This is a genomic window from Massilia sp. CFBP9026, from assembly GCF_034045165.1.
Classification (GTDB): Bacteria; Pseudomonadota; Gammaproteobacteria; order Burkholderiales; family Burkholderiaceae_D; genus Telluria; species Telluria arenae.
In genome coordinates this window covers 621,171-675,684 of the sequence record NZ_JAXCWH010000002.1, presented here as the reverse complement: position 1 = coordinate 675,684, position 54,514 = coordinate 621,171, and the positions used below count along the sequence as shown (strand labels likewise).

60 protein-coding genes and 1 pseudogene (2 of these 61 only partly in view) are annotated in these 54,514 nt (G+C 64.7%); 31 read left to right on the top strand and 30 right to left on the bottom strand.

Annotated elements, in window-relative coordinates; translation table 11 throughout:
- Positions 1-2,120, top strand: partial view of a phosphoenolpyruvate carboxylase gene (ppc, locus tag SOM28_RS07325; RefSeq protein ID WP_320467705.1) — the 3' portion only. The gene continues 694 nt to the left of window position 1, outside the view; only the last 2,120 of its 2,814 coding nucleotides appear in the window; its start codon lies off the left edge, out of view; it ends in the stop codon at positions 2,118-2,120.
- Between the two features lie 216 nt (positions 2,121-2,336).
- On the opposite strand, the gene rpoD is transcribed toward ppc, so the two are convergent.
- Complete coding sequence (gene rpoD / locus SOM28_RS07320; RefSeq protein WP_320467704.1) at positions 2,337-5,057, bottom strand: RNA polymerase sigma factor RpoD; 2,721 nt, start codon at positions 5,055-5,057, stop codon at positions 2,337-2,339.
- Positions 5,058-5,620: 563 nt separating this feature from the next.
- Here rpoD and SOM28_RS07315 point away from each other — a divergent pair.
- The 4 genes from SOM28_RS07315 to SOM28_RS07300 all read left to right on the top strand — a co-directional run bounded on the left by SOM28_RS07315 (position 5,621) and on the right by SOM28_RS07300 (position 8,843).
- A complete protein-coding gene (locus SOM28_RS07315; protein WP_123071026.1) occupies positions 5,621-6,130 on the top strand; it encodes a ProQ/FINO family protein in 510 nt (169 codons plus the stop codon).
- Complete coding sequence (locus tag SOM28_RS07310) at positions 6,127-6,735, top strand: 3'-5' exonuclease (RefSeq protein WP_320467703.1); 609 nt, start codon at positions 6,127-6,129, stop codon at positions 6,733-6,735. The genes SOM28_RS07315 and SOM28_RS07310 overlap by 4 nt, the downstream gene beginning before the upstream one ends.
- 123 nt (positions 6,736-6,858) lie before the next feature.
- On the top strand, positions 6,859-7,578 hold the full coding sequence (locus tag SOM28_RS07305) for a c-type cytochrome (protein WP_320467702.1): 720 nt from the start codon (positions 6,859-6,861) through the stop codon (positions 7,576-7,578).
- Positions 7,575-8,843: a c-type cytochrome gene (locus tag SOM28_RS07300; RefSeq protein WP_320467701.1), complete on the top strand. Its 1,269-nt coding sequence runs from the start codon at positions 7,575-7,577 to the stop codon at positions 8,841-8,843. Before SOM28_RS07305 ends, SOM28_RS07300 begins: the two co-directional genes overlap by 4 nt.
- Before the next feature lie 14 nt (positions 8,844-8,857).
- Here the strand turns inward: SOM28_RS07300 and SOM28_RS07295 are convergent, their stop codons facing one another.
- Positions 8,858-9,619, bottom strand: a complete 762-nt coding sequence (locus tag SOM28_RS07295; RefSeq protein ID WP_123071022.1) for a helix-turn-helix transcriptional regulator — start codon at positions 9,617-9,619, stop codon at positions 8,858-8,860.
- 428 nt (positions 9,620-10,047) lie between these two features.
- On the opposite strand from SOM28_RS07295, the gene SOM28_RS07290 reads away from it, so the two are divergent.
- Complete coding sequence (locus SOM28_RS07290; RefSeq protein ID WP_123071021.1) at positions 10,048-10,659, top strand: hypothetical protein; 612 nt, start codon at positions 10,048-10,050, stop codon at positions 10,657-10,659.
- 16 nt (positions 10,660-10,675) lie between these two features.
- Positions 10,676-11,800, top strand: a complete 1,125-nt coding sequence (locus tag SOM28_RS07285; protein ID WP_123071020.1) for an SPM autocatalytic domain-containing protein — start codon at positions 10,676-10,678, stop codon at positions 11,798-11,800.
- A 187-nt stretch (positions 11,801-11,987) separates the two neighbouring features.
- Here SOM28_RS07285 and SOM28_RS07280 read toward each other — a convergent pair whose 3' ends face one another.
- The gene (locus SOM28_RS07280) at positions 11,988-13,109 is read right to left on the bottom strand and encodes a type IV pilus twitching motility protein PilT (protein WP_123071019.1); all 1,122 of its coding nucleotides are present in this window, start codon (positions 13,107-13,109) and stop codon (positions 11,988-11,990) included.
- 69 nt (positions 13,110-13,178) lie between these two features.
- Positions 13,179-13,661 carry a DMT family transporter gene (locus SOM28_RS07275; RefSeq protein WP_123071018.1) on the bottom strand — a complete coding sequence of 161 codons (483 nt, stop codon included), beginning with the start codon at positions 13,659-13,661 and terminating at the stop codon, positions 13,179-13,181.
- A gap of 181 nt (positions 13,662-13,842) precedes the next feature.
- Between SOM28_RS07275 and SOM28_RS07270 the strand changes: the two genes are divergently transcribed.
- On the top strand, positions 13,843-14,613 hold the full coding sequence (locus tag SOM28_RS07270; protein ID WP_123071017.1) for a head GIN domain-containing protein: 771 nt from the start codon (positions 13,843-13,845) through the stop codon (positions 14,611-14,613).
- 17 nt (positions 14,614-14,630) lie between these two features.
- On the opposite strand, the gene SOM28_RS07265 is transcribed toward SOM28_RS07270, so the two are convergent.
- Positions 14,631-15,173: a YaeQ family protein gene (locus tag SOM28_RS07265; RefSeq protein ID WP_123071016.1), complete on the bottom strand. Its 543-nt coding sequence runs from the start codon at positions 15,171-15,173 to the stop codon at positions 14,631-14,633.
- Positions 15,174-15,288: 115 nt separating this feature from the next.
- Between SOM28_RS07265 and SOM28_RS07260 the strand changes: the two genes are divergently transcribed.
- The 4 genes from SOM28_RS07260 (at position 15,289) to SOM28_RS07245 (ending at position 17,887) form a co-directional block, all read left to right on the top strand.
- Positions 15,289-16,320: an NADP-dependent oxidoreductase gene (locus SOM28_RS07260; RefSeq protein WP_123071049.1), complete on the top strand. Its 1,032-nt coding sequence runs from the start codon at positions 15,289-15,291 to the stop codon at positions 16,318-16,320.
- Positions 16,321-16,385: 65 nt separating this feature from the next.
- On the top strand, positions 16,386-16,790 hold the full coding sequence (locus tag SOM28_RS07255; protein ID WP_320467700.1) for a phasin family protein: 405 nt from the start codon (positions 16,386-16,388) through the stop codon (positions 16,788-16,790).
- Positions 16,791-16,940: 150 nt separating this feature from the next.
- Positions 16,941-17,288, top strand: coding sequence for a KGG domain-containing protein (locus tag SOM28_RS07250; protein WP_123071014.1), 348 nt, complete (start codon positions 16,941-16,943; stop codon positions 17,286-17,288).
- 83 nt (positions 17,289-17,371) lie between these two features.
- Complete coding sequence (locus SOM28_RS07245; protein WP_320467699.1) at positions 17,372-17,887, top strand: YgjP-like metallopeptidase domain-containing protein; 516 nt, start codon at positions 17,372-17,374, stop codon at positions 17,885-17,887.
- On the opposite strand, the gene SOM28_RS07240 is transcribed toward SOM28_RS07245, so the two are convergent.
- Positions 17,884-18,294, bottom strand: a complete 411-nt coding sequence (locus tag SOM28_RS07240) for a hypothetical protein (RefSeq protein ID WP_123071012.1) — start codon at positions 18,292-18,294, stop codon at positions 17,884-17,886. The genes SOM28_RS07245 and SOM28_RS07240 overlap by 4 nt on opposite strands.
- Positions 18,295-18,537: 243 nt before the next feature.
- Here SOM28_RS07240 and SOM28_RS07235 point away from each other — a divergent pair, with 243 nt between their 5' ends.
- The 4 genes from SOM28_RS07235 to SOM28_RS07220 are packed head-to-tail and all read left to right on the top strand — an operon-like array spanning position 18,538 to position 24,093.
- The gene (locus SOM28_RS07235) at positions 18,538-19,803 is read left to right on the top strand and encodes a hypothetical protein (protein ID WP_123071011.1); all 1,266 of its coding nucleotides are present in this window, start codon (positions 18,538-18,540) and stop codon (positions 19,801-19,803) included.
- Positions 19,803-20,249: a phosphate ABC transporter substrate-binding protein gene (locus SOM28_RS07230; protein ID WP_123071010.1), complete on the top strand. Its 447-nt coding sequence runs from the start codon at positions 19,803-19,805 to the stop codon at positions 20,247-20,249. The genes SOM28_RS07235 and SOM28_RS07230 overlap by 1 nt, the downstream gene beginning before the upstream one ends.
- Before the next feature lie 5 nt (positions 20,250-20,254).
- Positions 20,255-22,996: a bifunctional diguanylate cyclase/phosphodiesterase gene (locus tag SOM28_RS07225; RefSeq protein WP_320467830.1), complete on the top strand. Its 2,742-nt coding sequence runs from the start codon at positions 20,255-20,257 to the stop codon at positions 22,994-22,996.
- Positions 22,993-24,093, top strand: a complete 1,101-nt coding sequence (locus SOM28_RS07220) for a diguanylate cyclase (protein ID WP_320467698.1) — start codon at positions 22,993-22,995, stop codon at positions 24,091-24,093. Before SOM28_RS07225 ends, SOM28_RS07220 begins: the two co-directional genes overlap by 4 nt.
- 160 nt (positions 24,094-24,253) lie before the next feature.
- Here the strand turns inward: SOM28_RS07220 and SOM28_RS07215 are convergent, their stop codons facing one another.
- From SOM28_RS07215 to SOM28_RS07185, 7 genes are all read right to left on the bottom strand, one after another.
- Complete coding sequence (locus SOM28_RS07215) at positions 24,254-24,856, bottom strand: LOG family protein (RefSeq protein ID WP_320467697.1); 603 nt, start codon at positions 24,854-24,856, stop codon at positions 24,254-24,256.
- Positions 24,857-24,866: 10 nt separating this feature from the next.
- Positions 24,867-25,562, bottom strand: a complete 696-nt coding sequence (locus tag SOM28_RS07210; RefSeq protein WP_123070826.1) for a TetR/AcrR family transcriptional regulator — start codon at positions 25,560-25,562, stop codon at positions 24,867-24,869.
- A gap of 91 nt (positions 25,563-25,653) precedes the next feature.
- The gene (locus tag SOM28_RS07205) at positions 25,654-26,487 is read right to left on the bottom strand and encodes a response regulator (RefSeq protein WP_320467696.1); all 834 of its coding nucleotides are present in this window, start codon (positions 26,485-26,487) and stop codon (positions 25,654-25,656) included.
- Between the two features lie 76 nt (positions 26,488-26,563).
- The gene (locus tag SOM28_RS07200; protein WP_320467695.1) at positions 26,564-27,526 is read right to left on the bottom strand and encodes an esterase/lipase family protein; all 963 of its coding nucleotides are present in this window, start codon (positions 27,524-27,526) and stop codon (positions 26,564-26,566) included.
- Complete coding sequence (locus SOM28_RS07195; protein ID WP_320467694.1) at positions 27,523-29,142, bottom strand: GMC family oxidoreductase; 1,620 nt, start codon at positions 29,140-29,142, stop codon at positions 27,523-27,525. Before SOM28_RS07195 ends, SOM28_RS07200 begins: the two co-directional genes overlap by 4 nt.
- The gene (locus SOM28_RS07190) at positions 29,139-29,693 is read right to left on the bottom strand and encodes a hypothetical protein (RefSeq protein ID WP_320467693.1); all 555 of its coding nucleotides are present in this window, start codon (positions 29,691-29,693) and stop codon (positions 29,139-29,141) included. The genes SOM28_RS07195 and SOM28_RS07190 overlap by 4 nt, the downstream gene beginning before the upstream one ends.
- Positions 29,694-29,740: 47 nt before the next feature.
- Positions 29,741-30,502 carry an RNA methyltransferase gene (locus tag SOM28_RS07185; protein WP_320467692.1) on the bottom strand — a complete coding sequence of 254 codons (762 nt, stop codon included), beginning with the start codon at positions 30,500-30,502 and terminating at the stop codon, positions 29,741-29,743.
- 182 nt (positions 30,503-30,684) lie between these two features.
- Between SOM28_RS07185 and SOM28_RS07180 the strand changes: the two genes are divergently transcribed.
- The 4 genes from SOM28_RS07180 (at position 30,685) to SOM28_RS07165 (ending at position 35,158) form a co-directional block, all read left to right on the top strand.
- Positions 30,685-31,464, top strand: a complete 780-nt coding sequence (locus SOM28_RS07180) for an inositol monophosphatase family protein (RefSeq protein WP_123071764.1) — start codon at positions 30,685-30,687, stop codon at positions 31,462-31,464.
- A gap of 254 nt (positions 31,465-31,718) precedes the next feature.
- Positions 31,719-33,086, top strand: coding sequence for a DEAD/DEAH box helicase (locus SOM28_RS07175; protein ID WP_320467691.1), 1,368 nt, complete (start codon positions 31,719-31,721; stop codon positions 33,084-33,086).
- A 601-nt stretch (positions 33,087-33,687) separates the two neighbouring features.
- Entirely contained in the window at positions 33,688-34,539 is an 852-nt protein-coding gene (locus SOM28_RS07170) for a hypothetical protein (protein ID WP_320467690.1), read from the top strand.
- A 10-nt stretch (positions 34,540-34,549) separates the two neighbouring features.
- On the top strand, positions 34,550-35,158 hold the full coding sequence (locus SOM28_RS07165) for a hypothetical protein (RefSeq protein WP_320467689.1): 609 nt from the start codon (positions 34,550-34,552) through the stop codon (positions 35,156-35,158).
- A 24-nt stretch (positions 35,159-35,182) separates the two neighbouring features.
- On the opposite strand, the gene phbB is transcribed toward SOM28_RS07165, so the two are convergent.
- The 5 genes from phbB to SOM28_RS07140 all read right to left on the bottom strand — a co-directional run bounded on the left by phbB (position 35,183) and on the right by SOM28_RS07140 (position 39,278).
- A complete protein-coding gene (gene phbB / locus SOM28_RS07160) occupies positions 35,183-35,965 on the bottom strand; it encodes an acetoacetyl-CoA reductase (protein ID WP_320467688.1) in 783 nt (260 codons plus the stop codon).
- A 159-nt stretch (positions 35,966-36,124) separates the two neighbouring features.
- On the bottom strand, positions 36,125-36,679 hold the full coding sequence (locus SOM28_RS07155) for a hypothetical protein (RefSeq protein WP_320467687.1): 555 nt from the start codon (positions 36,677-36,679) through the stop codon (positions 36,125-36,127).
- Between the two features lie 110 nt (positions 36,680-36,789).
- On the bottom strand, positions 36,790-37,677 hold the full coding sequence (locus tag SOM28_RS07150; RefSeq protein ID WP_320467686.1) for a M90 family metallopeptidase: 888 nt from the start codon (positions 37,675-37,677) through the stop codon (positions 36,790-36,792).
- Between the two features lie 2 nt (positions 37,678-37,679).
- Positions 37,680-38,426 (bottom strand): glutathione peroxidase, encoded by a 747-nt coding sequence (locus SOM28_RS07145; protein ID WP_320467685.1) that lies wholly within the window; start codon positions 38,424-38,426, stop codon positions 37,680-37,682.
- Positions 38,427-38,654: 228 nt separating this feature from the next.
- Positions 38,655-39,278 (bottom strand): winged helix-turn-helix domain-containing protein, encoded by a 624-nt coding sequence (locus tag SOM28_RS07140; RefSeq protein WP_147937076.1) that lies wholly within the window; start codon positions 39,276-39,278, stop codon positions 38,655-38,657.
- A gap of 524 nt (positions 39,279-39,802) precedes the next feature.
- Here SOM28_RS07140 and SOM28_RS07135 point away from each other — a divergent pair.
- Together SOM28_RS07135 and SOM28_RS07130 are read left to right on the top strand one after the other, a co-directional pair.
- Entirely contained in the window at positions 39,803-40,831 is a 1,029-nt protein-coding gene (locus SOM28_RS07135) for an OmpA family protein (RefSeq protein ID WP_123069574.1), read from the top strand.
- A 63-nt stretch (positions 40,832-40,894) separates the two neighbouring features.
- Complete coding sequence (locus tag SOM28_RS07130) at positions 40,895-41,809, top strand: YihY/virulence factor BrkB family protein (RefSeq protein ID WP_123069573.1); 915 nt, start codon at positions 40,895-40,897, stop codon at positions 41,807-41,809.
- A gap of 111 nt (positions 41,810-41,920) precedes the next feature.
- On the opposite strand, the gene SOM28_RS07125 is transcribed toward SOM28_RS07130, so the two are convergent.
- The 3 genes from SOM28_RS07125 to SOM28_RS07115 form a co-directional block, all read right to left on the bottom strand.
- A complete protein-coding gene (locus tag SOM28_RS07125) occupies positions 41,921-43,168 on the bottom strand; it encodes an AI-2E family transporter (protein ID WP_320467684.1) in 1,248 nt (415 codons plus the stop codon).
- Between the two features lie 44 nt (positions 43,169-43,212).
- Positions 43,213-43,527: a BON domain-containing protein gene (locus tag SOM28_RS07120; RefSeq protein ID WP_123069571.1), complete on the bottom strand. Its 315-nt coding sequence runs from the start codon at positions 43,525-43,527 to the stop codon at positions 43,213-43,215.
- A gap of 84 nt (positions 43,528-43,611) precedes the next feature.
- On the bottom strand, positions 43,612-44,163 hold the full coding sequence (locus tag SOM28_RS07115; RefSeq protein ID WP_123069570.1) for a hypothetical protein: 552 nt from the start codon (positions 44,161-44,163) through the stop codon (positions 43,612-43,614).
- Positions 44,164-44,447: 284 nt separating this feature from the next.
- Here SOM28_RS07115 and SOM28_RS07110 point away from each other — a divergent pair, with 284 nt between their 5' ends.
- Together SOM28_RS07110 and SOM28_RS07105 are read left to right on the top strand one after the other, a co-directional pair.
- Positions 44,448-44,912, top strand: a complete 465-nt coding sequence (locus tag SOM28_RS07110) for an outer membrane lipoprotein (RefSeq protein ID WP_123069569.1) — start codon at positions 44,448-44,450, stop codon at positions 44,910-44,912.
- A gap of 30 nt (positions 44,913-44,942) precedes the next feature.
- Entirely contained in the window at positions 44,943-45,290 is a 348-nt protein-coding gene (locus SOM28_RS07105; RefSeq protein ID WP_123069568.1) for a hypothetical protein, read from the top strand.
- Between the two features lie 50 nt (positions 45,291-45,340).
- Here the strand turns inward: SOM28_RS07105 and SOM28_RS07100 are convergent, their stop codons facing one another.
- The 7 genes from SOM28_RS07100 to SOM28_RS07070 form a co-directional block, all read right to left on the bottom strand.
- Complete coding sequence (locus SOM28_RS07100) at positions 45,341-46,483, bottom strand: DUF3616 domain-containing protein (protein WP_123069584.1); 1,143 nt, start codon at positions 46,481-46,483, stop codon at positions 45,341-45,343.
- 322 nt (positions 46,484-46,805) lie between these two features.
- The gene (locus SOM28_RS07095) at positions 46,806-47,189 is read right to left on the bottom strand and encodes a hypothetical protein (RefSeq protein ID WP_123069567.1); all 384 of its coding nucleotides are present in this window, start codon (positions 47,187-47,189) and stop codon (positions 46,806-46,808) included.
- Between the two features lie 21 nt (positions 47,190-47,210).
- The gene (locus SOM28_RS07090; RefSeq protein ID WP_123069566.1) at positions 47,211-47,597 is read right to left on the bottom strand and encodes a phage holin family protein; all 387 of its coding nucleotides are present in this window, start codon (positions 47,595-47,597) and stop codon (positions 47,211-47,213) included.
- 16 nt (positions 47,598-47,613) lie between these two features.
- Positions 47,614-47,958, bottom strand: a complete 345-nt coding sequence (locus SOM28_RS07085) for an ElaB/YgaM/YqjD family protein (protein WP_229414938.1) — start codon at positions 47,956-47,958, stop codon at positions 47,614-47,616.
- A 91-nt stretch (positions 47,959-48,049) separates the two neighbouring features.
- Positions 48,050-48,583 carry a ferritin-like domain-containing protein gene (locus SOM28_RS07080; RefSeq protein ID WP_123069565.1) on the bottom strand — a complete coding sequence of 178 codons (534 nt, stop codon included), beginning with the start codon at positions 48,581-48,583 and terminating at the stop codon, positions 48,050-48,052.
- Between the two features lie 30 nt (positions 48,584-48,613).
- Complete coding sequence (locus tag SOM28_RS07075; protein WP_320467683.1) at positions 48,614-49,516, bottom strand: OmpA family protein; 903 nt, start codon at positions 49,514-49,516, stop codon at positions 48,614-48,616.
- A 78-nt stretch (positions 49,517-49,594) separates the two neighbouring features.
- Positions 49,595-49,981 carry a DUF4398 domain-containing protein gene (locus SOM28_RS07070; RefSeq protein ID WP_123069563.1) on the bottom strand — a complete coding sequence of 129 codons (387 nt, stop codon included), beginning with the start codon at positions 49,979-49,981 and terminating at the stop codon, positions 49,595-49,597.
- A gap of 122 nt (positions 49,982-50,103) precedes the next feature.
- Between SOM28_RS07070 and SOM28_RS07065 the strand changes: the two are divergent.
- The 3 genes and pseudogenes from SOM28_RS07065 to SOM28_RS07055 all read left to right on the top strand — a co-directional run.
- Positions 50,104-50,589: pseudogene (locus SOM28_RS07065) on the top strand (IS1595 family transposase); the annotation flags it as partial.
- Between the two features lie 159 nt (positions 50,590-50,748).
- On the top strand, positions 50,749-51,075 hold the full coding sequence (locus tag SOM28_RS07060) for a BON domain-containing protein (RefSeq protein ID WP_123069562.1): 327 nt from the start codon (positions 50,749-50,751) through the stop codon (positions 51,073-51,075).
- A gap of 20 nt (positions 51,076-51,095) precedes the next feature.
- A complete protein-coding gene (locus SOM28_RS07055) occupies positions 51,096-51,317 on the top strand; it encodes a YMGG-like glycine zipper-containing protein (protein ID WP_320467682.1) in 222 nt (73 codons plus the stop codon).
- A 46-nt stretch (positions 51,318-51,363) separates the two neighbouring features.
- Here SOM28_RS07055 and SOM28_RS07050 read toward each other — a convergent pair whose 3' ends face one another.
- A complete protein-coding gene (locus SOM28_RS07050; RefSeq protein WP_320467681.1) occupies positions 51,364-52,086 on the bottom strand; it encodes a Crp/Fnr family transcriptional regulator in 723 nt (240 codons plus the stop codon).
- Between the two features lie 198 nt (positions 52,087-52,284).
- Here SOM28_RS07050 and SOM28_RS07045 point away from each other — a divergent pair, with 198 nt between their 5' ends.
- The 4 genes from SOM28_RS07045 (at position 52,285) to SOM28_RS07030 (ending at position 54,419) form a co-directional block, all read left to right on the top strand.
- Positions 52,285-53,004, top strand: a complete 720-nt coding sequence (locus SOM28_RS07045; RefSeq protein WP_320467680.1) for an outer membrane lipoprotein — start codon at positions 52,285-52,287, stop codon at positions 53,002-53,004.
- A 113-nt stretch (positions 53,005-53,117) separates the two neighbouring features.
- Complete coding sequence (locus tag SOM28_RS07040; protein WP_320467679.1) at positions 53,118-53,411, top strand: hypothetical protein; 294 nt, start codon at positions 53,118-53,120, stop codon at positions 53,409-53,411.
- An 87-nt stretch (positions 53,412-53,498) separates the two neighbouring features.
- Positions 53,499-53,645, top strand: coding sequence for a lmo0937 family membrane protein (locus SOM28_RS07035; protein WP_005671362.1), 147 nt, complete (start codon positions 53,499-53,501; stop codon positions 53,643-53,645).
- A 105-nt stretch (positions 53,646-53,750) separates the two neighbouring features.
- Positions 53,751-54,419: a YiaD family glycine zipper/OmpA-like lipoprotein gene (locus tag SOM28_RS07030; RefSeq protein ID WP_123069557.1), complete on the top strand. Its 669-nt coding sequence runs from the start codon at positions 53,751-53,753 to the stop codon at positions 54,417-54,419.
- A 63-nt stretch (positions 54,420-54,482) separates the two neighbouring features.
- Here SOM28_RS07030 and SOM28_RS07025 read toward each other — a convergent pair whose 3' ends face one another.
- Positions 54,483-54,514, bottom strand: partial view of a branched-chain amino acid aminotransferase gene (locus SOM28_RS07025; protein WP_320467678.1) — the 3' portion only. 805 nt of this gene lie beyond the right edge of the window; the window shows 32 of its 837 coding nt (coding positions 806-837); the start codon falls outside the window, past its right edge; the stop codon is at positions 54,483-54,485.

The following is a 54,514-nucleotide window of genomic DNA, read 5'->3' as shown; positions in this document are numbered from 1 at the left end:
TGCCGGCCCTGTACGACGACATCGAGCTGGAAGTCGCCGAACAGTATGGCGGCGATGGCTCGACTGCCGCCGCCCACGCCTCGTTCCTGCAGATGGGCAGCTGGATCGGCGGCGACCGCGACGGCAACCCGAACGTCAACGCCGACACCATGCGCCACGCGCTGACGCGCCAGTCGACCACCATCCTCGACTTCTATCTCGACGAGGTGCACGCGCTGGGCGCCGAGTTGTCGGCCTCCACCTTGCTGGTCAAGGTGTCGCCCGCGCTGGAACAGCTGGCCGACGCCTCGCCCGACGCCTCGCCGCACCGCAGCGACGAACCCTACCGCCGCGCCCTGATCGGCATCTATGCGCGCCTGGCCGCCACCGCGCGCGAGCTGGGCGTGGGCCACATCCTGCGCAAGGAAGTCGGCCATGCCGCGCCCTATCTCGACCCGGAACTGTTCGCGGCCGACCTCGAGGTGCTGGCCGACTCGCTGCGCCAGAACCACGGCGCCATGCTGATCCAGCCGCGCCTGGCCGGCCTGCTGCGCGCCGCGCGCATCTTCGGCTTCCACCTCGCCTCACTCGACATGCGCCAGAGCTCGGACATCCACGAGCGCGTGCTGGCCGAGCTGTTCGCGCGCGCCGGCGTCGAAGCCGATTACGCGGCGCTGGGCGAAGAGGACAAGCGCGCACTGATCCTGCGCGAGCTGGCCCAGTCGCGGCCCCTGTTCTCGCCCTACGAAAGCTATGGCGACGAGACCAATTCGGAGCTGGCGATCCTGCGCGCCGCACGCGAGATCCGCCTGCGCTATGGCCCGCGTGCGATCCGCAACTACATCATCTCGCATACCGAGACCGTGTCCGACCTGCTCGAAGTGCTGCTGCTGCAGAAAGAGACGGGCCTGATGCGGGTGAGCAGCGGGACCAGCGACGCGATGGTGATCCCGCTGTTCGAGACCATCCCCGACCTGCAGCGCGCCGCCGGCATCATGGACGAGTGGATGGCGATTCCGCTGGTGGCCGGCATCATCGAGAAACAGGGCCGGCTGCAGGAAGTCATGCTCGGCTACTCCGATTCGAACAAGGACGGCGGCTTCCTGACCTCGAACTGGGAGCTGTACCAGGCCGAGTTGAAACTGGTCGAGGTGTTCGCGCAGCGCCAGGTCAAGCTGCGCCTGTTCCACGGCCGCGGCGGCACCGTCGGCCGCGGAGGCGGCCCGAGCTACGACGCGATCCGCGCCCAGCCACCCGGCACCGTCAACGGCCAGATCCGCCTGACCGAACAGGGCGAGATCATCGCCTCGAAGTTCTCGAACCCCGAGATCGGCCGCCGCAACCTTGAGCTGCTGGTGGCGGCGACCCTGGAAGCGAGCCTGACGCCGCATGACGTCGGCGGCATCGATACCGAACGCCTGCAGCGTTTCGAGTCCGTGATGGCCGAGCTCTCGAACCGCGCCTACAAGGCCTATCGCAACCTCGTGTACGAGACGCCGGGCTTCACCGACTACTTCTTCGAAGGCACGCCGATCGCCGAGATCGCGGAACTGAACCTCGGTTCGCGTCCCGCCTCGCGCAAGTCGACCCGCCGCATCGAAGACCTGCGCGCGATCCCCTGGGGCTTCTCGTGGGGCCAATGCCGCCTGCTGCTGCCGGGCTGGTTCGGGTTCGCGTCGAGCGTGACCAGCTGGCTCGACGACGCCAGCGTCGGGGGCGAACGCGAAGCGAAACTGGAGGAGCTGCGCGCGATGTACCGCGACTGGCCGTTCTTCGCCACCCTGCTGTCGAATATGGACATGGTACTGGCCAAGACCGACCTGGCGATCGCCTCGCGCTATGCCGGTCTGGTGAGCGACGCCGGCCTGCGCGAGCGCATCTTCCGCCGCATCTCGGCCGAGCATGGCGAGACGATCCGCACCCTGGAAGCGATCACCGGCGCCAGCGAACGGCTGGCCGGCAATCCGCTGCTGGCCCGCTCGATCCAGAACCGCTTCGCCTATCTCGACCCGCTGAACCACTTGCAGGTGGAGCTGATCCATCGGCGCCGCAAGCTGGCCGACAATGCGGATCCGCGCGTGCATCGGGGGATTCATTTGTCGATCAATGGGGTGGCTGCGGGGTTGCGGAATACGGGGTGATTCGAGGGTAACGCTGCTCGTGCAAGCTTGGGTCCCCGCCTGCGCGGGGGCGACGTGCTGAGGCTCGTGGCCCGAGTCGACTTCCGACGACCACCAGCTCATGCACGTCGTTCCCGCGAAGGCGGGAACCCAAGTCAGCAACCTACCAGCAGCAGATACAAAAAAAGCCGCCCGGCGCAAACCGGGCGGCTTTTCTACATCCAGCAAGCCAGCAAATTACTGGTTGTGCAGGAAGGTCTTGAGCTTGTCCGAACGCGACGGCTGGCGCAGCTTGCTCATTGCCTTGGCTTCGATCTGGCGGATACGCTCGCGGGTCACGTCGAACTGCTTGCCCACTTCTTCCAGCGTGTGGTCGTTCGACATCTCGACGCCATAGCGCATGCGCAGCACCTTGGCTTCGCGCGGGGTCAGCGAGTCCAGCACTTCCTTGATCACGTTGCGCATCGAGGCGTGCAGCGCGGCGTCCAGCGGGGCCAGGGTCGCGTTGTCCTCGATGAAGTCGCCCAGCTGCGAATCGCCGTCCTCGCCCATCGGGGTTTCCATCGAAATCGGTTCCTTCGCGATCTTCATGATCTCGCGAACCTTATTCTCCGGCATCTCCATCTTGGCGGCCAGGGTCGGCAGGTCCGGCTCGCTGCCGGTTTCCTGCATGATCTGGCGCGAGATGCGGTTCATCTTGTTGATCGTCTCGATCATGTGCACCGGCACGCGGATCGTGCGCGCCATGTCGGCGATCGAGCGCGTGATCGCCTGGCGGATCCACCAGGTCGCATAGGTCGAGAATTTATAACCGCGACGGTATTCGAACTTGTCGACCGCCTTCAGCAGGCCAATATTGCCTTCCTGGATCAGGTCCAGGAACTGCAGGCCGCGGTTGATGTATTTCTTCGCGATCGAGATCACCAGGCGCAGGTTGGCCACCGTCATTTCGCGCTTGGCCTGGCGTGCGCGCTTTTCGCCGGCCGCCATCTGCTTGTTGATCTTGCGCAGGTCGGCCAGCGGCAGCGCCACGCGCGCCTGCAGGTCGATCATGCGCTGCTGCAGCTCTTTAATCGCCGGCAGATTCCGGCTCAGCACCGCGCTGTACGGATAGGCGCAGTCGACTTCGCGGTCACCCCATTGCAGGTCGGTCTCGTTGCCCGGGAAGACCTTGATGAAGTGGGCGCGCGGCATGCCGCAGCGGTTCACGCAGATGTCCAGCACGGCGCGCTCGATCGAACGCACTTCGTCCATCTGGCGGCGCAGGGTGTCGCACAGCTTCTCGACCACCTTGGCGGTGAAGCGGATGCCCAGCAGCTCGTACGAGATCACGGCCTGCGCCTCCTCGTAGGCGGCCGAACCGTAGCCTTCGTTCTTGAACGCGTGGCCCATCAGGTCGAACTGCTGCTCGATCAGCGTGAACTTCTCCAGCGCGCTCTTGCGCAGCTGGGCCAGTTGCTCGGCCGAGTAGCCGGCCGCGGCGCCACCGGCGTTACCGCCCTCGCCTTCCTCTTCTTCTTCCTCGACTTCTTCCTCTTCCTCGTCGTCCTCTTCGGCCGCGGCAGCCGCGTGGGCCACCGAAGCGGCGGGCGCCGGGGTGTCGTTCAGGTCGACGAAGCCGTCCACCACATCGTCGATCTTCATCTCGTCGCTGGCGATCTTGTGCGACAGCGCGATGATTTCCGAAATCGTGATCGGGCACGCCGAAATGGCCTGCACCATGTCCTTCAGGCCCTGCTCGATGCGCTTGGCGATCTCGATCTCGCCTTCGCGGGTCAGCAGCGACACCGCGCCCATTTCACGCATATACATGCGGACCGGGTCGGTGGTGCGGCCGAAGTCCGAGTCGGCGGTCGACAAGGCGGTCGCGGCGGCGGCTTCGACTTCATCTTCGCTGGTCGGGGTCACGGCCTGGTCCGACAGCAGCATCATCTCGGCTTCAGGGGCGCGCTCGTAGACGGCGATGCCCATGTCGTTGAAGGTCGCGATGATGCCTTCGATCGCTTCCGGATCGATGATGTTTTCAGGCAGGTGGTCGTTGATCTCGGCATGGGTCAGGTAGCCGCGCTCCTTGCCCATATTGATCAGGTTCTTCAGCTGCTGGCGGCGTTTTTCGAGTTCAGTTTCCGAGAAGCCGGCTTCGCTCAGCATGCCGATGCCCTTGGCCTTGCGCTCGCGCGCCTTCGAGGCGGCCTTCAGTTCGGCGCGTTCGACGGCGTTCAGCGCCGCGACTTCGTCGTTCTCCGGCACGAATTCGCTTGGCTTGCGGCCGCGGCGGCCCGGAACCTTCACCTGCGGCAGCAGGTAGCCCGAGGTATCGATCGCAGCCAGCGCGGCCGCATCGGTGGTCTTGCTGACGGCGCCGACGGCGCTCACGGGGACGCTGGCGCCCGTGTCGACACGGCGGACGGCGCGGGTGCGCACGACTTTCGGCGCTTCCTCGGCGGCGGCCTGGGCCACCGGCGCCGCGGCCGGAGCAGGGGCGGCGACCGCGGCTTCTGGCTCGGCCGTCTTCAGGGCGGCCAGCTTGCCGCGCTTGCGCACGATGACCGGCGCCACGGCCGGCTTGGCCTGCGCCTGCATGTATTCGGCGGCCAGGTCGATGCCGGCGTCTGCGTCGGCATCGACAACTTCGTCGGCCACCGGGGCGGCGGCTTCGGCCACCACTTCTTCGACCGCGGCGGCGATCGGGGCCACGACCGGCGCAGCAGCAGGCGCCTCTTCCACGACTGGCGCAGCGACCGGCTCGGCCGCCACCGGGCCGCCGGCGGCCAGGATGGCGTCGGCCTGGGCCTTGAGCGTGGCCAGGCGCGAACGGGTCTTGACCACCGTCACCTTGGCCGCCGCTTCCGTTTCGAGGAAGTAGGAGGTCGCGGTTTTCGGCACTGCCAGCGGCGCCGAAGCCTTGGCCGGCGCTTTTTTCGCTGTCAGTGTCAATGTCTTGGCGGTGTTTTTCATACTTAAAACTCTCCAGTCGAGGCCAGGTGCGCGCCTGCGAAGTCAATAATCCAGCGGGACCCGCGTACGGGTCCTGGGAAAGGGGGAACGGAAGTGGCCCTACCTAGGGGCGGACATGCCAGGTTTCAAGCACGACTTACCGGTTTTTGCGCGCGCCAACTCGATTCTGGGCTGCGGACAGTTAGGCGATGGTCGATATTCAAAATCGTGCTGTGCATGTCGGAACGAAAAAAAGCCCGCTAACACGGGCTTGCATCTATTTTTCTAGAAGAATAGGGGAAGGGGCATATTATGCCCCAATGCAAGTTTTGGTGATAATTGATAGATCCGATAAGGGATATACACAATTCACATAGCGCCGCCCTGACATGCCCTCCCGACAAGCTTCCTGGAAGGTCTGCGCCGGCGCAAGCCGGTCTCAAGGCAAGAGGCGGATGATACACGATTTCATGCGCCGGCGCTTCCCTCCGCTGTAAGTTTCCCAACATTTATAATTGGAACTAGTACAATGCGCGCCCGAGCGCCGTGCTATCCTTCGCAATCTTGTTCTTACCATGAAGTCAATGAATACCACTACCCCTGCAGAGTCCGTCGACACCAACGCCACCACCCCGGAGGCGCAGCAGCCGCAAGCAGCAGCACCGGCCGCACCAGCACCGGCCGCCGCGCCGGCGCAAGGCATGTCGGCGCGCGCACTGCTCAAGCAGCTCCAGCAGGAGTATCCAGCCTTCCGCGACTGCCTGCCGCTGTCGATCGGCATCGACAAGCAGCTGCTGGCCCGCATGCCCGGCCTGGACAAGAAGGTCATGCGTGCCGCGCTCGGCATCCACACCGGTTCGATGCGCTACCTGCGCGCGATGGAAAAAGCGAAAACGCGCCATGACCTGGACGGCACCGCCGGCGCCGAAGTGCCCGAGGCGCACCGCCTGCACGCCAAGGAGCAGCTGCAACAGCGCTTCAAGAAGGAAGCCGACCGCAAGAAGGCCGAACGCGACGCCGCGCAGGAAGAAGAAAACAACCGCAAGCGCCAGGAAAAACTGCAGGCGCTGGCCTCCAAGTTCTCCAAGAATTGAGCGCAGAGCCCGAGATCATCGAGGACGATTTGCCGGCCTACGTCGGCATCGACCTGGCCAATGTGCGCCTGGTGCGCAGCGAGCAGGACGCGCGCGAGGCGCTGGCCGACCTGCTGGGCGGCGACGCGATCGGCTTCGACACCGAATCCAAGCCCACCTTCGCCAAGGGCGAAGTCTCGACCGGGCCGCACCTGGTGCAGCTCGCGACCCTGGAAACGGCCTGGCTGTTCCAGACCGCGACCCCGGCCGGCAATGCGCTGGCCATTACCGTCCTGAAACCCGTGCTCGAGGATCAGCGCGTGCTGAAGGTCGGCTTCGGCCTGGGCGACGATGTGCGGCGCTTGAAATCCAAGTTCGGCATCGAGCTGCGCAATGTGCTCGACCTGTCGACGGCCCTGCGCCGGCGAGGTGAACGCAATCCGCTCGGCGCGCGCAGCGCCGTCGAGCGTTTCTTCGGCCAGCGCCTGCAAAAGTCCAAGCGCATCACCACCACCAACTGGGCCCTGCCCCGGCTGTCGGACAAGCAGCTGCAGTATGCGGCCGACGACGCGCATGCGGCCTTGAAGATCTACCGCCACTGGAAGGCGAATCCGCCGTCTCCATAAGCCAGTAGGGTGGACGGCTCGCCGTCCACGCGTCCACCGGCACCTGCCCTGTCCCCAAAGAAAGAGCGAAACCTCAACTATTCGCGTTATCATTCCCACCATCTTCGATGCCGGTGGGAGCACATGAGTTCACGAAGCCTTCGCCTCTTCTTCGCCTCCCTGTTCGGCGTGCTGGCCTGTGCGGCCACGGCGGCGCCGCAAACCGTCCCCGACACCATCGACCAGCGCCTGCTCGCCTGCGCCACCTGCCACGCGCGGGTCAATGCGCGCGGCAATCCGGTCAACGACAGTTTCTATCCACGCTTGCAGGGCAAGCCGGCCGGCTACCTGTATCACCAGTTGCTCAACTTTCGCGACGGCCGGCGCCAGTATCCGCTGATGACCTACCTGGTCGAACACCTGCCCGACGCTTACCTGCGCGAGATCGCCCAGCACTTCGCCGCCCTGCCGCCGACCGTGCTGCCGCCCCAGGCATCCGGCTTGTCAGCTGCAGTGCTCGAACGCGGGCGCCAGCTCGTGGTCGATGGCGACGCGGCGCGCAAAGTCCCGGCCTGCGTCGCCTGCCATGGCGCGCGCCTGACCGGCGTGCAGCCGAACATTCCCGGCCTGCTCGGCCTGCCGCGCGACTACGTTAACGCGCAGTTCGGCGCATGGCGCAACAAGGTGCGGCGCGCGCATGGGCCCGACTGCATGGCCGACATCACGGCGCGCCTGTCGCTGGAGGACGTGGCCGCTGTCTCGGGCTGGCTGGCGGCGCAGCCGATGCCTCTTGACCCGCGCCCGGCCGAATCCATCGCGCGTCCCTTGCCACTGGCCTGCGGCAGCGATCCGGAGGCGCGATGAAAACTTTACGGATAGCCCTCCTCGTCATCATCGTTATCGCGCTGGCCACGGCGGCATTGGCCTGGCCGCGCGCCGAGCATATTCCATCGAGTTCGCCGCAGGCCTACGCTCCGTCTGCCGCCAATATCGAGCGCGGCGCCTACCTGGCGCGGGCCGGCGACTGCATCGCCTGCCACACGGCGCGCGGCGGCGTGGCGTATGCCGGCGGCCGTGCGCTAGACACGCCATTCGGGCGTTTCTACGGGCCGAATCTCACGCCCGACAAGGAGACCGGCATTGGCGACTGGAGCGCGGACGACTTCTGGAACGCGCTGCACAACGGCATCGCCAGGGATGGCCGCCTGCTCTACCCGGCCTTCCCCTACACGAATTACACCAAGGTCACGCGCGGCGACTCGGACGCCCTGTTCGCCTACTTCCGCAGCCTGGCGCCGCAGCGCCAGCCGAACCGGCCGCAGGAACTGGGCTTCCCCTACAACAGCCAGGCCTTGCTGGCCGGCTGGCGCCTGCTGTACTTCCGGCCCGGCGTGCATGAGGAGCAGTCGGCGCGCGGCGTCGAGTGGAATCGCGGGGCCTACCTGGTCGAAGGCCTGGGGCATTGCAGCGCCTGTCACAGCACACGTAACCAGTTCGGCGCGAACGAGGAAGGACTCGATGGCGGCCTGATTCCGACGCTGGGCTGGTATGCGCCGTCGCTGACGTCCGGCAGCGAGGCCGGCCTGGGTGACTGGGACAAGGAACACATCGTGGCGCTGCTCGGCACCGGCATCTCGCCGCGCGGCTCGGCCACCGGGCCGATGGCCGAAGTGGTGGCGCGCAGCCTGCAGCACCTGACGCCGGACGACCTGGGTGCGATGGCGAGCTATCTGAAATCATTGCCGTCAACGCCAGCGCAACGGCCGGCGCGCGTGCCGCCGGCCGGCGAGCAAGTCCTGGCCGAGGGCCGCCGCATCTATGAAGCCAAATGCGCGCAATGCCATGGCGACGATGGCCGCGGCAAGCTGCCCGCCTATCCGCCGCTGGCCGGTAATCGCGCCGTGACGGTGACGCCAGCCGTGAATGCGATCCGGATGACGGTCAACGGCGGCTTCCCGCCCGGGACGAAAGGCAATCCCCGCCCCTACGGCATGCCGCCGTTCGGCCATGAACTGGACGATGCCCAGGTGGCGGCAGTGCTCAGTTGGATCCGTACCAGCTGGGGCAATGCGTCGCCGCCTGTGGCTGCGGTCGAGGTCAACAGCTATCGGGCCGTCACAGACCAATAAAAGTGACACATCCTTCAGCTGCCACGAGGATTTTTACCGAAATCGTCTTCGATTGAAATACTTTTTCTTAACCGAGCGACAAGCTGCACACGGTTGGAGACGCCAGCTTTCGCATATAACGCTGTTAGCTGGTTTCGAACAGTTTTCTCTGAAATATCAAGCTTTCTGCCTATCGTCTTGCTATCGGTCCCCTCGACCAATAACCTGACTATCGATTTTTCCCGAACAGTTAGCACAAGATGATTCCCGCTTCGTCCTTGAATGCCGCTTTGTCGTAGATAAATTTCTGTCAACTGTGGGACAATAATACTTAATGCGTCCAGATGCCATTGACTTAATGGAGGTCGTACTCCACAAAAACTGACATAGGTACCACTCGACGAATGCAGGTCCAACGTGCCATGGCCGGCAATATTTTTCAGGTCAAACCTCTGGATTTCATCCAGCTCCAGCGCACTCACAAAATCACAAGATTGCTCGGGATCGATAAAAAACGGCATTCGATTCTTCATCCAGCGCTTTAAAGAACCTCGGGTCGAAACATCAAATTTTCTCTGCAATTGGGATAAATATTCCTGTGAGTGACCGATTTGAAAAATATCAGTTATCGTTAACTGATCCGCGATAACAACCCCGTGGGCGATAATCATTCTTTCGTATGGAAAGAACTTCTTGACTGGTCCGTCTATCCACTGCGCGATTGTGTCAGGTTGAGCGAGTGGACTTCTCAATGCGCTCAACCAGTCAGCGACATCGCCATCGGAAAGATATTTCATGCCAGAACCCTTTCACCTGAAGTCGTGACATCGACAGCCTTAAGCACCGCCATTTTCAGCCCCTTCGGCCTGGGCCGCCAAGTTCTCCAGCGCCGCCCCGTCCAGCCGCCCGTCTGTCCATCTGTCCATCTGTTCATCCTGTCGGCTTATGCTTTTTGGGTGAAAAAAAAGCGCTAACCATCTCCAACATTTCGTCTTCGATGGTACGCCAATCGCATACGCATAACAATCGACGGCGCTCAAAAAATATTCAGGCTGCATATTTCTTGACTTCGCCCTGCGTATGCTTGCTCGCAAGTAAGTTCCAGGACGGGACATTTGCCCTATTTCGTATTGTTTGAGGTTTCTTCAATATATCGACAATCCGAATCAAACTCCGAGCACATGCAGTGGCGGTATCGATTTCTAACAGCATGACAAGGAGCATGATGAAAATTCAACTCAAATTTCCAATCACCATGTCCTTCATCGGCAGCCTTCTCGTCTTCTCTCCGGTTAGCTCGGCGCCCAAGGATCCCGTTCTCGTAGGCATGGCATTTCTGGACATCATAACCGATGTCGTTACGAGAGAGCTGACTCAGAAAAGCTATATCGACTACCAACATCAGAGATATCGGCTTTTGCCTTCAGAGCGCTTTCCAGCTGAATCTCACGCCCTGAGTTACGATCGTCCGCTATGCAAGGCGGACCAGGATATTGAAGATTTCTTGGATCAGAAATGCAAGATTTATCAAGTCGTCGAAGCGGAACCGTCTTGCAAAGTGAAACAGAAGAATTGCATTGCACTTGAATTGAGTCCTTTTGTGGCACGAGACACGAACCTGATTTCTGCCATATCGAAGGCGTTCGATAACGTTCGCGAGTTCTTACCTGATCCTGAGATGCAAGACAAGAAATATGGAATCAGGGATCTACAAACACCAGGCTTGATCCTCTCGCCGCATGGCCAGTGGGCCACGCTCGGCCTGGATACAAACAGGCCCTACAAGGGTGTGCTGAAGCAGCTTGAAAGCGGCGTATTTGTCATTTCCTTCAACTAAATAATCTGGACAAAAAATGGACTTCAAAATCAGGGTCAACCAATTTACCGACGGCGCCACTGGGCATACCAATATCACGTTGATCGGCCCCTCGGGTCAGTCCTACACATATGGGGCAAATGTCTCGCCGAGCGCTGGCGTTCAAAATGAACATGCGCAAACGATGATCCGAATTTCGAACAATCCATCAGCCTACTCGTACTCGGATGTTGTTGTTTCAGAGTCAACCTTCAACCGTGTCCTCGAGTTCGCGCAGGCAGCAGATGCTGGAAATAATAGCTATTCTATATTTTGCAACAACTGTGTCGATTTCGTCGATCGGGCATTGGTGGTGGGCGGAGGGGAGCGGTTTTCAGCGCACCAGTATTTCAAGGACGGAACCTTGCTGGACGCATACTCCAAGCTGTCTGAATATGTCTGCGATCCCGGTAACGTTTCCGCTTGGTCCACCGGTGGCAGCATAGGCCTTAAGCAAGGTGATCAATTTATGCACGGCATATCCGAGTCGCTTGGTTCTGGCAAACTCTACCAAGGTCCAAACTTTTTTGAATTCTTCAATAATTTGAAGAATCTACTCGGTGCATCCAGCGCCGATGCAGAGGTGAAGGCAAACGAAGATTATGTGTACGAAAACGCACCTACCCCGTTGATCGTGGACCTGAATGGCGACGGGGCACGGACGATTTCGGCCCACGAATCTCAAGTATTCTTCGATACGGTGGGTGACGGAATCGCAAGGAAAACCGGATGGGTCGACCAGGCAGATGCATTTCTGGTTCAAGATTCGAATTCCAACGGCGCAATTGACGACATTACCGAGCTTTTCGGCGGATCGGGAAGGGCCGCAGGTTTCAAAAAACTCGCCACGCTGGACTCCAACTCGGATGGCTATATCACTGCCAGCGACTCTGCCTACGACACCCTGCTGCTCTGGAAAGATTCAAACTCCGACGGGATTTCGAACCCCGATGAGCTGATTTTACTCGCAGAAATCGGCCTGACATCCATCGATCTCGCTTACGAGACGGTGAACATTTACGATAATGGGAACTTTATCGGCGAGACGTCAACAGTGACCATAGCCGGACAGTCCGCCCAGATCGGGGATGCGTATCTCTCTCATGCATATGCATATGCATAAAAGATTTTTGACCAAACAACCATAATCGATAGCATAACTCTGCAGAGATTTGGCTGCAGAGTTTATCGATTTCTCTAACTATCACTTTTGTAATCCGCGAGCCATGTCTATCAAGCGGACCTGCTTGGACAGCCCATATTGCTGATAGTCACAATTGTAGTCGCTGTACTCGCCATTTCCGCAATCACTAAACCATATCCGCGAACGCCACCCGATCCGTCGTGGCATTGCGCGCATCCTCCACCCGCACCTTGTGCGACGCCAGCAATCCCTCGATCGACGCATTCATCGTATGGCAGCCCGCATCGATGCCCTTGTTCATCTGCGCGCGAATCCCACCCAGGTCGCCCGCCTCCAGCATGCGCACCACAGCCGGACTCGGCGTCAGGCACTCGGTCGCCAAGTAGTAACGATTGCCCTCGACAGACGGCAGCAGCGCCTGGCACAAAATCCCGCGCAAGGCATGCGCCAGGGCCTGCGCCTGCGCTTCTGAATTCCCCAGCAGGCGCAGCATCTTCTGCAAGCCGAGCTCGGTCGAGCGCGCATGCAAGGTCGCCAATACGAGCGGCCCCGACTCCGCCAGCGCCAACGCCTCCTGCGCGGTCTGCGCATCGCGGATCTCGCCGATCACGATGACATCCGGCCGCTCGCGCAGCGCATCGAGCGCCCCCAGGTAATAGCTCTCGACGTCGCCATCCTCTCCCACTTCGCGCTGGGTAATGATGCACTTGCGCTGCGGGATCAGGGTTTCAACAGGATCTTCGATGGTGATGATGTGCCCCGAACGCTGGCGATTGATCTCGTCCAGGATCGACGCAATGGTGGTCGACTTGCCCTGGCAGGTATCGCCAATGATCAGCACGAGACCGCTGGTCAGCCGCGCAAACTCGCGCTCGTCGTCCCACAGGCCAAGATCACCCAGCGCAATCGGCTCCTTCGGAAAGCGCCTGATCACGCAGCCGATACGCTTGCCGCCCTGGAAGCGGAAGCAGTTGGCGCGAATGCGCGCCGTATGCAAATCGATCGATCGGTCGAAGGCGCGCGAGGCGATGCGCTGCGGCCAGTTTGGCTCGATCACATCGAAGAATTCTTCCAGCTCTTCCTTCGTGATCGGCGAATCGGTCACCGCCACCAGGCCTTTCGGCTGGCGCAGCATCAGCGGGCTGTTTTGATGGATGATGATGTCCGAGAACACCAGCTTCGAGTTAAGCAGGTGCAGGATCTGCTGCACCAGGGTTTCGAACACTGGATGGTCTTCGTTTTCGATGTACGAAAGGGTCGGGATCTGCGAGGACTGGTGATGTTCCATCTGGTGCTGGAGTAAAAACGAGTTCCAGTCATTATAGAACTGGAATGTTGCACCAGAGTAAAAATATCGTCAGCGTGACAAACTCGCAACAATGCGGTCGCCGAATACCGTGATCGTCACGCCGAGGGCCACCACCAGCGCACCAGTCAGGCGCGCCGGCGACACTTCGCGTTTCGCCATATTGATCAGGCCAAAATGGTCGATCGCCATCGAGCTGAGCAACTGACCGGCGATCACCAGCACCACCAGGGTCAACAGGCCGATGCGCGGCGCCAGGAACACGGTGCCGAGCACGAAGGCCGCACCCATGAAACCACCCAGGAACTTCCAGGCCGGCTGCGACGGCAGCGCCGCCAGGGTCGCCCCCAGTCCGGCCACGCCGCCCTTGGCCATCGCCATCACCAGCAGCGCCACCGTGCCGCAGCTGAATGAGATCAGCGCGGCCATGATCGAATTCGCCCCGATCGAATGGGCCAGCTGGCTGTTCACCGCGGCCTGCGCCGACATCGCAATGCCGATGCAGAATGCCGCAGCCAATAAAATCAGGTTCATCTCAGTACGTCCAGGCAAAAAACGCACGATTCTAGTGCATTCCGGGCCGGCGCGTCGGCTCGCCCGGTCCCGTGCTCGTGCATTTCATCCCCGAAAGGCTGCAATTCGTCGCAAACGGCTCTCCCGGACGCGCCCGGCTGGCTACGATGGCTGCCATACCAACGAATCACGGAGTCCACCCATGCAAGCCTTCAAGCCATCATTCGCCGTGCGCACCCTGCTGCTGGCCGCCACTCTCGCCTGCGTCGCCGCGCCGACGCCCGCCATGGCCTGGCCCTTCGGCGGCGAAAAAGTCGAGGGCAGCGGCAGCGTGACGCGCCAGGCGCGCCAAGTCGAGCGCTTCACCGGCATCGCGCTCGAATTGCCGGCCCAGCTCGAACTGCGCATGGGCAATACCGAAGGCATCACGATCGAGACCGACGACAATCTGCAGCGCCTGATCGAAACCGAGGTCGACGACGGCGTGCTGCGCATCCGCCCGACCAAGCGCAATATGAACCTGCGTGCGCGCACCATGAAGATCGTCGTCAACGCGCGCCAGATCGAGCGCCTGTCGCTGGGCGGCTCGGGCACCATCGATGCCGAGGCGCTGCGTGCCCAGAGCCTGCGCATCAACCTGGGTGGCTCGGGCAAGATCCGTGTCGCCAGCCTGGACGCCGACAAGGTCTCGGTCAGCGTCGGCGGCAGCGGCGACTTCCGCGCCAACGGCGGCAAGGCGCGCGACGTGTCGGTGTCGATCGGGGGTTCGGGCAATGTCGACCTGGGCAAGGTCGCGGCCGACAGCGCCAGCATCAGCGTGGCCGGTTCGGGCGACGTGACGGTCTGGGCCAGGAACGAATTGAGCATGTCGATCGCCGGCTCCGGCGACGTCAAATACTATGGCGATCCGAAGCTGCGCAGCTCGGTCGCCGGTTCGGGCAAGTCGCGCCGCCTGGGCGACGCGCCGAACTGATCCGGTAGCGGCGTCTGTTACAGGGCGCCGCGCAGCACTTCGCGCTCGACCTGCACCGTGTCCGTGCCGTCGGTCAGCCACACCTGGCCGTCCTGGATCGTGCACTGCAGTTGCATCGAGCGTTGCGCCATCTTTTCCAGTTGCGCGCTGATCTCGGACGGGATGTTGATCACGCTGACGTTTTTCGCGCGCTCGATCTTGTTGGCCAGGCCCTTGAACCAGATGCTGCTGGTCGCGCTATAGCTGTACACCACCACCTTCTCGGAGCGACCGGCCGCCTTCAGCAGGCGCTTCTCGTCCGGCTGGCCGACTTCGATCCAAGTCTGGATGGCGCCGGTCAGGTCCTTCAGCCACAGCGCCGGTTCTTCGACGTCGAACAAATCCTTGCCATAGGCGAGCGCCGGATCGGCGTGCAGGGCGAAGGCCAGCACACGGATCATCACGCGCTCTTCGGTCTCGGACGGATGCCGGGCGATGGTCAGGGCATGTTCCTGATAATAGTTTCGGTCCATGTCGGCGATCGACAGGTCGGCCTTGTAGATGGTCGCTTTGATAGCCATTGTTGCGTGCGCTTATAGGTGCTGGTGGATGAAAACCCGCTATTGTCGCATGCGCGGCGACTGCCGGGTTCCCTGCCGGGTTAGACTAGCCGTCTTACTGAATATGGAGATCGCGATGACCAATGCTTTTCCTCCGAACCAGCAGTTCCTGCTCGCCGCCCGGCCGGTCGGGCTGCCCAAGCGCGAAGACTGGCAGTTCCACGAACAGGCCGTGCCCGAACCGGGCGAAGGCGAGGTCGTGGTCAAGGTGCTGTACCTGTCGCTCGACCCGGCCATGCGCGGCTGGATGAACGAGGGCAAATCGTATATCCGCCCGGTGGCGATCGGCGAAGTCATGCGCGCCGGCGGCGTGGGTGTGGTGGTGGCCTCGCGTTCGCCGCGCCTCAACGTGGGCGACCATGTGATGGGCGGCACCGGCGTGCAGCGCTACTGGTCCGGCCCGGCCGACGACAAGACCGCCAACCTGGCCAAGATCGATCCGCAAGTGGGTCACCTGACGGCCTGGCTGAACCTGCTGGGCATGCCCGGCATGACGGCATACTTCGGCCTGCGCGAAGTCGGCCAGGCCAGGGCAGGCGAAACGGTGGTGGTGTCGGGCGCGGCCGGCGCAGTCGGCATGACCGTGGGCCAGGTTGCGAAACAGATGGGCTGCCGCGTGGTCGGCATCGCCGGCGGGGCCGAGAAATGCGCCTTCGTCGTCGACCGCCTCGGCTTCGATGCCTGCATCGACTACAAGGCCGGCAACGTCGGCGCCGCGCTCAAGCAGCATTGCCCGCAGGGCGTCGACGTCTATTTCGACAACGTCGGCGGCGAGATCCTCGACACCGTCCTCACCCGCATCAATATGAAGGCGCGCATCGTGATCTGCGGCGCGATCTCGCAGTACAACGTGACCGAACCGGTCAAGGGCCCGGCCAACTACCTGGCGCTGCTGGTCAACCGCGCGCGCATGGAAGGCATGATCGTGTTCGACTATGCGGCGCGCTATCCCGAGGCCGTGGCCCAGCTCGGCGAATGGCTCAAGGATGGCGCGATCCAGAGCCATGAATACGTGGTCGATGGCTTCGAGCAGTTCCCGCAGGCGCTGCTGATGCTGTTCGAAGGGCGCAACCTCGGCAAGCTGGTGCTGAAAGTGGCAGACGCCTAGAACTTGTCGCCGGCTCCATGGTCGTACAGGTCAGGGCGCCTCGCCCTGCCTCCATGGAGCTGGCCATGCTGTCCCTTTTCGAACAATTCTCCGCCAACCCGGCGCTGCAAGGCCAGTTCAATCCGCAACTGGGCGCGCCGCTCAATGCGCAACTGGCCGCCCAGCTGGGCGCGCAAGCGAACCAGCTGGCCACGCTGTCGCAGCGCAGCCAGGAGCTGCTGGCGCGCCTGACCGACCTGAACCTGCAGATGGCGCGTCACTTCGTCGAGACCGCGCTTGACACCGGCCGCCAGCTCGCCGCCTGCACCGATCCCCTGCAACTGGCGCCCACCGCGATGCGCGGCTGGCAGCCGCTGGGCGAACACGTGCGCGCCTGGCAGCAGGGCCTGATGGGCGTGATGGCCGAAGCCCAGACCGGCCTCGGCCACGCAGCCGCACTGGCGCCGGTGCCCGCGAAACGTTCCGCCTGAGCAGGCCAGGACGCCGTATGGCGACGGGGCGGAACTAACGCTCACCACGTTTCTCTAAACGCACGAGCGCAGCCTGAGATAACTCCAAGTGCGTTCATGCATAGCGTACGGCCTCTACAACCGACAGCCCAAGGGCACAAGGAGATCGACATGGCGACCAGCAAGGAGAACGGAGCAAAGAGCAGCAGTCAGGGCAGCGCCCAGAAGAGCGGGCCGCCCGCCAAGCGCGGCTTCGCGGCAATGGACCAGAACCAGCAGCGTGAAATCGCCAGCAAGGGCGGCCAGGCGGCGCACCAGAAAGGCACGGCGCACGAATTCGATTCCGAAGAAGCGCGCCGCGCCGGCCAGAAAGGCGGCGAGGCCGTGAGCCGCAACCGGGCCCATATGGCCGACATCGGCCGCAAGGGCGGCGAAAGCCGGCAATCGGCCCAGCGCGCAGCAGCCGCCGCTGCCGCCGCGGCGTCGCAGAAGGGCAACCGCCAGGGTGAAGACAGCTAGCGCGTCTGGCTGCCGACTGTCCACGGGCGGTCCCGGCGCGGCCTTGCGCGGCGCGACCGCCCCTGTGGTACATTGCCGGGCTTATGCCTACCCTGAAATACCTGACCGCCTACCCGGACACCCTGCAAGCACAGGTGAGCGGGCTGATCGAACAGAACCGCCTTGGCGACACCTTGCGCCGCCGCTATCCCGAGCCGCACGGCATCCGCACCGACCGCGCCCTGTACGACTATGTGCAGGAGCTCAAGGACGACTACCTGCGCCATGCCGCGCCGGTCTCCAAGGTCGCCTTCGACAGCAAGATCCAGATCATCCAGCACGCGCTGGGCCTGCACACCGCCATTTCGCGGGTCCAGGGCTCACGCCTGAAGGCCAAGCACGAGATCCGCATCGCCAGCCTGTTTCGCGATGCGCCGCTGCCCTTCCTGCGCATGATCGCCGTGCACGAACTGGCGCACCTGAAGGAAAAGGAACACGACAAGGCGTTCTACAAGCTGTGTTGCTGGATGGAGCGGGAATACCACCAGCTCGAGTTCGACGTGCGCCTGTACCTGACCTGGCTCGACCTGTCCGGCGAGCGCTTGTGGAGCGGCGACTAGCTCGACTGCGCTGGCTTCGATGTGGGCAGCGCTGGTGACGCTGGCGGCTGATGCAGCGGCGACCGTCCGGCGCCATCCGGCTGCGCCGCGCAGCTGCGCGTGCAGCGCTGGAGCGCCGTGTCGCAGGCGCCGAGCCGTGCCATCCGGCGTCCGTTGTCGCCCGCGGCATCGAGCGCGCGGGTCGCCTGGCCCGGCACCGCGCCCTGGGCAGCGCGCGCCAATGGGTTGCGGAATTCCGGCGTCGACCCGGTCAGCCGCTGCTCCAGCGGCAGCGCCTGGGCGCCGGCGCGGCATTCGCGCTGTTCGGAGGCGCACATCGAGGCGCAGAACGCCGGATCCGCGGCCAGCGCCGGCATGGCGACGGACGCGGCCGCAGCCAGGATTGCGAGGATGACTGAACGCTTCATTCCAACCTTTCAGGAAAACGTGGCGGCATGCCATCCTGTCATCCTAGCCTCTTTTTGCACGGCACGGCTCCCGGATGTCTGAACGCATTCAATCGCAATCGTTGCTTGCCAACAACGAACGTTTCGTCCAAGTAAATTTCTAACCGGCGGTCACTCGACTTCGCGAGCGGGCTCCGCTACAGTCTGCACACTCGGAATTGCCGTCATCCCGAGACCTCCCTCGCCTCCCGCCACTCACATCACATGGTTCAGCAACATACCAGGCGCCTGTCCGCCGCGTTCGCTACGTGCGCGCTCGCTTTCCTGTCCTCCCACGCCAGCGGCGCCGAAGCGCCGGGCGAGCCGGCCACGCCCACGCCCGTCCTGAAGCTGTCCGGCTTCGGCACGCTGGGCGCGGTGTATGCAGACGCGCGCAGCGCCGACTTCACCGCCTCGGTGCTGCGCGCCGATGGCGCCGGCCATACGCGAGCCTGGAGTCCGGACGTCGACAGCCGCCTCGGCGCCCAGCTCGACCTCGATCTTGGCGCCTGGTCGGGCGTGCTGCAGGTGGTCAGCGAGCAGCGGCTGGACGGCAGCTATGCGCCCCAGCTCGAATGGGCCAATATCAAATACCAGCTTACACCCGACCTGGCCGTGCGCGCCGGCCGCATCGCCCTGCCCGTCTTCCTCGGCGCCGAATCGCGCAAGATCGGCTACACGATTCCCTGGGTGCGCACGCCGGTCGAGGTCTACGGTTCCCTGCCGATCTCCAGCAGCGACGGCCTCGACGCCACCTGGCGCTGGAGCACGGGTTCCGTGCTGCATGCCACCCAGGTATTCGCCGGCCGCACCGACCAGGACTTGCGCAACGGGTTGCGCATCAAGGCCGAGGACATCGTCGGCCTGTCGCACAGCATCGAACGCGGCGCCGTCAGCGCGCGCCTGTCGGCCGCCAGCGGACGCCTGAACACCGCCATCGGCGAGGAATTGTTCACGGTGCTGCGCCGCTTCGGGCCGGCCGGCGACGCACTGGCCAACCGCTACGAGATCAAAGATAAACGCGTCTCCATGGTCAGCATCGGCATGAGCGTCGATCCGGGCGCCTGGTTCGTGACCGCCGAGTGCGGCCGCACCCGCACCGATTCGCTGCTGGGCGGCGGCACGTCGATGTATGTCGGTGCGGGCCTGCGTCGCGGGGCGCTGACCCCTTACGCCGGTTACGCCCAGGTGCGCGCCGACGTCCCGACCCGCGATCCCGGCCTGCCGACCGATGGCCTGCCGCCGCCGCTGGCCGCGGCGGCCGGCCAGATCAACGCCGGCATCAACGATTTCCTGGCGACGATCCCGGTGCAGTCCACCTGGAGCGCCGGCCTGCGCTGGGATGCGGCGACCAATATCGCGCTCAAGCTGCAGCTCGACCGGGTGCGTCCGCGCGAAGGCTCGCGCGGTACGTTGATCAACAACCAGCCCGACCTGCGTCCCGACCGCGCAGTGCACGTCGGCAGCGTGGCCCTGGACTTCGTGTTCTGATGCGCGCGCTCTCTCCTTCCTTGCCATCGGTGCGGCGCCTGCTCGCCATTCTCGCCCTCAGTGCGGCTGCCGCCAACGCCTCGGCCGAACTGGTGGTGGTGGTCTCCAGCCGCAGCCCGGTAGCGGCCATCAACGCCGACCAGGTGGCCGCGATCTTCCTCGGCCATGCCAGCCGCTTCCCGGACGGCACCCAGGCGGTCGCCGTCGACCAGCAGCTCGGCGCGCCGCAGCGCGACAGCTTCTATCGCGAACTCACTGGCAAGACGCCGGCCCTGCTCAAGGCGCACTGGTCGAAGATGGTGTTCACCGGCCGCGGCCAGCCGCCGCGCGAAGCCAGTGGCGACGCCGGCGTGCGCCGCCTGGTGGCCGGAAATCCGGCGATGATCGGCTATATCGAACGCGAGGCGCTCGACGGCTCGGTGCGCGCCGTGCTGGTGCTGCCGTGAGGATGATGAACACGCTTGCGTCCGTCGCCACGCCGTCCGCGCCGTCCGCGCCGTCCCCGAGCCGGGTGCGCCGCACGCCCGCGCGCTGGCTCGCCCTCGCGCTCGAGACCCATATCTCGCTGCCGCTGTTCGCCCTGTTCCTGCTGGGCGCCATGTGGTTCGGCACCCTGCATGTGATCGAGGTGGAGCGCCGCACCGCGGCAGCCGCCGCGCGCGACGCCACCCACGAGCTGCTCGACACCTACGAGGCGCAGATGGCGCGCAGCCTGAGCAACATCGACCAGACCCTGCGCGTGCTGAAATACGCGGTCGAGCAGAACGGCGCGCAAGGCGCCCTGCCCGCGCTGGCGGCCAAGGGACTGCTCCCGCCCGGCCTGGTGTTCCAGGTCGAGATCACCGACAGCCACGGGCGCGTGGTGGCCAGCAATCCGGCTGCCGGCGCGCGCGACCTGTCCGGCGCCAGTTATTTCGAGTTCCACCGCCACATCCGGCACGACCAGCCCTATGTGAGCCAGGCCATCGTCCACCCGCAGGCCGCCGAGCCGCATCTTCATTTCTCGCGCCGCATCGACGACGCCGCCGGCCGCTTCGCCGGGGTGGCCATCGTGGCGGTCGACCCGGCCTATTTCACCAGCTCGTACGAACGCTCGCGCCAGGGCGAACGAGGCCTGCTCGGCCTCGTCGGGGTGGACGGCGTGGTGCGCGCGATGCGCATCGGCGAACAGGTCTCATGGGGCCAGTCCTACACGCCCGGCCCCACCGGCATGGTCGGCCTGCGGGCCTGCCGCATCGATGGCGAGACGCGCTACACCACCACCCGGCCGTTGGGCGGCTTCCCGCTGCTGGCGGTGGCCGGCCTGTCGGAAAACGAACAGATGGCGCAATTTCGCCAGCAGCGGCGCGCCTGGCTGCTGGGAGCCAGCGCCGGCAGCGCGCTGCTGGTGGCGGTGGTGATCCTGGTCAGCGCCTGGTCCTGGCAGCTGGCCAAGGCGCGCCGGCGCGAGCGCCAGGCCCAGGAAACCTATGCCGCGGCCTCGGAAGCCAGTCCCGACGCCTTCTTCGTCCTGCGCAGCATCATGAACCAGCGGGGACGCGTGACCGACTTCACCATCGTCACCACCAACAGCCGCGCCGAACAGCTCACCGGCCTGCGCAAGGAGCAGCTGGCTGGCCAGCGCATGTCGGTGATGCTGCCCGGGGCATTCAGCGCCGGCATCTTCGCCGACCTGGCCACGGTGGCGCTGGACGGCGTCACGCACGAAACCGAATGGCTGGCGCGCGCGCTGCCGCAGGGGGAGCGCTGGCTGTACCGCCAGGCGGTCGCGGTCGAGGACGGCGTCGTGGTCATCGTGCGCGACGTCACCGAGCGCAGGCTGGCCGAAGGGCGCATCCGTCACCTGGCCCACCACGACGACCTGACCGGCCTGCCCAACCGCAGCCTGCTGCGCGAACGCCTGGACGGGGCGATTGCGACTGCGGCCGGCGACGGCAGCGCGGTGGGCCTGGCCTTCATCGACCTCGATGGCTTCAAGCTGGTCAACGATGCACTCGGCCACAACGCCGGCGACGCTCTGTTGAAGGTGGTCGGCGCGCGCATGGCGCGCTGCCTGGGCGCGGGCGACACGCTGGCGCGCTTCGGCGGCGACGAGTTCGTGATCCTGCTGCCCGCCCTGTCGGGCGAGCCGGCCGCCATCGCGCCGCTGCTGGAACAGGTGCGCCAGGCGGTCACCGAACCGGTGCTGGTCGAGGGCCAGGAGGTGCAGGTCAGCTGCAGCATCGGCGTGACCTTCTATCCGCGCGACGGGGTCGACGCCAACGCCCTCATGATGCACGCCGACGTCGCCATGTACCGCGCCAAGGAGCTGGGCAACGACAACGTCCAGTTCTACGCCAGCGAGATGACCGCCAGCATCGACGAGAAGCTGGGCCTGCTGGAGGGCTTGCGTGCGGCATTGGATACCTGCGTGGATACCTGCGTGGATACCTGCGCGGAAGGCTACCCTGGCCCTTGCCAGTTCGAGCTGCTGTACCAGCCCAAGATCGACCTGCGTTCTGGCCGACTGTTCGGCGTCGAGGCGCTGATCCGCTGGCACCATCCGGAACAGGGCCTGGTCTCGCCCGACCGCTTCATCGGCCTGGCCGAAGAGAGCGGCCTGATCGTCCCGATCGGCGAATGGGTGCTGCGCACCGCCTGCGCCCAGAACGTCGCCTGGCGCGCCGCCGGCCTGCCGCCAATCAGCATGTCGGTCAACGTCTCGGCGCGCCAGTTCGAGGACAAGCGCCTGGTCGAGCGCATCGCCGACGCCCTGGGCGCGAGCGGCCTGCCGCCCGAAGACCTCGAGGTCGAGGTGACCGAGAGCCTGATCATGCGCGACCTGGGCCGCTCGGTCGACAAGATGCGCGAGATCGAGGCGATGGGCGTGTCGCTCTCGATCGACGACTTCGGCACCGGCTACTCCAGCCTGTCGGCGCTGAAATCGTTCCCGATCACCCGCCTCAAGATCGACAAGTCCTTCGTCGCCGACCTGGCCAGCTGCGCCGACGACCAGGCGATCGCGCTGGCGGTGATCTCGCTCGGTCATAAACTGGACCTGCGCGTGATCGCCGAGGGCGTCGAGACCGAGCAGCAGCGCGACTTCCTGCGCGCCAACGACTGCGACGAGATGCAGGGCTATCTGTTCAGCCGCCCGCTGCCGGCCCAGGCGCTGGCGCGACTGCTGGCCGACAGCCACGGAGTCGTGGCGTGAAGCCGGTGCGCGACACCACCAGCGTCCTGCTGGGCGCCGAACCCACGCTGCGGCGCATGCTCAATTACTGGATCGCCACCGCCCTGCTGTACCTCGCGGCCATCGTGCTGATGGCGTGCCAGGTGGCGGCCGGCCACACGCCGCGCGCGCCGGCCATGTTGCTGGGCGCAACCGCCGCCGCCGGCACCCTGGTCTCGTATGCGCTGATCCGCTTCAGCGCGGCGCTGGGTCTGGCGCCGGGCGTGCTGGCAACGCTGCAGTCGCTGTTCGCGATCGGCTGCGGCATGGCGGGATATGCGATAGCCGGACCGGTGCGCGCCGCGCTGCTGTGCATGACGGTGGTGATCATCGCCTTCTGCGCCGTCGCCCTGCGCCCGCGCCAGACCATGTTCCTGTCGGCTGTCACGCTGGGCGGCATGGGCAGCGTCATGTGGTGGCTGCAGGCGGGCGACCCGCTGCGCCATCCGCCGGCGGTGGAAGCGATGAACTTCGGCTACCTGACGGCGGCGCTGCTGTCCACCGCCCTGCTGTCGAGCGAGATGACCAAGCTGCGCCGGCGCATGAAGCGCAAGAAGCAGGAACTGGAAAAAGCGCTCGAGACCATCCGCACCCTGGCCACGATCGACGAACTGACGACCCTCGCCAACCGCCGCCACATGAACGAACTCCTCTGCGCCGAGGAGCGGCGCCAGCCGCCCGGCGCGGGCAGCTGCGTGGCCCTGCTCGACATCGACTTCTTCAAGCAGGTCAACGACCGCCACGGGCACGCACTGGGCGACGCCGTGCTGCGCGAGTTCGCCAGCGCCGCGCGCGGCGCGCTGCGCGCCAACGACACGCTGGCGCGCTGGGGCGGCGAGGAATTCCTGCTGCTATTGCCGGACGCGGCGCCGCACGACGCGCGCCAGGTGCTCGAGCGCATGGCCGACCACGTGCATGCCTTGCGGGTCGAGGGACTCGATCCCGCGCGCCGCATCAGTTTTTCGGCCGGCCTGGCCGCACGGCGCACGGGTGAGCCGTTCACCGAGGCGATCAGCCGCGCCGACAAGGCGCTGTACCGGGCCAAGGCGTCGGGGCGCGACCGGATCGAGGTGGCGTAGGGTGGACGGGTCCCCCGTCCACGCGTTCTACCGCCGTTGATCATCCATGAGGCAATCGAAAACCGCTCCAAATGCAGAATTATCCTGCACACGATCCATCGACGCTTACACTGTCTGAATGCGCGGACGGCAAAGCCGTCCACCCTACCGGCTACGGCGCTTATCCGCGCAATCCCCTGGCTTCGGCGTCGGCCTCGACCGCCGCCTGAACCGCGGGCGCCGGCGCCGCCGCGCGCAGGCCCCGGATCAGTTCAACCGGGTCGCTCCCGGCCAGCATCAGTCCCTCGTGCTCGGGCCGCACGAAACCTTCTTCCACTTGGTGGCGCACGAAGGCGCGCAGGCCGTCGTAGAAGCCGTTGACGTTCAAGAGGCCAATCGGCTTGGCGTGGATGCCCAGCTGGGCCCAGGTGACCATCTCGAACAGCTCTTCCAGCGTGCCCATCCCGCCCGGCATGGCGATGAAGCCTTCCGACAGGTCCGACATCATCGCCTTGCGCTCGTGCATGTCCTTGACCACGAACAGGCGGGTCAGGCCGGCGTGGCCGACCTCGCGCTCGACCAGCGCGCGCGGGATCACGCCGGTGGCTTCGCCGCCCAGACGCAGCACCTCGTCGGCGATCACGCCCATCAGGCCGACCTTGCCGCCGCCATAGACCAGGGCGATATTGTGCTCGACCATGGCGCGCGCCAGGCCGCGCGCGGCGTCGGCGTACACAGGATTGACGCCGTGCGCGGCGCCGCAATAGACGGCCAGGGATTTCATGGATAAAACCTCAGAAGAAGTCGGCGCCCGGCTTGGCGTCGGCCGACAGTTTTTGGAGATAGTCGTCGGACAGCTTCTCGAACAGCACCCGGGTCTCGCCGCACAGGTAGGGCCCGACCATCGACAGCACCTGGTAGCAGCCGCGCGCCAGCGCATCGGCGATGGCCTGCTGCTCGCTGTACTTGCGCGGGTTGCGCACGTATTCGAACGACAGCCAGTAGGTCGCCACCACCACCATATTGGTCGCCATGGCGCCGATCTGCTGGTCGGAGGCCTCGAGCGAGCCTTCGCTGCGCAGGTCTTCGCACAGCTGGCGCGCGACCTTGATCTTGTGGGCGTGGATGGCCTTGAAGTGCAGTTCGAGCTTGCGGTTGCGCGACAGCAGGTCGTTCAGGTCGCGGTAGAAGAAGCGGTAGCGCCAGATCAGCTTGAACATATGGTGCAGGTACAGCCACACGTCTTCCATGTTCGAGCGGCGCCCGGCCGGCACCGCGAGCACGCGCTCGATTTCCGCCTCGAACTGGACGAAGATCGAATTGACGATGTCGTCCTTGTTGCGGAAATGGTAGTACAGATTGCCGGGCGAGATATTCATCTCCTCGGCAATGACGGTCGTCGTGATATTGGGCTCACCGAACTCGTTGAACAGCCTGAGCGACAGCTCGAGGATGCGTTCGCGGGTGCGGCGCGGGGCTTTTTGTTGCATGTAGGCCGAAGTTAATAGTGCATTACCGCAAGGATAACATCGAACGGTCGTTCGATGAATCTTTCGATCGGCGCTATCGCATCGCCCCCGTTCAGGCGGCGGCGCGCTGGCTCTGCAGGCGGAAGGCTTCGTCGATCCGTTCGCGCAGGGTGCGCGCGCCCAGCGGCTTGACGTAGTGGTCGTCGGCCACGCCGCTGGCGATCGCCGCCTCGATCTCGGAGAGGTCGGGCTGGCCGGACAGCATCAGGCGCACGGTCTTGGGATAGCGCTCGGCGGCGCGCGCCAGCACTTCGGTGCCGCGCATGCCGGGCATGGCCTGGTCGCACAGGATCACCTCGACCGCTTCGTGGTCGAGCACGTCCAGCGCCTCTTCGCCCGAGCAGGCGCTGAGTATGCGGTAGGGCTGGCCGACCAGCATGTCGTTCAGCACACCCAGCATGAAACGGTCGTCGTCGACCAGCAGCAGCGTGCGTTCTTCAAGCGCGGCGCTGGATCCCTGACTGGGCGCTTGAGCTGGCACGGGCACTGGCTGGGATGCCGGCACGCTGGAGGCAGCAGGCGCGGCAGCCAGGAAGGCTTCGAGCTCGGCGACGAAACTCTCCGGTTCGATCGGTTTACTGATGTAGCCGTCGAAGCCGGCGGCCAGCACCTTCTCCCGGTCGCCCGCCATCGCCAGCGCGGTCACGGCCAGGATCGGCACGCCGGACAGCGACGGGTCGGTCTTGAGCGCGGCCAGCACCGCGAAGCCATCCATGCCGGGCAAGTTGACGTCGCAGGCGATCAGGTCGGGCCGCTCGCTGCGCGCGGCGGCCACGCCACGCGGGCCGTCGGCGGCCGATAGCGGCGTGTGGCCATAGGCGCCGAGCAGGAACGACATCAGCTCGATGTTTGCTGGGTTGTCTTCGATGATGAGGATACGGGCCACGATGGTGCTCCGGGAGTGCGATGTTGACATCACTGTACCACGCGGTGGGGCCGCCGTGAGTCAGCTAATTGACTCCTTATTGATGGTGCATTGCGGCAGTCGCCGCACGGTCGCTGCACATGGCCTCGATCTCGCCCATGACCATGGCCAGCACACGCGGGTTGCGGCCGAGCGCCACGTGGCCCACGCCGCCCAGCGCCAGGTTGCGCGCGCCCGGCAGTTCGCTCGAGGTCTGCGGCGCGATGATGTTGTCGTGGTGGCTGTAGATCGAGACGATCCGCGCCCGCAGCTCGGGCGCTTCGCCGCCCGCGAGCGCGCCGAGCCAGGCGCATTCGGGTCCGGCCACGCCCATGCGCCGCATCTGGCCCGCATTGATGCCCAGGCCGAAGGCGGCCAGGCAGGTGCCGTGGTGCGGCGTGCCGAGCGTGATGAGGCGCGCCACCCGCCCCACGCCGTGGGTGCGCATCCAGGCGCGCGCCGCCAGCCCGCCCATGCTGTGGGCGACCACGATCAGCTGCGCCGCGCCGGCCTGCGCGCACAGCTGCTGCGCCGCTTCCTCGATGCGCGCGGCATAACCATCGATGTCGCCGGTCAGCGGCTCCAGGTCGAGCGTGGCGTGGCTGATGCGCGCCGCATCCAGCCGCGGCGCCAGATGGGCCCAGTAGCCGCTGTTGCAGCCGTAGCCGTGCACCAGCAGCACCGGCGGCGCCGTCGAGCCGGGATGGATGCGGGTGTGCGCCCGCGCGCGCGGCATGTGCCAGGAAGTCATCAGCATGCTGGTGCTGAATTCTTCCCAGACCATTTTCAGGGCGGCGCCCGGGGTAACCCGATACTCGGACGGCGTCGGGCTGGCGGCGCGCGCCGCCATCAGGAAGTTGTTGGTATTGATAAGCAGGCGCACCAGCGCCACGCTGCCCAGCCCCAGCGCGGCGGCCTGCCAGCCATTCATCCCGAGCCAATGCATGCCGGCCGCGCCGATGCCGAGCGCCGCCAGCGCCTGCACCAGCAGGAGCCATCGCAGCAGGATGCGCGAGCTCATGCCAGCGCCACCGCCGGGCGGCCCGTCAGGCTGGCCGCCAGGCCGCTCGCCAGGCGCGCCGTGATGGCGTAGATGGTCAGCTGCGGATTGGCGCCGAGCGAGGTCGGGAACAGCGAGCCGTCATGCACCGACACGTTCGCCAATCCCCGGTAACGCCCGTTGGGATCGACCACGCCGCGGCGCTCGTCGCCGTCCATGGCGCAGCCGCCCATCACATGGGCCGAGACCACGCGCGTGACGTGGGCGCGCTGCGGCAGGGTCGCGATCTCGCGCCGCGCCTCGGCCCAGGAACGGTAGCGCTGGGCCTTCTCGTGCGCCGGCTGCACGGTGCGGGCGCCGGCCGCGAACTGGATCTCGGCCATGGAGAGCAGCGCGCGGCGCGCGCCGTCCCACAGGTAGTCGTTCAGTTCGTAATCGAGCTCGCCGCTGCCGTCGCTACGCAGGCGCACGGCGCCGCCGGGCGACTCGTCATGGAAGCCATCGCGCAACAGCGCCAGCATGCCGCCCAGGTGGGCCAGGTCGCGCATCGCCGCCGCATGCTGTTCGCCGAAGCCGCTCATCATGGTGGCCGCCATCAGCGGATGCACCGGCGGCGTCTCGAGCATATAGCCCATCGGGCCGTCGATCGGATCGCGCGACAGGAAGTGGTCGGAATACACGCTCTGCGGCGCCCCGGCCCAGCCCTCGACCCGCTTTTCGTAAAAGGCAGCCGAGATCAGGGTCGGATGCAGGAAGGTGCGCTTGCCGAGCTGTCCGCTGGGATCGGGCGCCTTCGAACGCAGCAGCAGCGCCGGGGTATTGATGGCGCCGCCCGCAACCACGAAGTGGCGCGCGCGCAGGCACAGCTCGCGCCCGCTCGGCAGCACGCCGTCCGCGCCGAGCGCGCTGCAGACCAGTTCCTCGGCCTTCTGGCCGCGCAGCCGCAGGCGTTCGGCGCGCGCCCGTGTAATCAGCATGGCGCCGTTATCGAGCGCCGCCGGGATGCTGGTGACCAGCATCGACTGCTTGGCATTGGTGGGGCAACCCATGCCGCAATAGCCCAGGTTCCAGCAGCCCTGCACGTTGCGCCGGATGGCGGCGCTGGAAATACCGAGTTTTTCCGCGCCGCGGCGCAGGATGGCGTTGTTCTCGTTCGGCCCCACCAGCCAGTCGACCACGCCGGTGCGGCGCTCGGCCATGGCGAACCAAGGCGCCAGCTCGTCGTTCGATGCGAATGCCAGGCCGTGGTGATCGCGCCACCAGTCCAGCGTCGGCTGCGGCGTGCGAAAGCTCGAGGTCCAGTTGACCGTGGTCGAGCCGCCGACGGCGCGGCCCTGCAAGATGTTGATCGCCTTGTCGGCCGTCTTGCGCGCGGCCGACTCCTGGTACAACTGCGGGTAGGCGTCGGCCTCGCGCATCTGAAAATCGCGCGAGGATTTCAAGGGGCCTTCTTCTACCACGATCACCGACAGGCCGGACCGGGCCAGGATCTCGGCGCTGATGGCGCCGCCGGCGCCGCTGCCGACGATGACGACGTCGGCCTCCAGGGTGCGGTCCTGCTCGAGCGTCGAGGCGTCGATCGTGCGCCAGCCTCGCTTGAGGCCAGCCTCGATCGGATCGGGAATGCGGCCCGTCATGCCGGCACCCGTGGCGGGCCGGGATAACCGATCGCCTCCCAGCTGGCCGGCCGGGCATACCAGGCGCCCAGCACCAGGTCGTGCAGCGCGCCGTAGGCGCTGCGCATCATGCCGAAGCGATGCACGCGCCATTCCTGCAGGAAGGCGCTGACGTGGGCGATATCGGCGCTCTCCCAGCCGGTCGGCACGCCGGTGAGCAGGCGCCGCGCCGGACGCAGGGCCAGCAGGCCGAACAAATCCTGCACTTCTTCCTGCGTGGCTTGCGGCAGGCCGCGAATGGCGGCTTCGACGGCGTCGATGGCGGCGCCCAGCTGGCGCTGGCGGCGGCCCGGGTCGTGGGCCAGCGCGCCGTCCAGGATGGCCGGTGCGATCGCATGCAGGGCGGCGCGCGCCTCGCCGTCGAGCGCGAAGCCATGCGGTGCTTGCTGACGCGTGGCGCGGTACCAGGCGCCGCCGGTGCCCAGCGCCAGCGCGGCAAGGCCGCCGACGGCGAGGAAGGTCCGGCGCGAGGTGCTGCCTGACTTGTTGCGTGTATTGCGTGAATTCGCCATGCCCTCAGTGTACGCCATGCGGCCGTACGGACAGCGTGCAATACGGCTCAGCGCGGAGGCCGGTCCTTCAGGATCGCGCTCGCGATGCCGCGCAGGATGTTGACTTCTTCGGTCTCGAGGCCGGTGCGCGCGAACAGGCGCTTCAGGCGCGGCATCAGCTTCTTGGGACTGTCGGCGTTCAGGAAGCCGATCGCGACCAGCGCCTGTTCGAGGTGCGCATACATGCCGTCGACCTGGGTCACGCTTGCCGCCTCGCCGTGGAAGCCCACGCCACGCGCGTCGATGCCGTCGCCCACTGCCGCCATGCGCGCCTCATAGGCCAGCACCTGGGCCGCCTGCGACAGGTTGAGCGACGAGTAGTCCGGGTTGGCCGGGATGTTGATCAGAACGTTGCAGCTTTCGACGATCCCGTTCGGCAGGCCGACCCGCTCGTTGCCGAACACGATGGCCGGGCGCAGGTCGGGCTGGCTGCCGGCGTGAATCGCGAAGGCGCGCGGAGTCCAGACCGGCGGCGAGAATTCGCGCAGGCGGGCCGAGACGGCGGCGGCGAAGTTGCAGCCGTCCAGCGCCCCGTTGATGTCGGCGACGATGCGCGCGTTGGAGAGCACGTCGATGGCGCCGCTGGCGAAGGCCACCGCTTCGGGGTCGGTCAGCGGGTTCTCGCATTTGGGAGCGACCAGCACCAGGTCGCTGAAGCCCATCGTCTTCATGGCGCGCGCCACCGAGCCGACGTTGCCGGCGCGGCTGGTCTCGACCAGGACGAAGCGCAGGCGTTTAAAAAGAGAAGTGTCGGTTTGGGTCGGGTTCATTTACAATAGCGACCATCGCGCATTGCGGACGGTTTTTCAAGATGGCGGGGACAAGCCCGCGATTGTAGCCGTTTCGACACTGCCCTGCTCTTTAATCACTCTTCAATAGCTGATCGTTCACGACGCCCCATGGTGCGTGAGTGGGCGTTCGCGTTTTTTACGGATAAGCCTCCATGCACCCAATGCTCAACACGGCCATCAAGGCCGCCCGCCGCGCCGCCACCGTCATCAACCGTGCGTCCTTCGATATCGATCGCATCGTCGTCTCTGAGAAGCAACACAACGATTTCGTCACCGACGTCGACCAGGCGGCGGAGCAAGCGATCGTCGAGACCCTGCTCAAGGCCTATCCCGACCACGCCATCCTGGCGGAAGAAAGCGGCGCTTCCAGCAATCTGAACGACGAGAGTGAAAACGTGTGGATCATCGACCCGATCGATGGCACCACCAACTTCCTGCACGGCTATCCCAACTACTGCATCTCGATCGCGCTCAAGCAGCGCGGCGTGATCACCAACGGCCTGGTCTACGACCCGGTCCGCAACGACCTGTTCACCGCAACCAAGGGCGCCGGCGCCTACCTGAACGACAAGCGCATCCGCGTGCGCTCTACCGAGCGTATCGGCCGCGCCCTGCTGTCAGCTGGCCACGGGCCCGATCCACGCGCGCTGGCCGAATACCTGCGCATGTACGAAGTGGTCGCCTCGCGCAGCCACGGCGTGCGCAGCGGCGGCTCGGCGGCGCTGGAACTGGCGAACGTCGCGGCCGGCCGCATCGACGGCTATTTCGAAAAAGGCCTCAAGGTCTGGGATATCGCGGCCGGCGCCCTGCTCGTGACCGAAGCGGGCGGCATCGTCGGCGAATTCGACGGCGAGTCCGATTACCTGAACAAGGGCGACGTGATCGCCGCCGGCCCGAAGGTTTTCGGCGCGCTGGTCCCGCTGCTTTCGCCTTTCGCGTAAAATACCACTTGTACTGGTCGGGCTACTGGCAGGCTGCGCTTGCCGGTAGCCCGCTTGCTTTTGACCAGGCGTCTTACAAAGCATTACATAGTAATGGCGCAAAAACTTTCTATGGTGAAACTAACTTCACTATAATTCCTGCTAACCGCCTTGCGCGGCAGCGTCCGGGCGAGCGCTTGATTGCGCGCCCGCATCAACCCGATTCCAGGACTTGCCGCCACTGTGGCGACGGGCCGTTTTTTACTGAAAAATCTATGTCATTCTCTTCACTTGGTCTCTCTGACGCGATCGTGCGCGCGGTGACCGAACAAGGTTATACCGCCCCGACGCCGATCCAGAGCCAGGCCATCCCGGCCGTCCTGAACGGCGGCGACCTGCTGGCCGGCGCCCAGACCGGCACCGGCAAGACCGCCGGCTTCACCCTGCCGATCCTGCACCGCCTGTCGAGCGACGCCGTGGGCGCCGCCCAGCGCAACAAGACCGCGCCGCGCGTCATCCGCGCGCTGGTGCTGACCCCGACCCGCGAGCTCGCGGCCCAGGTCGAGGAAAGCGTGCGCCTGTACGGCAAGTATACGAACCTGAATTCGGCCGTGATCTTCGGCGGCGTCGGCATCAACCCGCAAATCAAGCTGCTCAAGCATGGCGTCGACATCCTGGTCGCCACCCCGGGCCGCCTGCTGGACCACGCGGGCCAGGGCACGATCGACCTGTCGAAGATCGAAATCCTGATCCTGGACGAAGCCGACCGCATGCTGGACATGGGCTTCATCCACGACATCCGCAAAGTGCTGGCCCTGCTGCCGCCGAAGCGCCAGAACCTGCTGTTCTCGGCCACCTTCTCGGACGACATCAAGGCACTGGCCGACCGCCTGCTGAACAATCCGCAATCGATCGAAGTGGCACGCCGCAACTCGACCGTGGAAGTGATCGCGCAAAAAATCCACCCGGTGGACCGCGACAAGAAGCACCCGATGCTGGCGCACCTGATCAAGTCGAACAACTGGACCCAGGTGCTGGTGTTTACCCGCACCAAGCATGGCGCCAACAAGCTGGTGGAACAGCTGGGCAAGGACGGCATCGGCGCGATGGCAATCCACGGCAACAAGAGCCAGTCGGCGCGCACCAAGGCGCTGGCCGAGTTCAAGGATGGCAGCCTGCAAGTGCTGGTGGCCACCGACATCGCGGCGCGCGGCATCGACATCGACCAGCTGCCGCACGTGGTGAACTATGACCTGCCGAACGTGCCGGAAGACTATGTGCACCGCATTGGCCGTACAGGCCGTGCCGGCGCGACGGGCGAGGCGGTGTCGCTGGTCTGCGTGGACGAGCACCAGATGCTGAAAGACATCGAAAAGCTGATCAAGCAAACCCTGCCGCGCGCCGTGATCCCCGGCTTCGAGCCCGACCTGAACGCCAAACCGCAACCGATCCAGCTGCGTAGCGGTGCCCCAGGCCATACGGGCCGCGGCGGCCGTCCAGGCGGCGGCCGTGGCCACGGTGGTGGTGGTGGTGGCGGCGGTGGCGGCAACAAACCGCGCACCCCCGGCACCGGCGCCCCCGCCGCCAGCGCAAAGCGCCACAACGGCCCCCGCCCCGCCTCCGCCGTCCGCCGCGACCGCTAATCCCCTGAGGGCCCTTGAGGGTCCCCTGAGGGTCCCCTAAGGGTCCCCTAAGGGTCAGAGTCGAATTATTGGGAAAGATTGTCACACCGCCCAATTCGCCGACTTTACCCTCAGCTTGTTTCAGCCAATTTATTACCCAATAATTAGGGTCAGAGTCGAATTAAGTGACAACTTTCGAATGTTGTCATTTAATTCGACTCTGACCCTAATTTATTTATTTTCTCCGCTCTATTGAATCGCCCGTCTTTCGGGAACATCGATTCATCCTGCTAATTTTTCTGCCAATTCTCACCAAAGCCTTATTCGCAGGCCATTTTTGACCTCCAAATTAATTAGGGTCAGAGTCGAATTATTGGCCAATGGCTATGATTCAAATTAGCGGTGAAAACGTATTGAGACAGGCATTCCATCAGTAATTTACTCAAAAATTAGGGTCAGAGTTGAATTGTTTGATAACTTTGAAAGTTGTCATTTAATTCGACTCTGACCCTAATTGTGTGTGGTGTCGGGCGGATTGCGAGGGGGAATTGATAATTGGCAAGGTGGGAAGGTGCGGGGCTGGAAGAATGGGGTTTTGGGGCTGGTGGGCGGGAGGGTCGCGATGCTGCGTCGACTTGCGGTGGGGCTGGTGGTTGGGTTTGGTGTGCTGCTCGGTGGCTGCGCTTCCAATGGGTCGGTCAGTTTGCAGGAGGTGCGCGAGTTCGCGGATGCCTCGGCCAAGCTGGGTGGGTATGCGGAATTGTCGCGGCGGTATCGTGACACCTACGAGCGCGAGCAGCCCTATCTGTCGCCGCAGGCCGAGCGCATCGCGCGCGAGAACGATGTGCGGCGACGCGCCGTCTATGACGACTTTGTCGCCATCCAGAAGACGCTGGTCCTCTATATGCAAACGCTCAGCCTGCTCGCGGGCGACGGGCGCTACGATTTGTCGGAACGGATCGATGATTTGGGCAATGGGCTCAAGGCGAATGCGGAATCGGGCTTGCAGCAGCGGCATGTGGCGGCGTATACGGGGATGACCCGGCTGCTCACGCGCGTGATCGCCTCGGGGTACCAGAACCGCAGCGTCGAGACGATGGTGCGCGACGGCGATGCGGATGTGCAGGTACTGCTCGATGCCATGATCTCGCTCACCCGCCTCTATTACAAGACCAACGAGAATGAAAAGAAGACCGTGCTCGGCATCTTCGATGTGGAGCTTCCGTTTTCGAACCGTAACACCGATCGCATGCTCGTTACCCTGGCCAAGGTGCACTACCTGAACAAGTCGACCGAGTACAAGCTGATCGACCGCCGCTATGAGCTGGCGCTGCAGGGACTCACCAAGGTGGCGCTCGGCCACCAGAAGATGCGCGAGAACATGAACAAGCTGACGGGCGACGAGACACGGCGCATGCTCGCCAACTATGCGCGCGACCTGCGCCTGATCCGCGACGGACTGAACGGCGATTGAGGAGGACGGCATGCAGGAGTCATCACACGACAAGACCAACCCGCGGGATGCGGGCGCAGCGCAGGGCGACACTACTCCAGCCCAGGCCGCCCCTACCGCCAGCGTCCAGGCCGCAGCCCCCGCCAATTCCGGCGCCGACGCCGCCAAAACTGCCCACGGTGTCGGCGGTGGCGGCTTGTCCAGCATGCAGCAGGTGGTCGAACTGGCCGATGGCCTGTCGACGATCGCCGATCGCCTGCACGAACGCATCCTGCGCGAGATCCGCAGCTACGACGGCCGCGGCGTCCCCGTGCAGGTGCAGGACGCCATGCGCCGCCTGCTGGACGATGAAATGGTCTTGCGCCAGCGCGCCAATACTTTATATGCCGACGCCGCCGCCTTCGTCATCCAGGGCCTGGGCCAACCGCAAAGCCGGGTCAATGCCCTCACCGCTGCAGCCGCCGAAAAGATCCGGCGCATCGGCGTGATCGGCGAAGTCACCGGCCTCGTCGGCGGCCTGCTGTCCCTGGCCGGCGCCGTCGCCAGCGGCCAGCCGACGCCGATCGTGCTGGCCCTCGAGAAAATCCAGTTGCACAGCACCACCCTCGATGCGCTCACGCCGCCGACGGCCGCGGCCTGAGCCGCGGATAGCGAGCGGCCACCCTCAATACATATGCTGCCCGCCATTGATCGCAATATTGGCGCCGGTCAGATAGCCCGCCAGGTCCGACACCAGATAGGCCACCAGCCCCGCCACTTCCGCCGGCTTGCCCAGCCTGCCGACGGGGATTTGCGGCAGGATGCGGTCGCGCAGCACGTCTTGCGGCACTTTTTCCACCATGGCGGTGTCCAGGTAGCCGGGCGAGACCGTGTTGACCGTGACCCCGTGGCGGGCTACTTCGAGCGCCAGTGACTTGGTGAAGCCATGCATGCCAGCCTTGGCTGCGGCGTAATTTGCCTGCCCGAAAGCACCCTGCTGGCCATTGACCGAAGAGATATTGATGATGCGTCCCCAGCGCTGCCCGATCATCGACTCGAGCACCGGCCGGGTCATATTGAATACGCTGTCGAGATTGGCGCCCATGACCGTATGCCAGTCGTCCTGGCTCATCTTGCGCATGCTGCGGTCGCGCGTGATGCCGGCGTTATTGACCAGGACGTCGATGCGGCCGAGGTCACTTAGCACCTGGCCCACGACGTTTTCGCAGGCATTGCCGTTGGAGACGTCGAGCTCATAGGCCCGCACCTTGATCCCGTCCGCCTCCTGGCCGGCCAGCCAGGCGTCGCGGCGCCCATTCTGCGGCGAGTGCGTCGCCGCCACCAGGAACCCTTCCGCATGCAGGCGCCGGCACAGCGCCGTACCAAGCCCACCCATCGCCCCCGTCACCAGGGCTACCCGCTTCCCGGATACCCGCCTGTCCTGCCTTGCTACCGTGTCTCCTGCCATGTCTCACTCCTATTCTCGTTGGCGCCGATGGCGCGACTGCGAGCATCCGAGTGTAGGGAAACGACAACAGTAGGTTGTTGATTAGGATCAAGTGTGAACGGGGCAAAGCCCATGTGCAAAGAGCAGCGCAGCAAACACGGTGCGCCGCATCTCGATGGTTCAGGCGATCACGTCGGGCCTGCTGCTGGGATCGAAATCGGCCCAGTCGCCGCCGACGATATTGCCCTGGGCCCGTTCGATGTGGTGGGCGCCCAGCTGGCGCAGCAGGTCGACGGCGCGCGCCTGCAGGTCGGGATCGTCGAAGGCGACCGCCACCAGCATGCCGGCCGTGCGCGGCGGGACGGCGTTCTCGCCGCCCTCTTCGGGTTCGCCCCGGTCTTTCATCTTGCTGAAGCTGAACAGTGAGCCGACATGGCCGCCCACAAGCCCGCCGACGATCGGCCCCAGCGGTCCGGTAACGGGCGAGGTGGCGGCGCCCACGGCCACACCGACAGCGCCGCCGGTGGCCACGCCCTTCACCACGCCTTCGGGCGCTTCCTTGGCGCCCGGCGACTGGAGATGGTCGCCGCCGATGGGTGTCATATCGTGCTGGCCGGGCTGGCTCAGGTAAAACCCGCTGATGCGGTCGGCATCGAAGCCGGCGTCGATCAGCGCGTCGCGCGCGCGGTCGACATCGTCCTGAAGCTGGAAACGTCCTGCGATGATGGTGGACATCGGCGAATCCTCCCCATTATGTGGCAAATAAGTAGCGTCTACGGTAGCTCAAGCGTACGCGGGCTGCACCCGCCGCTCTGTACGCGATCGCACGCTGCTCATTGCCGCCGCTACCGCCACTGCCCATAGACCACCCCATAGCTCGGCGGTTCCGCCACCGGCGGCGGCGGAGCGCTCTGCCATTGACGTGGATCGATCCGGTAATACTTGAGGAATTCCTCGTACAGGGCCGGATGCTGCGCCGCCAGCAGGTGCGGCTGCTCGAAGAAACTTTCGGTGGCCACCGCGAAGAACTCGGCCGGATTGGTCGCGCCATAGTGGTCGAGCACACCCTGCATGCCCCACATCGCCTCGTGGCGCAGGTTGGCATAGTCGCGCGACAGTACCTCGGACCAACTACGGTAGCGCTCGCTGCTGCCCAGGTAGGGGGCGCCATTCGTATTACCCGACTCGCTGTCGAGCTGGTGGGCGAATTCGTGCAGCACCACGTTATGGCCGGCCGTCTCGGCATGGCCGGCGCGCCGCACATGGTCCCACGACAGGATCACGCGGCCATCGCCCCACGATTCGCCCAGCAAGTCCTGGCGTTCCTCGGTCACCACGCCGGACACGTCGACCTGCTTGCGCGGCGCCAGGAAGGCGCCGGGATAGACCAGGATCAGGTCCAGCGTGGGATAGATAGCGGGCTTGCCGTTGTCCGCAACTCGCCCCAGCAGCAGCAGGCAGGCCTGGCCCGCGATCGTCACCCGCATCTCGTCGGTGACGTCCAGGCCGGCGCAGCCGACGAATTTCTTTTCGTGCAGGAATTGCTGGACCATGCGTTGCAGGCGCCGGCGCTGCCCCTCGTCCATTGCGCGATACTGGGCGAGGTTGCGCGCCAGGATGGCGGCATGAGAGGCCGGCAAGGGCCGCGCCAGCGCCTGCCGCAGGCGCCACTTCGGCCACAGCCAGGCCGCCAGCACGGCCAGCCCCACTGCGCCGACTGCGATGGCTTCCATGGTCAAGCCTTGCCGGCCAGCCAGGCTTGCACCTCGTCGGCGCCGCCGATCAGCTCGCCGCCGACGAAGACTTGCGGCCAGGTCATGCGGCCCGTGACGCCGCGCAGGACGATGCTATTGATCTTCTGGTCTTCGGAGATCTCAGTGTAGTGGATGTCATTGTCGCGCAGCGCCTGCTTGGCGCGGGCGCAATGGGGGCAACCGGGACGCGAGAACATGACGACCGGTTCCGGCACCTCGGCATCCGGCGCCAGGTAGGCCAACATGGTATCGGCATCCGATACCTCGAACGGGTCACCTTCGCGCTCTGGTTCGATGAAGATCTTGTCGATCACGCCGTCGCGCACCAGCATCGAATAGCGCCAGGAGCGGCGGCCGAAGCCCAGCTCGCGCTTGTCGACCAGCATGCCCATGCCCTCGGTGAAATCGCCGTTGCCATCCGGAATGACCGTGATATTGGCGGCGTCCTGGCCGGCCTTCCACTGGTTCATGACGAAGGCATCGTTGACCGAGACACACAGGATGTCGTCCACGCCATGCGAACGCAGCACCGGGGCCAGTTCGTTATAACGCGGCAAATGGGTCGAGGAACAGGTTGGGGTGAAGGCGCCCGGCAGGGAAAACACGACGACCGTGCGCCCCTTGAACAACTCGTCGGAACTGAGATCACGCCATTGGTCGTCGGGCCTGGCCTTGAAGACCACGTTCGGGATTGCTTTGCCTTCCAGCGATTCGGCACTCGGTAACATCGTCACTCCTATCTGGTTGAACCTGCCGGCTGAGCGGCTGCATGGCAGACAAGTGAGGATTATTGACCGGTTTTCAACACAGGAGTTGCAATAAGTTGCTCACCCGGATGGCGCAGCGCGGCTAGCCCATAAAAACAAAGCCGCGCATAAAGCGCGGCAAAAATGACGACAGCGATCGTCGAACCGGAGCCGCTGCGGGTCTCTACCGCAGCAGCCCCGGGCGCGCACTCAGGCGCGTTCCTTGGCGGTAACGGCGTTCTGGCCTGGCGCCGGGCCGAACAGCGCCGCCACCAGCGGGTCACGGGCGACCGGGCTGCGGTTCACGCGGATCGCGTAATGGGTGTCATCGGCCAGGATGTGGAAATGGCGACCGCTGCCGGCCATATTCTGTTCGCGCAGGCCTGGACGCTCCTTGCGTGGGGCCGCGCCTTCGCGCTTCGGCTGGCAGATCGCGGCCAGGAAGGCCTTGACGCGCTCTGGATCTGGCGAGATCTGGTACACGGCCTTGCCCAGGTAGGTGGCGGTGCCTTCGATATAGCGCGCCAGTTCGATCACGCCGGCTTCGCGCAGGTCGCGGATGTACTTGCGGGCGCCCGATGGCGAGAATTTGAGGAACCAAGCGATCTCGTCGGCCAGCATTTCGTGGCTCGACAGTTCATTGATCAGCTTTTGCATGTTTTCGATGCGACGCTGGGTGGCCGAGGTCGAACGCACACGCTCGATCGGGGCCAGCGAAATCGGGGCGCGCTCGGTCGGTTGTGGTGGGACGCGCTCGATCAGCGCCGAATTGCTGGAAGTGTGCACTGCGCCGGTTTCGCCTGGTACCGCGTTGTGCTGAGTCGTTGCATGCATATCGATGAGCTCCAATATAGAGAGTGAGACTGTGTGGTCCGGGTCGCTGTGTGTCGTATGACACCCTGACAACATCTCGGTTCCGCTTAACTGGACTCAAGATTGCCTGCATCAGACATCATGGTCTGTGCGCCATCCAACATTCGACAACATTCCCAAAAGCATTTTTCACCCGCGCTCTCCCTGCGCCCGCTGCTGCAGAATATGCCCCTCCCTTTTGGCGAACATGCGCGCATGCCATGTCGATGTCAGAATGTCATGTCACATACCTAATATGAATATGTCGACATGACAGCTGGGTGACGGCGCGCGCGCGTCGCACGCCCGCTCTGTACATGACAACGTCGTTACAGTTCGTTTCATCTTGGAAATGTGGAGTTTTTACCACTGTTGTAAAATCGCACTGCCATTCCACGTTGGGTGCGCTACCGCACCGAGCATACGGAACTTGCACTGTTATTCTTTATCCAACATCGCTGCTGACGTATGCGTTGTCATCAACTTTTAACCTACGGGAGTTACCTGTGAACAATACCAAGAAGATCGCCCTGGCTGCTGCGCTGCTGTGCGCATCCAGCGCCACCCTCGCCCAAGAGCTCAACCCGTCGTGGTACATCCAGCCAAGCGTCAACCACGTGAAGCCGGATGCCGACTTCGGCGTGGATGATCGCGACACCGGTGGTGGCCTGAAGTTCGGTAAGGCGGTCCACCAGAACTGGGATATCCAGATCGGCGCCAGCCAGACCCGCTTCGAGCAAGGCCAAAGCGAGTATCGCCAGACCCTGCTGGGCGTCGATGCCCTGCTGATGCTGAGCCGCGATCGCTTCCGTCCGTTCGTCCTGTTCGGCCTGGGCGCCGAGCGTGACAAGGTCAACAACCCACTGCGCAACGTCGAGAAAAACTCGCCGTACGCCACCGTCGGTATCGGTTTCCAGGCAAGCCTGACCCCGCAATGGTCGCTGCAAGCCGACCTGCGCACCGTGCGCGGCTTCCTGCGTGATGACGAAGAATTCGGCTTCAAGCGCAGCAACAACAAGATGCTGACCGTCGGCCTGAACTACGCGTTCAACCCGCCACCAGCGCCACCGGCACCGGCTCCAGCTCCAGTGGTCGAGGCTCCGCCTCCAGCACCGGCGCCAGTCGAACCGCCACCACCACCAGCACCGCGCTTCCAGAAAGTGACCCTGGAAGCCACCAAGCTGTTCGCCTTCGACAAGGCTGAAGTGATCACCCCGGCGCCTAAGCTGGACGAGATCGCCGCTGCCCTGCAAGCCGACACCTCGGTCACCAACGTCGAAATCACCGGCTACACCGACCGCCTGGGTTCGGAGAAGTACAACCAGGCCCTGTCGGAGCGCCGCGCCAATGCCGTGCGTGAATACCTGGTCGGCAAAGGCATCGACGGCAACCGCCTGCGCGCCGTCGGCAAGGGTGAAGCCAACCCACTGGTCGAGTGCCAGCAGAAGAACCGCGCCCAGCTGATCGCTTGCCTGGAACCGAACCGTCGCGTCGAAGTCGACCAGATCACGGTCGAAGTGCCAGTGCAGCAGTAATTCCTTAGGCGGCAACGCTTATTCGAGGGGGCTTCGGCCCCCTTTTCATTTGGAGGATGGGATATGGCAGTTAAGAAATGGTTCCCTTACACGCACCAGATCCTGAAAGTCCTGCGCTGCGCGGTAACGGAATGGCTGGACCACCGTGCCTCCAGCAAGGGCGCAGCACTGGCCTTCTACACCCTGTTTTCGCTGGCCCCGATCCTGGTGCTGGTGATCGCCGTCGCCGGTTTCTTCTATGGTGAAGAAGCCGCGCAAGGCCAGTTGCTGGCCGAGCTGCGCGGGCTGCTGGGTGCGCAGGGGGCGGACACGATCCAGGCCATCCTGGCCGGCGCCCAGAACAAGGAATCGGGCCGCTTCGCCACGATCGTCGCCACCTTGCTGCTGATCGTCGGCGCCACCACCGTGTTTTCCGAGCTGAAGGACAGCCTGGACGAGATCTGGGGCCTGCCGGCGCCGGCCGACGCCGGCATCTGGAACACGATCCGCACCCGCCTGCTGTCGTTCGGCATGGTCCTGGTGCTGGGTTTCCTGCTGATGGTGTCCCTGGTCGTCAGCGCCGCCACCACGGTGGCCGAGAAGTTCATCACCGGTGTGTGGCAGGAAGCCGCCATCGTCATGGGCTGGGTCGCCTCCGGCATCGGCTTCCTGGTCATCGCCACCCTGTTCGGCGTGATCTACAAGCTGCTGCCGCGCGTGCGGCTGTCGTGGAAAGACGTCACCATCGGCGCGCTCGGCACCGCGGCGATGTTCACGCTGGGTAAGTTCGGAATCGGGCTATACATCGGCAACAGTGGCACCACCGACAGCTTCGGCGCCGCCGGTTCGCTGATCGCCCTGCTGCTGTGGGTGTATTATTCGGCGCAGATTTTCTTCCTGGGCGCCGAATTCGCGCGCCAGTACGCCCTGCAAATGGGTAGCTTGCACAACAAGCCGAAGGAAATCACGGGCGTCGAACCGAAGGCCAGCACCGCGTAAAAAACCGTAGGGTGGACGGCTTCGCCGTCCACGCGTCCAACGACATCGTGCGTCCATGCGGTGCAAGGGAAAATTGGACGCGTGGAAGGCAGAGCCTTCCACCCTACCGGTTTATTCGCCCAGCAGCTCCGACACCACTTCCATTCCCTCGACCCGCTCGGCCACCACCTTCAGCACCATCACCACCGGTACGCCGAGCAGCAAGCCCCAGACGCCCCACAACCAGCCCCAGAACAGCAGGCTGACGAAGACCGCAGCCGGATTCATGCGCGCGATCTTGCCGGTCATCCAGGTGGCGACGACCATGCCGACCAGGGTCGCGATCGCCATCGAGGCGCCGGCCACCAGCATCACCATGCTCAGGGTCTCGTACTGCAGGAAAGCCGCCATCCCGGTCGCAACCGTGATGACAAGGGGACCGAAATACGGCATCAGGTGGGCCACGCCGGCGAAGGCGGCCCAGGCGCCGGCGTTCTCAAGACCGATCAGGCGCAACGCGCCCCACATCAGGAGGGCCAACAGGATATTGGTCACCAACAGCATGAACATATAGCTCTGGATCGAGGTATTGATGTCGTCCAGGATATGGACGGTGACTTTCTTGCGTGTGAGCGAGGGACCGGTGAGCTTGACCAGCTTGCGCTTGAAGGTGTCGCCCGCCAGCAGCAGGAAGAACACCAGGAACACGACCATGGTCGCCTGCGACATGAAGGCGGCCAGGCTCATCGAGCCGGCCAGCACCCAGTCCATCACGCGGATCGGCGAACTCGCCGCGGCGGCCGGCGGCGGATACTGGCGCCGCTGCTGCGCCAGGCGCTTGGCGTCGGCGCCGACATTGCTCGCGGCACGCTCGATCTCGGCCGCCGCCGCCTGCATCTGCTGCAGGGTCGAGCGCTGGCCGCTGGTATTGGTGAGGATGCGCGTGACCTTGTGGGTCAGCGTCGGCAACTCGTCGAGGATATTGAAGAATTCGCCCTGCAGCCGGTACAGGGTGCCCGCCATCGCGCCCACGATCACGGCCGTGACCAGGGTAGCGCCGATGATGCGCTTGATGTGCCAGCGTTCGAGCCAGCGCACGACGGGATTGAGGGTGTAGGCGATCAGGATGCCGAGCAAGAGCGGCACGAAGAACTTTTGCGCCCACTGGAGCGCGAACACGAAAGCGATGGTGGCGAGGATGCCGAGCGACAGGCCGCGCGCATTGACGTGCAGCGGCACGCGCATGCCGCCGATGTGCAAGGCGATGTCGTCGCCGGCCCCGCGCGCGTCGGCGCGGGCGGCGTCGCCCGGAGGGGCGGCTGGTTCAGGCAAAGGGTTGGATGCTGCCGGCGTGGCCGGATCGGTTGGTGCTAGCTGCATGGTATGCCTGAACGAGATGCCGGGCCGCCCCGGCTAAGCGCTTATTATTTCACACGGATGTCGTTCTTGACCGAAGTCACGCCCTTGACGCCACGGGCGATTTCGACAGCGCGCTGGGCATCGCGTGGATCGGCCACGAAGCCCGACAGCTGGACGTCGCCCTTGAAGGTTTCGACGTTGACTTCGCGGGCCTTCACGTTCGGGTCGTTGATCAGGGCAGCCTTGACCTTGGTGGTGATCACGGCGTCATCGACGTACTCGCCGGTGCTGGCCTGGTTATTGGTCGACGAGCAGCCGACGGCGGTGATGGCGACGGTGGCGACGAAAGCTGCGGAGATGAGGTTCTTGGCGATTTTCATGATGGCTCCTTATTGATTAATCATGGTGGTGCAATACCCTTGCGGGCGGGTTGGGCGGCGCCGGCAATCCGGCCCGCGGGTTCTTTATTTGCCGTATGCCGTCCGGGTGGTGCTGACGCACCCTTCCTTGACGTCACCGGCGAAGGCATCGCACTTCTGCAGTGCAACGCGGTATTCGGCGTCGATCCTGGCGTCCTGCGCTTCCAGACGTGCCTCGATCGCCTTGCGGTCGGCCCGGGCATCGGCTTGGCTGGCCACCAGGGTGGCCTTGGCCTGGCGTTGGCACACGTCGCGGTCGTTGCCGAGCGCGGCGCTGCAGCGCGTCTTGTCGCGCTCGTAATAGGCAGAGGCGATGCGCATGCGCGCCTGGGTATAGGCCGCCAGCGTGTTCTTGTGGGCGGCGCCCGCTTCTTCCTCGACGCGCACGCGGGCGGCACGGGCGTCGGCGACGCAGATCTCGTGTGGGACACCAGCCAGCGCATCGCAGCGCGCCTTGGCGGCGTCGTAGGCGGCTTCGGCGGCGTCCATCGCCTGTTGATAGACGGTCTTCGCCTCCGGCGCCGGCAGCTGGGCGACGGCCTGGCCGGCCCAGCCGAGCGCTGCACCGATCAGCAGGAGTACGTGTGACGTCTTCATTATTTTTGTTCTCCATTTGTCAACATTGGAGACATCTTTACATGCCGCGCACCCGGTTTCTGTTCGGTGCCGAACACAACTAGCAGACTCTTGGCGCCGACATATAGATGAGCAGATATAGAACAAGAAAGTTGAATGAAAACTGGCCACACCAACCGAATTTCTGCCGGCGGAGATAGTCATGGCAGCGGGCTCTACCCTCGAAGCAAGGTGGGTGCGGCAACGCACAGACCCTCGCCGGCCACCTGACTATTCTGGACTCATACTTTTGTCAGGAGAACAACATGAATGCTAACCGTAAATTTATCGTCGCCTTGCTGGCGACCGGCGCGCTTCTCACTGGCTGCGCCAGCAACAGTTCCCAGCCCTACGGCAACAACGCTGGATACGGCTCGGGCAGCAGCACCGCCTCGGCCGGCTACGGCGTGATCGAATCGATCCAGGTAGTCCAGGGCGAGAACCGCACCAGCGGCGCCGGCGGCGTGCTGGGCGGCGTGGTCGGCGCACTGGCCGGCAGCCAGATCGGTAGCGGCGGCGGCCGTACCGCGGCCACGGTGGCTGGCGGCCTGGCTGGCGCCGTCGTCGGCAACAACGTCGAAAAGAACCGCAATGCCCCGGGCCCGGAGATGTATCAGATCAATATGCGCATGGATAACGGCGAATACCGCGCCGTGACCCAGGACAGCGCCTACGATCTGCGCGTGGGCAACCGCGTGCGCATCGTCGACGGCCGCGTCTACCGCTACTGATCCACCGGCATGAGACAGCTGGAGACAACCATGGCTACTCTCACCCGCATCGTGCGCGGCGCCTGCGCCTGCGCCCTGGCCGGCGCCGCCTTCGCGGCTTCGGCCCAGGACCTGGCACAAACCGGCACCGACGCGACCGTCAACCCCACCGTCGCCCGGCAGCAGGCCCAGGAAATCGCCAAGGGCGACCCGCCGCGCTGGTACCGCGACGATCCGGCGCAGCAGACGCTGCGCAAGGAACTCGGCGCGGCGCTGCAGGAAGCGCAGAACGCCTGCCGCAAGGCGCCAACGGCCGAGCGCAAGTCGTGCATGCAGGACGCCCGCGCGACCTGGCAGCGCGAGACGGCGCAGCTGGGCAAGCCGATGCCGCGCCAATAAATTCCAGGCGCAGCGACGAAAGCGGCCATCCGATGGCCGCTTTTTTTCGTCTATTTCCTTTTACGTCGCGGCGGCAGCGGATACACGTCGGCCACCAGGGTGCTGTCGCCGATCTGGCGGCTGGGCGACGCCGCGTCGTGCACCACCAGCAGCCCTTCTTCGCGCCCATCCTGGCTCGAGAACAGCGACATGCCTTCCGGATGGTCGACGCCCTGCCCGAACGGCAGCGCCAGCACGTGTTCCAGCATGTCCCGGCTCACTGCCGAGGCCTTGTCCGGCCGCGCCCCGCCGGGCCAGCGCAGTACCGTCACCGGACCATCGAGGTCCATCGTCGGCCCGGCCAGGATCAGCAGATCCTTGCCGTCCACGCACAGGTCGCGGATGCCCAGGCCATCCAGGTCAAGAAAGTGCTTTCGGTACAGGGCGCCCTCCTCGTCGAGCGGCGCCAGCCTTAGCCAACCCTCTTCGCCATCGTCGACCGGCGCCACCTCGACGATCGCGGCCCAGCCGCGCAGCACCGGGCCGCGCAGGCCCAGCAGCACATGCTTGCCGGCCAGGGCGATGCCCTCGATATCGAAGCCGTTGTCCTTGCCCGGGATGGCCAGGAAGGGACCGAAGTGCTCGTCCTGGCGCAGCAGCCCCGTCAATTCGTTGCCGTGTTCGTCGCCGCGCAGCAACGCCGCGGTGCGCCGCTTGCCCTTGTGCTCCGCTTCCTTCTGCAGCGTGAAGCCGCCATCCTGCTTCACCAGCGGGATACGCGCCAGCAGGTAGCGGTTGCCGTCGGCGCTGACGGCCGCCAGGCGCTTGTGCGAGCGCCGCACGCCGTCGCCCTGGTCCGGCCGTTTGCGGCGCAGGCTGTGCGAGCCGGTCACCCACAGGTAGTCGCCGTCGCTGGCCAGTCCCTCGATATCGGCTTCGTTGATGCGCTTGCTTCCCTCTTCGTGCGGCGGCAAGGGCAGTTGCAGGAAGTCGTGCAGCGCGAACTGGTGGTGTGCGCGCGCAAAACTGGTCTTGCCGCGGCTGTCCTCGGCCTCCAGCGTCAGGCGCTCGATGCTGAGCGACTCGTCATTGGCCAGCCACAAGGTATCGCCCATGCGCAGGGCCACCGACAGGCCGTTGCGCAATTCCTTGTCGGGACTGAGGTCATCGCGTTCGGGATGGAATTCGAGCAGGACGATATTGGACGGATGCATATTGCGCCTCGCGATCGGTTTTGACGCCGGCATAGCCCCAGGCCTGCGCACGGTGCGTCAACCGCCAGCCGCGGCGTGCGTTATAGGGTGCAGCCGACAAAAAAAGACGGCGTCCAATCCCCGATTGCGACGCCGCTCAAGCCCCACCATATTCTGTACAACACGATCCGCCCTGTCGTTCTTGATGGCGGCGCGATCGCTCATAGTCGTGCACTAACTTCGGTGCTCCAACTTCGGTACTCTAACTGCATGTTCCAGCCCGTGTTCCGGCTGGCGGTTGCCGCAAGACCCCTTGCGGCAACGTCTGGAATACAGCTTACCCTTATTCTGGTATTTGCTGCGCCCGTTTGCGATTGACGTACCAGCCCAGTGCGCCCAGCACCAGGGCGGCGCCCGCCGCTGGCTTGCCCAGCCGGCGCTGGCGCACGAAATTGATCACGCCCAGCGCATATGGCAACAGCACCGACACATTGGTTCCGGTAGGCTTGAGCATGGCATCGGCCCGGGCACGCAAGGCCCAGGTGGCGTGATCCATCGCCGAGTGCAGCATGACTTCGGGCTTGATGCCGTACTGGATGCTGGCCTTGGCATGCGCCACGCCTGCTCGGAAGAACTCGCCTTCACGCAACAGCTCTGCCTTGCGCACCGCCGGATCCAGGCTGTGCTGGTGACCGGCCAATCCTGTCGTTCCGTTTTGATTCTGCATACCTTCTCCCTTGGTGAGCCCTTACATCAACATCTCGCGGTCGTTCTTGAGTTCTTTCATCGTCGCCGGGAAGGCCAGCTTGTTCTGCTTGAGCAGCGCCAGTCCCTTCGTCACCAGCACCGCCGTGATCAGGGCGAAGACCGCGAACATGATCAGCAGGATGGTCCAGCCCATCGATTCCCAGGCCAGCGCAACCACCGTCATGGCGCCGAAGGCGATGGCGAACCAGACCGCCAGCACCGCCGCCGCGAAGATGGCCAGCAGCTCGATTACGTGATTGCGGATCTCGGACAGCTCGAGCGCCGCCAGTTCAACGCGCGAGACCGCCAGCCCGAACAGGCTCTTGAACAGGCTCGATATGCCACTGATGACACCAGGGTTGTGTACGATCGCTTCTTGTTTATCCACGTCTATTCCCCCGGCGTTAATGTTTGCGGCTCAGCAGGATGCCGAGCAGCACACCGACGCCGGCCGCGATCGCCATCGTGCGCCACGGATTGTCCTTAACGTAGACATCGGCCGTGTGGGCCAGTTCCTTGCCCTTCTCCACGGCCTGGGTCGGCAGCAGGCTGGCGCCACCCAAGGCGCGGTCGAGCAGCTCCATGCCACGCGCGCGCAGTTCCTCGGCCTTCTCGCCGGTCAGCGAAGCGGCCGCGGTCAGCATCGACTGGGCATCGCGCACCAGCGCCTTCATGTCGGACTGGGTCGCATAGGTGCTGCCGCTGATCGGGTGCATGCTGCCGTTGGTGTTGCGGGAAGTTTCTAGCATGTTCTACTCCTGTCACTGAAAAATCATTGAAAAACCGGCCGCGAACAGGCCGGGGCCGTCATCCTGGCCCGGCTGGTTCGCGGCTGACGACTCACGCCATCAGGTCGCGCAGGTCGTCGGCATGCTCTTCTTCCATCGCCATGATGTCGATAAGCATATTGCGCGTGGTCGGATCCTTGTCGCCGATCGCCGCGATCATCTGGCGGTAAGACTCGATCGCCACCCGCTCGGCGATCAGGTCGGCCCGCACCATCGCCTGCACGTCGTCGGACTCGTCGTACTCGGCATGGCTGCGCGCGGTGAACGTGGACGGGTTGAAGTTGGGCGAGCCATTGAGCTGAACGATGCGTTCGGCGATGCGGTCGGCGTGGTCCTGCTCTTGCTGGGCGTGCTCGAGGAACTCAGCCTTGATGTGCCCCGTGTTGGGGCCGGCCACCGTGTAGTAATGGCGCTTGTAGCGCATCACGCACAGCAGTTCGGTGGCCAGGGCGTCGTTGAGCATCGCGATGACCGCTTCGCGGTCGGCCTGGTAACCCTCGGTGACGGCGCCGTCGTCGAGGTTGGCTGCCGCGCGGCGAATCGCCTCGATGTCGAAGCCGTGTGCCAGGTTGTTGGTCTGTTCCATGGTGTTTCCTTAATCAGTGTTCAGTGTGGTTCAACGCATTGCTGCGCGTGGGGGAATCTGCGCGCCATCGTTGGACAGCACGATCTCGACGCGGCGGTTCTGCTGGCGGCCGGATGCGTTGTCGTTCGACGCCACCGGGAATGCCTGGCCATAGGCCTTCATCGAAATGCGGTCGCGCGGCACGCCCAGTTCGCCCAGGGCGCTGGCGACCGCGTTGGCGCGGCGCTGCGACAGGTCCTGGTTGTAGCTCGCGCTGCCGGTACTGTCCGTAAACCCTTCGACCAGCACCGTACGGTCCGGGTTCTCGCGCATCACATCGGCCAGCTTGCGCAGGGTCGACATTCCGTTCGGATTCAGGTTCGCCTGGTTGGTGGCGAACAGCACGTCGCCGATCGTCACCACGTAGCCGCGCTCGGTCTTGACGGCCTGGATGTCGTTCAGCAAGGCTTCCAGGTGGGCGGCGCGCTCGCTCAGGGCGGCGTTCTGCTGCTGGGCGGCCTGGGCCTGTGCCTGCGCCTGCTGGGCCGCGGCGGTGGCGGCCTCGGCCTCGCGCTTGGCGCGTTCGGCTTCGGCGGTGCGCGCCTCGAGGCGGACCTGGTCGCGCTGGCGTCCCGCATCGGCGATATCGGCTTCGGCGGCCTTGGCCTTGGCGACTTCCTGCGCGGTGGCAATGCGCTGCTTGGCGACGTAGGCCAGGCGGTCGACGTCTTCCAGGCTTTCGCGGCGATGCGCGGCCTGGTTGGCCTGGTCGAGCGCTTCGCTGGCCTGCTTGAACTCCATCGGCGCATAGGTCGACACTTGCGGATTGTTATTGGCGCTGACGAAGTCGGCGCGTGCCTGGTCCAGGGTCGCAGTGGTCACCGGGGCGCTGGCGCAGGCGGCGGCCAGCACGGCGGCGGCCAGGATCGAAACGGCGGATTTACGGTTTTTCATGTTCTTGTTCCTCTTCTTGTTGGAGCGCCGTTCGACGGCGCGGACTCATGCGTTAAATGCGAACCTCGAAGCTTGGTCTTACTGGTTGTTGGCGCGGTCGACTTCCTCGCGCAGCACGCGCAGGTCTTCGTTCAGCTGGGTCGAGGCTGCGGTCGCCTTGGCCGACACGGCCTTGCTCTGGGCCAGCTTGGCATCGGCCTGAGCCTGGACCGCCAGTTCGCGCGCCAGCTTGTAGTCGCGTGCGGCCAGGGCCTGGTTGGCGCGGCCCATCTTGTCGCGGGCGGCGCTGATCTCGGCTGGCGCCAGTTCGGCGGCGCCTGCCGACACGGCGTTCTCGACCGCGTGGCGCGACACCGCCACGTCCGCCGTTGCAGGGGCCTGGTCGGGGCTCGCGCATGCAGTCAGTGCCAGCACGGCTGCGGCGCAGCTGAGGCGAAGCCCGGTCATCGTTTGATGTTTATTCATCGCATATTCTCCTGGGAAGTGTTGTAGAGAACGTTATAAACCTGTTATGTCCGGCACTCAGTTCGTTGACGCACATTGATTTCGGCACTGTCACCGTTTCGTGTGGAATCGCGTGAACCGCTGGATCGCGCCGACTGACCCGACCGGCGCGCAAGCGCGGTGGTGTCGCGACGAAGCGCGACATCTCGAAGGAGCACGACTGCGTCCTGGTGGCGCGTGACCGCGACGGCCGCACCTTCGACTTCGTGCCAGGCCGGGGCGCGGTCACCAAGGCGCAGCTGCATGAGCATTTATTGCCGGTGCTCGAAGCGGACATCCTGCTGGTCACCGATGCGCACACGGCGTATCGGGCTTTCACCCGCGAGGCCGGCATCAGCCACGAAGCCGTCAGTCTGCGCCAGGGCGAGCGGGTGCGCGGCGCGGTGCATGTCCAGAACGTCAATAGCTACCATCGGCGCTTCCGCCAGTGGCTAGCGCGCTTCAACGGCGTGGCATCGCATTACCTGCCCAACTATCTGGGCTCGCGCTGGGCCGTGGATGGGGAACGCATCGATTCGCCGGAGACATTGCTGCGAGCGGCCTTGGGCAGTTTCAACACTAAACGATGACAGCGCCTTGATTTCCACAGCAGTCAAACAGGGCTCGCACCGCGGCACCGCTGAAACAACCTGTAACAACACGGCGCGCCGATTGTGTGTTGCCGAACAGATCAAATTAGCAACGGACTCTAGTCTTGAACCAAGTCACCGAGAAAGCGACATACCCGAATGAACGGATCGAGCATCAAGCGTTACGCAAGCATTCCAGTCCTGCTGGCCGTCCTGGCCTGCGGACCGCTGGCAGGTTGTGCCTCAGGCATTCCCGGTTTCGGCAGCGCCGAGACCGTCAATGACGAAGCCATCAGTGCCGGCGTGCGCAGCGCCATCAGGCTCGATCCCGAACTGACGGTTTCCGATCTCGATGTCGACACGTACCAAGGCATTGTCCGGCTCAGCGGCTTCGTCAGCTCGGCCGACAGCGTAGCCGCGGCGGCCTCGGTCGCGCGAACCGTCAAGGGCGTCAAATCGGTCAGGAATGACCTGCGCCTGAAGTAACCCCACCAAAGGAGATCATCATGAAAACCATTAAATCGCTGGTAGTGACCGCAACCATGGCAACCGCCGCCTTCGGCATGGTCGGCTGCTCGAACATGTCGAAGCAGGACCGTAACACCGCCATCGGCGCCGGCGCCGGCGCCGTGCTGGGTGGCGCCGTGAGCGGCGGCAGCGCGCTCGGCACCGTGGGCGGCGCGGCCGTCGGCGGCGTGATCGGCAACCAGGTCAAGACCACCAACTGATCGGCGTTCTCGTCCGACAGTAAAACGCCCGGCTTGCCGGGCGTTTCTACTTGGCGACCGGCATGGCGCCGGCTTCCCTGACGATCGCGTAGCAGCTGCAGGCCGCCGCGGCCAGGCCGGCGGGATCGAGGATCTCGATATTGCCGCGGCTGTAGTCGATCAGGCCCTGCTGCTGCAGCGCGCTGGCAGCCTTGGTGACGCCGACGCGGCGCACGCCGAGCGAGTGCGCCAGAAATTCATGGGTCAGGTGGAATTTGTCGGATTGCAGGCGGTCGCGCGTGACCAGCAGCGAACGCGCCAGCCGCGCCTCGAGCACGTGGAAGCGGCTGCAGACGGCGATCTGGATCGCCTGCGCCAGCAGCGCATCGGTATACCGGTACAGCACCTTCTGCAGCACCGGATTGCGTTCGACCTCGCTGCGAAAGCGTGCGCCATCCATGCGGCTGGCGTTGCCGGCGCGCTGAACCACGGCGCGCACCTGGGTCGTGTCGTGGCCCAGTGCGGTCGTCACTCCCAGCATGCCTTCGCGTCCCACCTGTCCAACCTCGAGCGTCATCCGTCCTTCGGCCACACCCAGCAGGGACACCAGGCAATCGTGGGGAAAATAAATGTGCTCGATCGGATCGCCGGCCTCGCACAGCACCTGCCCCGCCTCTACCCTGACCTGGTCCAGCATCGGCACCATGCGCGCCATTTCTTGCGACGGCAGCGCGGCCAGCAGCAGGTTGCTGCTGCAATCGGTAACGGGCGGATGGACGGCAGAGTTCATTCTTTCCTCAGAGAAAATTGTAAGGATCAGTACGCAGCGCAAGCCGGATACGCCCCGTTCCAGATACATTTGCAAACAATTTCAGCCAGCGTAACCGTCGCCCCATGAGCGAGTATGTACGGTGACGCACGGAAGCTCGGGTTGTTCCTGACGACAATCATCGTACCGAGGCGTCAACGCCATACGAAAGGAATAAAGATGAATACGCCCCCACACACTCCTGTCAAGAACCGCACCCATCCCTTGCTGCTGCTGGCCGCGGCCGCTGTTGTACTGTTCAGCCTGGTCGGTACCGCCGCCATCATGGGCTGGCTGCCCTCATCCACCGGCGGCACCGCCAACCGCCCGCTGACCGAAGCCGACCGCCAGGCCCTGGCTTCCACCCTGCCGCAGGATGTCCCGCAGCAGGCGCCGGGCTATGCCGCCTATCCGGGCGCACCGCTCGCTCCGGCACAGCAAGCACAGCAGCAGGCCTATGCGCCGGCGCCGGTGCAAGCACCCGCACCGGTTGCCGCGCCAGTCGTGGCGACGCCGGTCACGGAAAGCAAGCCGACCCAGGTTGCCGCCAATCAGCGCAACTGGTGCGAGAACTGCGGCAATGTGGAGTCGGTCCGCACCATCACCCAGCGCGCCGAAGGCAGCAGCCTGGGCGCGGCCGGCGGCGCCGTCATCGGCGGCCTGCTGGGCAACCAGGTCGGCGGCGGCAACGGCCGCACCCTGGCCACCGCGGCCGGCGCGATCGGCGGCGCCGTCGTCGGCAACCAGGTCGAGGGCAATATGAAGGCCACCACCAGCTACGAGATCCGCGTGCGCCTGGACGACGGCACCCTGCGCACCTTCCGCCAGAACAGCCAGCCGCAATGGAGCAGCGGCGACCGCGTGCGCATCGTCAAGGGACGACTGCGCTCGGTAGCCTGAATTTGTTGGCCTGATCCACTCAGGCTGCATGGCTAGCACATGGCCGGGATTGCGCAAGCGTCCCGGCCAAACTTTTTCCTGAGTGCAATGTGCGCCAACGCACGGAATTATGGATGAGCTGCCCCGACAATCGAACCACGCTGAAACGAAAAGCGGGACACCATCAACCGTGGGAGAAGCGCATGAACAGCATGGCGTGGATCGGCATCATCGTCTGGGGAATCTTACTGACTCTGTTCGGCCTGCTGTCGGCCGGGCCGGCGCCCGATGGGAACGGACACCTGCAGCCGCAGGACATCGTGTTCCTGATTGCAGGCGGCCTGCTCACCTGCCTGATCGGCTGCACCGGCCTGGTGGGCATGATGGGCTGGATCCCCGGCTTGCGAAAACAAAAAAGTTGCGTTTAATGTACGTTATCGAACGGTACGCGACTGTTGGCAACTACATACTGGAATCACAGCGCAACCGGCGCAAACAGTAGAGGAGAAACCACCATGTTATATACCATCGCTGTCGTTCTCGTTATCCTGTGGCTGCTCGGCCTGGTGACTTCGTACACCATCGGCGGCTTCATCCACATCCTGCTCGTCGTCGCCGTCATCATGATCCTGGTACGCCTGATCAGCGGACGCGGCATATAGCAGTAGAATGACAAGTTCCACTTGTCGCAGCACCCCAATCCGTTTCGCGGTCGCGCCTGTAACGGCGTGACGACGAAACGGATTTTTTACTTAAGGAGTTCCACAATGCAGAAAAACTTCATCAAAACCACCGCCGCCATCGCCATCGTCGCCCTGACCGCCACCGGTTGCGCCGACATGTCCACCACCCAGCGCGGCACCGCGACCGGCGCCGGCATCGGCGCCGGCCTGGGCGGCCTGATCGGCGGCACCACCAGCGGCGGCGGAGGCGGCCGCGTTGCCGGCGGCGCCGCCATCGGTGCTGCCGCAGGCGCCGTGATCGGCAACATCTGGTCCAAGCGCATGGAAGCGCAGAAGCAGCAGATGGAACAAGCCACCCAGGGCACCGGCGTGCAAGTCACCCAGACCCAGGATAACCGCCTGAAGCTGGAAATCCCGAGCGACATCTCGTTCGACACGGGCCGTTCCGACATCAAGGGCAACTTCCAGCCTATCCTGCAGCGCTTCGCCCAGACCCTGCAAGAGAACCCGAACACCAACGTCGTCATCATCGGCCACACCGACAGCACCGGCAGCGATTCGATCAACCAGCCATTGTCGGTCGACCGCGCCTCGCGCACCCGCGACTACCTGGCCGGCCGCGGCGTGAACCCGAACCGCATCACCATCGAAGGCCGCGGCTCGCGCGAACCGATTGCCTCGAACAACGACAACGCGGGCAAGGCACGCAACCGCCGCGTCGAGATCTACGTCGCCGAACCTGCGCGCGGCTGATCATTCTCCGCTAACGACAAAGGCCGGCAATGCCGGCCTTTTGTCATTCACGATCCAACTTGCTTATGTCGCTTCGGTGAATGCCAGGTACAGCG

Bases quoted from the DNA above. Each gene is read 5' to 3' on its own strand.
- rpoD (WP_320467704.1), bottom strand. From the start codon at position 5,057: ATGAAAAACACCGCCAAGACATTGACACTGACAGCGAAAAAAGCGCCG.
- SOM28_RS07315 (WP_123071026.1), top strand. From the start codon at position 5,621: ATGAATACCACTACCCCTGCAGAGTCCGTCGACACCAACGCCACCACC.
- SOM28_RS07305 (WP_320467702.1), top strand. From the start codon at position 6,859: ATGAGTTCACGAAGCCTTCGCCTCTTCTTCGCCTCCCTGTTCGGCGTG.
- SOM28_RS07300 (WP_320467701.1), top strand. From the start codon at position 7,575: ATGAAAACTTTACGGATAGCCCTCCTCGTCATCATCGTTATCGCGCTG.
- SOM28_RS07295 (WP_123071022.1), bottom strand. From the start codon at position 9,619: ATGAAATATCTTTCCGATGGCGATGTCGCTGACTGGTTGAGCGCATTG.
- SOM28_RS07290 (WP_123071021.1), top strand. From the start codon at position 10,048: ATGAAAATTCAACTCAAATTTCCAATCACCATGTCCTTCATCGGCAGC.
- SOM28_RS07285 (WP_123071020.1), top strand. From the start codon at position 10,676: ATGGACTTCAAAATCAGGGTCAACCAATTTACCGACGGCGCCACTGGG.
- SOM28_RS07280 (WP_123071019.1), bottom strand. From the start codon at position 13,109: ATGGAACATCACCAGTCCTCGCAGATCCCGACCCTTTCGTACATCGAA.
- SOM28_RS07275 (WP_123071018.1), bottom strand. From the start codon at position 13,661: ATGAACCTGATTTTATTGGCTGCGGCATTCTGCATCGGCATTGCGATG.
- SOM28_RS07270 (WP_123071017.1), top strand. From the start codon at position 13,843: ATGCAAGCCTTCAAGCCATCATTCGCCGTGCGCACCCTGCTGCTGGCC.
- SOM28_RS07265 (WP_123071016.1), bottom strand. From the start codon at position 15,173: ATGGCTATCAAAGCGACCATCTACAAGGCCGACCTGTCGATCGCCGAC.
- SOM28_RS07260 (WP_123071049.1), top strand. From the start codon at position 15,289: ATGACCAATGCTTTTCCTCCGAACCAGCAGTTCCTGCTCGCCGCCCGG.
- SOM28_RS07255 (WP_320467700.1), top strand. From the start codon at position 16,386: ATGCTGTCCCTTTTCGAACAATTCTCCGCCAACCCGGCGCTGCAAGGC.
- SOM28_RS07250 (WP_123071014.1), top strand. From the start codon at position 16,941: ATGGCGACCAGCAAGGAGAACGGAGCAAAGAGCAGCAGTCAGGGCAGC.
- SOM28_RS07245 (WP_320467699.1), top strand. From the start codon at position 17,372: ATGCCTACCCTGAAATACCTGACCGCCTACCCGGACACCCTGCAAGCA.
- SOM28_RS07240 (WP_123071012.1), bottom strand. From the start codon at position 18,294: ATGAAGCGTTCAGTCATCCTCGCAATCCTGGCTGCGGCCGCGTCCGTC.
- SOM28_RS07235 (WP_123071011.1), top strand. From the start codon at position 18,538: ATGGTTCAGCAACATACCAGGCGCCTGTCCGCCGCGTTCGCTACGTGC.
- SOM28_RS07230 (WP_123071010.1), top strand. From the start codon at position 19,803: ATGCGCGCGCTCTCTCCTTCCTTGCCATCGGTGCGGCGCCTGCTCGCC.
- SOM28_RS07225 (WP_320467830.1), top strand. From the start codon at position 20,255: ATGAACACGCTTGCGTCCGTCGCCACGCCGTCCGCGCCGTCCGCGCCG.
- SOM28_RS07215 (WP_320467697.1), bottom strand. From the start codon at position 24,856: ATGAAATCCCTGGCCGTCTATTGCGGCGCCGCGCACGGCGTCAATCCT.
- SOM28_RS07210 (WP_123070826.1), bottom strand. From the start codon at position 25,562: ATGCAACAAAAAGCCCCGCGCCGCACCCGCGAACGCATCCTCGAGCTG.
- SOM28_RS07200 (WP_320467695.1), bottom strand. From the start codon at position 27,526: ATGAGCTCGCGCATCCTGCTGCGATGGCTCCTGCTGGTGCAGGCGCTG.
- SOM28_RS07195 (WP_320467694.1), bottom strand. From the start codon at position 29,142: ATGACGGGCCGCATTCCCGATCCGATCGAGGCTGGCCTCAAGCGAGGC.
- SOM28_RS07190 (WP_320467693.1), bottom strand. From the start codon at position 29,693: ATGGCGAATTCACGCAATACACGCAACAAGTCAGGCAGCACCTCGCGC.
- SOM28_RS07185 (WP_320467692.1), bottom strand. From the start codon at position 30,502: ATGAACCCGACCCAAACCGACACTTCTCTTTTTAAACGCCTGCGCTTC.
- SOM28_RS07180 (WP_123071764.1), top strand. From the start codon at position 30,685: ATGCTCAACACGGCCATCAAGGCCGCCCGCCGCGCCGCCACCGTCATC.
- SOM28_RS07175 (WP_320467691.1), top strand. From the start codon at position 31,719: ATGTCATTCTCTTCACTTGGTCTCTCTGACGCGATCGTGCGCGCGGTG.
- SOM28_RS07170 (WP_320467690.1), top strand. From the start codon at position 33,688: ATGCTGCGTCGACTTGCGGTGGGGCTGGTGGTTGGGTTTGGTGTGCTG.
- SOM28_RS07165 (WP_320467689.1), top strand. From the start codon at position 34,550: ATGCAGGAGTCATCACACGACAAGACCAACCCGCGGGATGCGGGCGCA.
- phbB (WP_320467688.1), bottom strand. From the start codon at position 35,965: ATGGCAGGAGACACGGTAGCAAGGCAGGACAGGCGGGTATCCGGGAAG.
- SOM28_RS07155 (WP_320467687.1), bottom strand. From the start codon at position 36,679: ATGTCCACCATCATCGCAGGACGTTTCCAGCTTCAGGACGATGTCGAC.
- SOM28_RS07150 (WP_320467686.1), bottom strand. From the start codon at position 37,677: ATGGAAGCCATCGCAGTCGGCGCAGTGGGGCTGGCCGTGCTGGCGGCC.
- SOM28_RS07145 (WP_320467685.1), bottom strand. From the start codon at position 38,426: ATGTTACCGAGTGCCGAATCGCTGGAAGGCAAAGCAATCCCGAACGTG.
- SOM28_RS07140 (WP_147937076.1), bottom strand. From the start codon at position 39,278: ATGCATGCAACGACTCAGCACAACGCGGTACCAGGCGAAACCGGCGCA.
- SOM28_RS07130 (WP_123069573.1), top strand. From the start codon at position 40,895: ATGGCAGTTAAGAAATGGTTCCCTTACACGCACCAGATCCTGAAAGTC.
- SOM28_RS07125 (WP_320467684.1), bottom strand. From the start codon at position 43,168: ATGCAGCTAGCACCAACCGATCCGGCCACGCCGGCAGCATCCAACCCT.
- SOM28_RS07120 (WP_123069571.1), bottom strand. From the start codon at position 43,527: ATGAAAATCGCCAAGAACCTCATCTCCGCAGCTTTCGTCGCCACCGTC.
- SOM28_RS07115 (WP_123069570.1), bottom strand. From the start codon at position 44,163: ATGAAGACGTCACACGTACTCCTGCTGATCGGTGCAGCGCTCGGCTGG.
- SOM28_RS07110 (WP_123069569.1), top strand. From the start codon at position 44,448: ATGAATGCTAACCGTAAATTTATCGTCGCCTTGCTGGCGACCGGCGCG.
- SOM28_RS07105 (WP_123069568.1), top strand. From the start codon at position 44,943: ATGGCTACTCTCACCCGCATCGTGCGCGGCGCCTGCGCCTGCGCCCTG.
- SOM28_RS07100 (WP_123069584.1), bottom strand. From the start codon at position 46,483: ATGCATCCGTCCAATATCGTCCTGCTCGAATTCCATCCCGAACGCGAT.
- SOM28_RS07095 (WP_123069567.1), bottom strand. From the start codon at position 47,189: ATGCAGAATCAAAACGGAACGACAGGATTGGCCGGTCACCAGCACAGC.
- SOM28_RS07085 (WP_229414938.1), bottom strand. From the start codon at position 47,958: ATGCTAGAAACTTCCCGCAACACCAACGGCAGCATGCACCCGATCAGC.
- SOM28_RS07080 (WP_123069565.1), bottom strand. From the start codon at position 48,583: ATGGAACAGACCAACAACCTGGCACACGGCTTCGACATCGAGGCGATT.
- SOM28_RS07075 (WP_320467683.1), bottom strand. From the start codon at position 49,516: ATGAAAAACCGTAAATCCGCCGTTTCGATCCTGGCCGCCGCCGTGCTG.
- SOM28_RS07070 (WP_123069563.1), bottom strand. From the start codon at position 49,981: ATGAATAAACATCAAACGATGACCGGGCTTCGCCTCAGCTGCGCCGCA.
- SOM28_RS07060 (WP_123069562.1), top strand. From the start codon at position 50,749: ATGAACGGATCGAGCATCAAGCGTTACGCAAGCATTCCAGTCCTGCTG.
- SOM28_RS07055 (WP_320467682.1), top strand. From the start codon at position 51,096: ATGAAAACCATTAAATCGCTGGTAGTGACCGCAACCATGGCAACCGCC.
- SOM28_RS07050 (WP_320467681.1), bottom strand. From the start codon at position 52,086: ATGAACTCTGCCGTCCATCCGCCCGTTACCGATTGCAGCAGCAACCTG.
- SOM28_RS07045 (WP_320467680.1), top strand. From the start codon at position 52,285: ATGAATACGCCCCCACACACTCCTGTCAAGAACCGCACCCATCCCTTG.
- SOM28_RS07040 (WP_320467679.1), top strand. From the start codon at position 53,118: ATGAGCTGCCCCGACAATCGAACCACGCTGAAACGAAAAGCGGGACAC.
- SOM28_RS07035 (WP_005671362.1), top strand. From the start codon at position 53,499: ATGTTATATACCATCGCTGTCGTTCTCGTTATCCTGTGGCTGCTCGGC.
- SOM28_RS07030 (WP_123069557.1), top strand. From the start codon at position 53,751: ATGCAGAAAAACTTCATCAAAACCACCGCCGCCATCGCCATCGTCGCC.